Source organism: Bacillus sp. BK450 (genome assembly GCF_004364885.1).
Classification (GTDB): Bacteria; Bacillota; Bacilli; order Bacillales; family Bacillaceae; genus Bacillus; species Bacillus safensis.
Map to the genome: position 1 here is coordinate 230,685 of NZ_SOBQ01000005.1, position 57,267 is coordinate 287,951.

A 57,267-nucleotide genomic window follows, 5' to 3' on the forward strand; every position below is an offset into this window, starting at 1 on the left:
AAATGAGGTTATTTTGCAGGCTGGGGATAAGCGAGATCCTCAAGCAATTTGACATCATGCTGATGAAGTTGTTTGATCATTTCTTTTCGCACAGCGAGGGCGGCTTCGAAGTATTTTTCGTCTTCGACCATTCCCTTTACTGTGATTTCAATCCCGCGATTCAGCTTATTTAAGCCCATAATTCCATGAACCTGAAAGGGTTCAATGGCGTTTTGGAATTCATCTTTTTTAAGAAAATCATGATGCATTTGATTTAAATTGTCACATGCTGATTCAAGTGCTTGAAAGGCGATATCAGGGTTTTGATTCGCGCTAATTAACACAGATTCCGTAATCCGCATGTAGTGCATGTTATAGTTTTGGATTTGCCGGATATCTCCGTTAGAAATGGTTAACAGCTTGCCGCTCCATTCTCTAATTTGCAGAGAGCGGAGACCAATCTCTTCAATGGTTCCATTAAAGAGGTTATTCACCGTCACATAATCCCCTTTATGAATCTGACGTTCATAGATAAGAAAAACGCCTGCTAAAATATCACGAATCAGTGTCTGTGCGCCAAAACCGATGACGATCCCAGCAACACCAGCACCCGCAAGAATTTTCCCGAAGTCATGAAAGAAAAGAGAAATGACATAGAGCACAAAGCAAATCGACGCGGTGTACTGCGTGACCGATTTCACCAAGCTCTCGATCGTTTTCTTCTTCTTGTCCTCTATAAACTCAGTTCGTTTAAAGAAAATTTGAAGGGCTTTGTTAATCATAAAGACGGCAAGCCAAAGAACGAGTCCAACAAGGAGAATTTCAATATATTTATTTTTGACCACTGTCAGAAATGTATCGTCCATCTATCGGTTACCCCCTGGCTGTTCGAGAAGTAAAATCAACATCTTGATAATAGCTGTTTTTCACTAGAACATTCGGACCGAGGCATTGCACGCTCGGGCAATGACAATTCAGTTCTTTTGCTAATTTTGTGTCCATCCAGCGTGTATAGGCTGATTGCAATGTATCAGTTGCAATGTTTCCAAGCGGCGGAGTATCGCCAAAGTCTGTCACAATAATATTCCCATCAAAAATATTCACATTCAACCGTGAGCGCCCATCAGGGTCATTTCGTACCGTGACATTTTTCTCCTGGCGCAATCGGTTGAGGAGACGCTGGTCTTCTTCATCTGTACTGCATGAATAAAATGGCAGGGTGCCAAACAGCATCCAGGTGTTTTGATCACGAATATCAAGCAGCTGATGAATCGCATCCCGCATTTGCGGAAGTGTCAATGATTCAAGGGCGCTGGCGAAATCACTTGGGTACATCGGGTGAACTTCGTGGCGCTGGCATTTCATTTCCTCGACGATTTGCCGGTGGATGTGTTCGATATATGGAAGCGTGCGCTTATTCAGCATGGTTTCAGCGGATACGGTTACGCCCGCTTTGACAAGTGCCTGACTATTTTCAATCATGCGGTTAAATAATTTCTCGCGCTGCTCAAAGGTTGGTTTTCGATCCATCATGGCAAAGCCGACCGTTGCAAACTCTTCGACAGTGCCCCAGTTATGTGAAATGTGAAGGACGTCTAAGTATGGAATAATTTCTTCATATCGCGCCAAATCAAGGGTTAAATTTGAATTGATTTGTGTACGGACGCCGCGTTCATGGGCATACTTTAATAAAGGGACGACATATTCCCGTACAGATTTAAGAGAAAGCATGGGCTCTCCGCCTGTAATACTAAGTGAGCGCAGAAGCGGAACTTCATCTAAACGGCGAAGTAACAAATCAATCGGCAGCGCATTCGGATCCTTAGGCTGTAAGGTATAGCCGACCGCACAATGCTCGCATCTCATGTTACACAGCGTTGTTGTCGTAAATTCAATATTTGTCAGCTTCATTTCTCCGTAATCCTGCACATCAAGATAGGCTTCCCAGGGGTCGTATGCAGGTGTAATCGGACGAAGTGCTGTTTTTTGGTTCATGGTATCTATCTCCTTTTCATTCGGGCAAACGTAGACCCGCCAACAGTTAATTTTAAGCCTCATCACGGTTATACGCAAGGGGGACACAATTGATTTGCAAGGGAAAAAAAGATAAGCTATAAACAAATGCTAAAGGGAGTGTATCGATGGGTAAGGCAGCAGACAGCAAAGAGCAGCAGGTTGATTATTTAAAGAACCGATTAGATATGTTTATGAATGTGATTGATTCATTAGATCCCGAATCAACAGACGTTGAGGATATAGACAGACTGATCCAGATGATTGACGACCTGGAAGCGAAATATGAACGGTTTAAAAACGATTGGAAGGAAGAATAGCTCGCGTGATGCGGGCTTTTTTCTTTAAATTGGCAGGTGAATCGGTGTATGAGTCTCGGTCTTATTCTGCACAATAGAAGAAAAACCGGGAAGTGACGTAAATGAAAAAATACATGCTGATCTGTTTATGTGCGCTTTTTGTTTCCATGCCTCTCTCAGAAGCGGCAGCCGTGTCTAATAAGCCCATCCACTGGGGATTTGCGAAAAGTAAAGAGCACAGGCCGCCGGATGCGGGCAAAGAATTAACGGCACTGTTAAAAAAGTATGAGGCGTTCTATTTAGGCAACACGAAAAAGAAAGAAATTTATTTTACCTTCGACAATGGCTATGAAAATGGGTACACGCCCAAGATCTTAGACGTGCTGAAAAAACATCAAGTACCAGGCACCTTTTTTGTGACAGGTCATTTTGTAAAGGACCAGCCCGGGCTTGTCAAACGTATGGCAGAAGAAGGTCATATCATTGGCAACCATTCCTATCATCATCCTGATTTAACAACAAAAAGTACGAAAGAAATCAAAGAAGAACTGGACCGTGTCAATGAAACTGTGTACAAAATCACAGGAAAACAAGATAACCTCTACCTTCGTCCGCCGCGCGGTGTGTTCAGTGAAAGGGTACTAAAAGAAACAAAACAGCTCGGATACCAAACCGTTTTCTGGTCAGTGGCATTTGTGGACTGGCATATCCATCATCAAAAAGGAAAACAGTATGCTTACGATCAAATGATGAAGCAGGCGCACCCAGGAGCCATTTACTTACTTCATACCGTCTCAAGAGACAATGCCGAAGCGCTGGATGATGCCATCACCGCTCTGAAAAAACAAGGATATTCCTTTAAAAGCCTAGACGATCTCATGCTTGAAAAAGTATGGCATCTGCCACAGCTATAGAAAGAAGCCTGCAGAAGACCTGCAGGCTTTTTGATTATCCCTCTCTATTTTTACGATAAAAAAGAGGGTGATGATTTGAAAAAGAGTCAACACTATTTAAAAATCCTGAACCACCCTTTATGTTTAAACCACAAAAGCATCCCCGAGACGAGGAGACCCATGAATATCAGCACGCCAAAATAGCCGTATTTCCAGTGTAATTCAGGCATGTTGTCAAAGTTCATTCCGTACACCCCAACAATAAAGGTCAGTGGAATAAAAATGGTCGACACAATGGTCAATGTCATCATAATCGCATTCATCCGGTTGGAATTCAGCGTCTGATAGCTGTCTCGTAAATCGGCTGTCATATCACGGTTTGACTCAACAATTTCGGTTAGTTTTAATAGATGATCATAAATATCATTAAAATACGCCTGGCGGTTTGTATCGCTTTTCATCATATTTGTGTTCACAATACGATATAAAAGGTCCCTCATCGGGATAATCGTTCTTCGCAGTTTAAGTAAATCTGAGCGAATCCCGAATACTTCGTTCATCAACGTGCCATACGTTTTATGCCCTTCTTCATCCTCAATTTCATTCAGCCTGTCTTCAATTTGATAAATAATAGGGAAATAATCATCAACAAGCTGATCAATCAGCATGTAGGCTATATGCTCAGGTCCGCTGTTTCTCGCTTTATCAGACCCTTTGAGCTTTCGAATCACACGTTCAACGTACGGTGCTTCCTTCAAATGAAAGGTCACGATATAGTTTTCACCAACAAACAGATCGACTTCCTCAGAACGAAGCGTTTTTTGATTAAGGGCATGCAGCACGAAAAACAAATACCCTTCATAAAAATCAAGCTTGGGCCGCTGTAAATAATGAAAACAATCTTCAATCGCGAGTGGATGGAAATGAAAATATTCCTTTAAAAGCGCTGCTTCCTTTTCCGTTGGCGCATGAAAATCAATCCAATACCAGGCGATATCGGGGCTTGAAAGCTGCTGCAATGTTGCATGTTCAATCAAGTCGCCGTTTTTTGTCACTGCAAGTTTTCTCAGCATGTGCACCCCTCCAGACTTGCATTATATCATGAAGCAGCACCGGTGAACTTATACGTTTTCTTCATAAAAAAAAGCCGATCTCATTTTTGAGATCGGTTCAATGTGCGTGTATGATTGATGGATAAAACCGAGAATTAAGGACGACGGAAGTTGACGAAACCACCATTACGGTCGAACCAGCCTCTAAATGCCCAGTTGATGTAGCCGCCGTCACCTTTGTTTGTGAAAGATCCATTTTCGAATACCCAGACTCCGTACGTAATACTTCCGTATTTCACAGTAGCAAACGTTTTGACGCCGTTGAAACGAGTCTCATAACCTTGGCTTAAGTTAAATACCATGACATTGTATTTTGCGCCAGCAGCATAGAAAGCAGACTCCATTAATCCTTTGACAAAGCCTTCACGGTTTGTGTTAGCATTTGCAGCATTAATTAATGCATTTGCAATACCAAGTACATCAAAGTTAATATTAACGTTTCCTGCAGTTGTAGATGCTTTACCTTCAGCAGCTTTGTTTAAGACAGTTTGCTGAAGTGTAGTAGAAACAGGTGCTGAAGTTTTTGGCTCAGCAGCGTCAGCGAATACTGGCAGTGTCGAAGAAACAGCAGTGGCAAGGGCAACAGAAAGAATTGTTTTTTTCATTGGTCGGATCTCCTTTGTTTTTAAATTTTGGGTCTTCTTTTTTGTAAAATGTGAAACTAAGTGAAGCCGGTCATCAATGAGGTAAATATGTTCCTGCAAGATAAAACAAATGATTGCCTAATCCGCTAATTTCTTTGTTCACCTCCTTGATATGTAATAATTATACAAATTTTTTTGGAATGGAAGATATCACCCAGAGGTTCTATTTCTAATTTAAGGAAAATGAGCCTAAAATGTTGTAGGAGGCTGTCGAATTTTAGCTGAATTCGACTAAAAACTTTCGTCTATCCAAAAGGAGAATGACCACAAATAAGGAAGATATAACTGATAAATTCTTGTACTCTTTATGTTTAAAAGTATTCAATCTAGAGAATCATTCATGCAAAATGAAACAATCACATCTGCGTATGTTTGCAGAAAGGAAGAGGACATGTATGTGGGAAAAACAGCTGGTGGTAGAGCCGCCGTATCATTTCGATCAAGTGCTTAGACGCTTATCAAGTGATCCATTAAAAGCAGTCGATTTGAATCAAAGAGAAATCAAAGTGCCGATCAGATTAAAGCAAAAACCTTATGTGGTCATCGTTCAAGCTACTGGAACAAAAGATGCGCCTACGTTCCGGGTGCGGGCAAACGGTCCCGAGGAACCCCTTCTTTCTGAGGTGAAACGGATATTTGGCATGGAGCATCAATTACACATAATTCAAGACCATTTTTCTCAAACCAATCTAGCGCCCATTTTTGAGCAGCATATCGGAACGCCGCTCATGCTGGATTTCCATTTATATCATTGTTTAATGAAATGTATCATTCATCAGCAGCTTAATCTTTCGTTTGCTTACGAGCTCACGAAACGATTTGTCCATACGTACGGAGAGCAAATAGAAGGTGTATGGTTTGATCCTTTACCAGAAACCATTGCCTCTCTTGAAACAGATGATTTGAGAAAGCTTCAATTTAGTCAGCGAAAAGCAGAATATGTCATCGATGTATCGAAACGAATTGTGAGCGGCTCACTTTGTTTAGAGGAATTACACGATTTATCTGATTTGGAGGTGGAAGAGCGATTGCTTCCGATTAGAGGGATCGGACCTTGGACGGTTCAAAATGTGCTCATGAATGGGCTTGGAAGACCAAATCTTTTTCCGATGGCAGATATCGGCATTCAAAATGCAATCAAACGGCACTTCGACCTGCCTGAAAAACCGACAAAAGAAGAGATGTCAGCGCTAAGCAAGGAATGGACCCCATATTTAAGCTACGCTTCTTTATATTTATGGAGAAGCATTGAGACAGATAAATAAATGAAAGGCATTTTCTCTCTTTGTCTAAGACGTGGTATACTAATGAGATGGAATAAAATGAAGACAACCTATTAAGGGTTCAAATAGAACGGAGAGAATAAAGTGAAAGAAAAACAGCAAGGTGCCCTTTTGCAAAAGGGACAGCAGTTCCCGCTTACCATTAAACGCCTTGGCATTAATGGTGAAGGGGTCGGTTATTTTAAAAAGCAAGTGGTCTTTGTCCCAGGTGCACTTCCAGGTGAGGAAGTGGTCGTTGAAGCAACGAATGTCCAAGCAAAATATGCAGAAGGTACAGTGAGGAAAGTGCGAAAGCGCTCCGAGCATCGAGTCAAACCGCCATGCCCAGTATACGAACAGTGCGGCGGCTGTCAGCTTCAGCATTTGGCGTATGAGCAGCAGCTAAATGAAAAGCGTGATATTGTCATTCAATCAATGGAGCGCCATACAAAGCTATCGGTTGAAAAGCTTGATATTCGGCCAACGATCGGTATGGAAGATCCGTGGCATTACCGAAACAAAAGTCAGTTCCAAGTAGGTCGTTCTCACAGCGGAGACATCATTGCAGGACTTTACGGATTGAATTCTCATAAGCTTGTTCCGATCAAGGAATGTATCGTGCAGCATCCAAAAACGAACAAAACAACGGGCGTTGTCCGCAAAATTTTAGAGAAATTCGGCGTATCTGTCTACAATGAACGGACAAGAAAAGGCGACGTACGCTCGATTGTCGTGCGTGTCGGCTTTGAAACAGGTGAAGTACAAGTCGTTCTTGTCACATCAAAACCTGAATTTCCAAAGAAAAAAGAAATCGCAGAAGCCATTCAAAAACGACTGCCTGAAGTGACGTCTATCATGCACAATATCAATGGTGAAAAAACGTCGGTTATCTTCGGCCATAAAACATCTCACCTAGCTGGCAATATGGTCATTCAAGAATTTTTAGGAGACGTCTCCTTTGAATTGAGTGCTCGTGCTTTCTTCCAATTGAATCCAAAGCAGACGCTAAAGCTTTACGATGAAGCGAAAAAAGCGGCCAAATTGACAGGTAAAGAAAAGGTTGTCGATGCGTATTGCGGTGTTGGGACCATTGGGATGTGGCTTTCAGAAGGCGCCAAAGAAGTACGAGGAATGGATGTCATCAAAGAATCGATTGATGATGCCAAGAAAAATGCCAAAAAACACGGCATGAAAAACGCGACCTATGTAACAGGAACAGCTGAACATTGGCTGCCAAAATGGGTCAAAGAAGGCTTCCGTCCTGACGTCATCGTCGTCGACCCGCCAAGAACAGGCTGCGAGCGCACCTTCTTAGACACCGTCAAACAAGTCAAACCAAAACGCTTTGTCTACGTCTCTTGCAACCCATCCACACTAGCAAAAGACCTTCAATACATGTCAAAAGACTACAAAATCGAATACATGCAGCCAGTTGATATGTTTCCGCATACGGCGCATGTAGAGACCGTTGTATCAATGGTAAGAGTGTAAAAAAGTGAAGTGAATAAAACTGTCCGTGATTTGAATACTGGTGTCTAGCTGGTAGGATAATCACGGATTTTTTTATATACTGATCCGTAGGTGTCGATCAGAGTAAACCATATGAATGAGGTAGAGGAGGATGGAAATGAGTCAATTCGAGATTCTAACAAAATACATACCGATGCTCCGCGAGGACCATATCGGAGAATGGGTGATCGACCAAGAAAATGATGGAACAGCTGAACGCCCAATCCAGATGCCTTTTGTGCATTATTCTGAAACGGTCCAACGCTTTATCGAAGATGTCTATATCTTTGCGGAACAACATCAAGAGCTGGAGCTTATCCGCTACAGAGAAATCCTCAAAGAAAATGGCATTGAAGGTGGATTGAACGATATCGAGAATGTGGACCTCTCACATTTAAATGCGCAATGTATACTTGCCTTCATCATGGGAGTGGTGAGTGCTGAGCGGTTTTGCGATGGTGCCATATTGGGTTCTTTTAAAAGTGGAGACATGTTAAAGTATCTTGAAAGATTGGATTGTTTGGAGTAAGAGCGGTGAGCGGTTTATTTCAATTTTTGGAGTGATCATATGAAAAATAAAACAAATGTAGCCGATACTTTTCCTCCTATGAAAATAGAAGAAATTGATCAAATATTATTATATGATCTTGATGCAATAAAAATTGAAAAAGAAGATGAACGTATAAAATTCATCTTACAAGATCCCTATTGTCCTGATAAAAGTCATATTCACAGTGTGTATGTCATTTATAAGAAGTCTATACTCGATTTACTTGAAGGTAGGATTCGTTCTATTCATAGTCATGAATTCATTAATGCTAATAAAAAGGATCGAACGATTTCTAAAGAAGATATTGAGTATGTATTAGAGATGGCCACAGTTGTGGTTCTTGCAAGTGAAAATAGTGGAGTTCTGACAAATTATTTTTATAGTGGAGTCGGTGAAAGGTTAGATCGTATTTTTAATATATGCTTAGGTTATTCTACAGACTTACAAAAAGAGAATAAATTAAGTTTGGAACGATTTATGAATGATATGAAGATTGTTGAGCAGATGGGATTGTTAGAAAAAATTTTAGGATAAGAGGCAAAGCCTAGATTTTAGAGAAATCTAGGCTTTTTGCGCTTTTGAAAAATTTATTCAACTTCATCAAATGATTATGCAAATGAAATTCTTCTGTTGACTTTCCCCTTTACTGAAAGGTTTATACTTTGATCAGATCAACAAAACGGAGGAGATACAGGATGTTTAAAATCGGTGATTTTTCTATGTTAAGTAAGGTCCCTGTCAAAACCTTAAGGTATTATGACCAAATAGATTTATTAAAGCCTAAGCAGATCGATCAAGAATCCGGATACCGGTATTACTCAGCTGAACAGCTGCTTGAGGTCAATCGGATTTTTCTGTACAAGGAATTAGGTTTTACGTTAAAGCAAATGGGTCAGCTTCTTCGTGAAGATATTTCTGTCGAGCAGATTCAGGGCATGTTTCTCTTGAAAGAGAGTGAGATTCAGCAATTGATCGAGAGAGAACAGCAGAAATTAGCGCGTATTAAGGAGCGGATGCACCTCATCAAACGAGAGGGGTGTGTTGAAAAAGAACAGGAGGTCATCATCAAATCGGTTGAAAGTAAAAACATCATGTCTTTTCAATCCAACGGAACTGTTGACGAAATCCCAACATTCTTTCAAACGTTTCATCATTTGTTACATAAACATCCGCAAGACTTGAACTCGGAGCCGCAAATCGTGCTGTGGAGGGAATCACTTGCTCAAGAAAGTGAGTTCGAATTTGAGGTGGGATATTCAGCGAAAGCGCTAAGGGGCTCTCTGCCTCAGGGTATCACGATGCGTACGTTACCAGCTGAAGAAACCATGGCGACGCTCTTATTTCATTCAGATTCTCCATTTGCACAAACTGCTTGTGTTGATCTGGCGACATGGATTGAACATAACGGATACCGCGTGAAAGAAGATCAGCCGGGGAGAGAGATTTATTACCCATTGTCTGAAAATGAAAAAGGAAGACTCATTGAAATTCAAATTCCTATAAAAAATGAAGTCAAATCGTAAACATTGTCCAAAGGAGAAAAGCCACGATGAAAAATAAAGCCGTTGTCTATTTACTTGCTTTAGCAGCCTTTTTAATTGGAACGATCGAATATATCATTACAGGCATTATTCAAATGGTCGCAGATGATTTACAGGTCACGACATCTGCTGCTGGTTTATTGGTCACATCATTAGCGCTCTCAGCAGCAATCGGCGCGCCGATTGTCATTGCACTGACCATCAATATCGACCGCAGAAAAATATTATCATGGATGCTGATCATTTTTACTTTAAGTAATATCATCACAAGTGTCAGCCATTCGTTTGAAATGGTGCTGATGACTAGGGTTTTACAAGGAATTAGTGGGGGGACGGCCATTGTGGTGGCAATGGCAGTGGCCACTCGTCTTGTCGAACGAGAAAAAAGAGGAACAGCGATTGGCATCATTTTAATGGGATTAAGCAGTTCCTTAGTTTTAGGTGTGCCAATCGGGACATTTCTAAGCAGCATGATTGGATGGAAAGCATTATTTGCAGCCATTGGATTGATCACGCTCATTCCGCTGATTGTTGTGTATAGGCGCATACCTTCTATGAAAGAACAAGAACCGGTGACGCTAGGTATGCAATTATCGATATTAAAAGATAAGCGAATTTTGCTTGCAGTGGCAGTTACACTCTTTTATGTAGGCGGATATTCCACTTTATTTACCTATTTAACGCCCTTCCTGCAAGAATCAGCAAACCTTAGCATCACAGAAATCAGCGGCATTTTATTACTAGCGGGAATATGCAGCTTTTTGGGCTCCAGTCTTGGAGGGGTTGCAGCAGATAAAAAAGGCCCAACATTCACGATTTTCTCCGGAATTATTCTACAAATCATCATGCTGATGCTGCTAGCATTTGTGACAGGGAATCTCGTGGTCATGGTGGCGGTGATCATGATATGGATGATTGCTACATGGAGCACATCTCCAGCTCAGCAGCTGTATCTCGTCACACTTGTACCCAAATCTCCTGATATCGCATTAAGTGTCAATACATCATTTATTCAATTCGGATTTGCTTTAGGCTCGGGATTAGGAGGGCTTGTATTGAGCAGGACATCTATACTGCACTTGAGCTGGATCAGCGCTGGAACGGTTCCTCTCGCTTTACTCATGACCATCTTGATGGTGGCGTTTGATCGAATCTCTCAGCAGAAGAGTTTGAAGGTGATGGAGCAAGGAAGGTAACATGAACGATTTCACTAGTGAACATACAAATTTAGTTTTGTATTGTGGGAACTACTTATTTAGGGTAGTTCCTTGGCCCATTTCGTGGGCTTTTTTTTATAAAAATTCTTATTTCTGCACTTCTGCTTTATTACTTCTGTAAATACCTGATCTCCTTGTCATACTTTTGAATGAAATTGACTCGATAGAATTGACGCAAGCACCATGAAGAGGAGAAGATGAAATAAACTGTAAGATAAAGGGAGACGAATAATGATACATATCATATTTGGGGCGGCAGCTGCCGGTAGTTTAAAACAAGCAGTACGTGAAATGAAGCAAGATCAAATAGATGATATCATCGCTTTTGATGATATTTATTCGATTGGACCACTTCTACATTTACACGAACATAAAGGACAAGCGAACCGTATAGAATGGCTGCGTAACGTGATGTCAAATGAATATGGCTATTTTGACGACATGGTCAATGATCAGCACAGAATGCTTCAGCAAATAAAAGAAATAAAAGCTGGCAGTCGTATACTTCTCTGGACAGGCAGTAATGCCCATGAGCAAATTGGCTTGCGATATGCCGTCTATTTATTAAAAGAGAAAAGCATAGAATTGTCAGTAATCAATACAACGACAGCATTTGATCAGCTGTTCAATACAAATACAAGAAGAATGGATATTCGACATTCCGGAGAAATCGCATCTGAAAAATTTAAAATTTTGTATGAGAGTAAAGAGCATATTCACCCAGTGACAAAAGAAGAGAGAGAAAGATTACAAAATGAATGGCTTTCACTTGCTAAAGAAAATCATACGCTGCGGATATGGAAAAAAGGACAAGTGATCAGCGTACCAGAAGATGAATTTGATGCTTATTTAGTGAAAATGGCCAAGCGGGTTCATCAGTCTGAGCCTGAAGAGGAATTCATCAAAACTCCACGTTTAATAGGAGAAATCATCGGTTATTTAGATCAGTATATCGGCGATGATTTTATTGAGTATCGAATCAAGACATTAATTGATCAAGGCATTTTTGACATGAAAGGAAAACGAACTTCCATGCGTTATTACTCAATTAAACTGACAGAGTTCGGTCAGAACTTCAAAAAATGGGTATGCTGTCGAGAGTTTGTAGATCATCCTTTTGTGAAAATTGAAGGAGATTACGGTGAACCTTTTCAGTGTGGGTATTGCGAATGTCATTTAGAAAGAGATGATGTACCAATGAGTGATACTCTTTTCTCAAAGATCTGGAATTGGAACATACAGTATGGCCGCTGGTTTGACGAAGAGACCGATGATTTGCTGCCAAATGGCGTAGACATGGAAAGGAAGTTCAATCAAGAAGGAGAGCGTATCACTGAAGAAGTGAAACGAGCCTTATCTCCTGCGTTTCAAATTGAATACAGCCCAAGTGAATACGCGCAATATTATATTTAAAGAATGAATTTTCTTATCACTGCACAAAATAAAGCTTTACACAATCCATCATCATCATGTAAGATATGGAGAAATTAAAAGCGAAGAAAAGGACATGAGCAATTTTTTACTGGTTACCAGAGAGGGAAGTCACGCTGAAATCTTCCTAACGCAGGAAAGTTGTCTTACCACCTTTGAGCTGTATTGGGGAAATCACAGTATCCGATACCGTCAATGCCACGTTACGGCACCAGAGCCATAAAGCGAATACGCGTTATGGGAATTTGGGTGGAACCACGGATATCACATTCGTCCCTTTATGAGGGATGGGTGTGTTTTTTTGTACACTCATATAGGATCATTGCTTTGAAAAGGACATGAGCAGCTTTTACGGTTACCAGAGAGGGAAGTCACGCTGAAATCTTCCTAACACAGAAAAGCTGTCTTACCACCTTTGAGCTGTATTGGGGAAAATTGCAGTATCCAATACCGTCAATGCCACGTTACGGCACCAGAGCCATAAAGCGAATACGCATTATGGGAACTTGGGTGGAACCACGGATTACACATTCGTCCCTTTACGCGGGATGGGTGTGTTTTTTTATTTCAAAAAATAGGAAAGGTGTGTCGGTTATGAGAGAAAACATGGTGAAGATTCAATTTCCGGATGGAAAGATAAAGGAGTTTCCCGCAGGTACGACTGTCGCAGATGTTGCCTCCCATATTAGTCCGAGCTTAAGAAAAAAAGCAGTGGCGGGTAAGGTCAATGATCAAATGGTTGATTTAAGTAAAAAGCTATACAGCGATGTTTGGCTGTCTATTGTCACACTTGATTCAAAAGAAGGGCTTGAAGTGATGCGCCATACATCTGCACACGTATTAGCCCAGGCTGTGAAAAGGTTATATAACAATGTCACACTGGGGATCGGACCGGTCATTGAAAACGGATTTTACTATGATATGAAGCTCAATCAATCATTAAGCGTAGAGGATTTAGCAGAAATTGAAAAAGAGATGAAAAACATCATAAATGAGAATCATCCTATCCAAAGAAAGGAAGTCTCTTACAAAGAAGCTGAAGCGCTGTTTGCACATGATCCTTATAAGCTGGATATTTTAAAAGATTTACCCTCTCAAGAAGCCATCACGGTTTATCAGCAAGGAGAATTTGTAGATTTATGCCGCGGGCCGCATGTACCTTCTACAGGGTACGTAAAGTCATTTAAACTAACACGTGTTGCAGGGGCTTATTGGCGGGGAGACAGTCATCAGGATGTCTTGCAGCGAGTGTATGGTGTGGCGTTTCAATATCCAAAGCATCTCGCTGAGTATCTTCATTTCATGGAAGAAGCAAATAAACGTGATCACCGGAAATTAGGGAAACAGTTATCCCTCTTTATGTTTTCAGAAGAAGCGCCAGGTATGCCGTTTTATTTACCAAAAGGTCAGATTGTCAGAAATGAATTAATGGCCTTTTCAAGAGAAGTGCGAGGCAAAGCGCAATATGAAGAAGTGAGTACACCGTTTATGATGAACCAAGAGCTTTGGGAAAAGTCAGGGCACTGGGATCATTACCATGAAAATATGTATTTCTCAGAAGTAGACCATACAAGCTTTGCTTTAAAACCGATGAACTGTCCAGGGCACATGCTCATGTTCAAAAACAGCTTATATTCCTACAGAGACCTTCCGATCAGAATGGCTGAGTTTGGTCAGGTGCATCGTCATGAATTTAGCGGAGCGTTAAATGGATTGTTCAGGGTCAGAACATTTTGCCAAGATGATGCCCATATTTTTTTAAGAGAAGATCAAATCGAAGCTGAAATCAAACGGATTTTCCAATTAGTTGATCATGTGTATCGGACATTTGGATTTGAGTATTCAGTCGAGCTATCCACTCGTCCAGAAAAAGCATTAGGCAATGATGCTATTTGGGATATATCCGAAACAGCGTTAAAAAATGTGCTTGATCGTCTAAAGGTCGACTACCAGCTGAATGAAGGAGATGGCGCATTTTATGGTCCAAAGATCGATTTTCATATTAAAGATGCCTTGCAGCGGAGCCATCAGTGCGCCACAATTCAGCTAGATTTCCAAATGCCAGAGAAATTTGGTTTAACATATATCAACGAAAAAAATGAAAAGGTTCGGCCAGTTGTGATTCACAGTGCCATTTTTGGTTCTCTAGATCGTTTCCTAGGTATTCTCATCGAGCATTTTGCGGGCGCTTTCCCATTATGGCTAGCACCAGTACAAGTACAAATCATCCCTGTCTCAACTGTTCACCTTGATCACTGCTTAGAGGTGCAGCAGCAATTAAGAAGTATCGGAATAAGAGCCACAATCGATGAGCGGGATGAAAAACTTGGCTATAAAATGAGAGAAGCACAAATACAAAAAATCCCTTATATCGCGGTCATCGGCGATAAAGAAAGGCAAGAAAAAACACTAAATATTAGACAGCACGGAGAAAAGACGTCAAAAGAGCTGTCTATTGAGGACTTTAAACACATAGCAGCTAAGCAAATAAAAGACAGATCGGCTGCTCAGATATGATGTGATGATTTTATGAAGAAGGATCAGACGTTCATTGAATGATGGCGTCTTTTCATTTGCGAAAAAAGCCGAATTGACAGTAGAAAGGGAAAATATTGAAACATTTCTTTGTTAAAACCGTAATAAAGATAGAGCGTTCAACAGAAACCTTTAAAACGGAGAGGAGTATTGCATGGAACAAGCTGCCCTGAAAAAGATGAGATCGAAACAAGTAGTTACCTCTAATTTACTATTCGGCATGGTGATCTTGATTTTTTTTATTTTGATTCAAAATGTTGAAATTCAATTTACATATTTCTTTCTTTGTTTAGGAATCTTCATGCTCCTTCAAGGTCTTTACGGCTTGATTAAAAAAGGATCAACAAAGTCTATCATTCCCATATTTGAGCAGGTAGCCATTTATGAAAAAGAGAAATTGGGAAAAGAGTGGGAGAAAGAACAAAGAGTGGAGAATATTTGGAAATTGATATTGAGCGGGCTAATGTTCTTCCAATCATTTAGTTTTCAAACGATGCAAGATCCATTTTTTCATATAGAACCTAATTTTCTCATTTTCTTATTTGTTATGGCTCTAGCCATTATCAATATAAGCATGCTTTTTCGCTTTAGAAAAATTGACCGGTCGACTGAAGGCGAATTAACAGGCTATACAAAAGAGTCAAATATAATGGCAATAGCTTTAGGGTTCTTAACTGTAATCATCATTTTCATCTTTATCGTCATTTTTCTTCTTCCATAAAACAGAATTTTGAGGTGAAACAAATGAATGCAAACATTCAACAACTGATTGATCAGACAAAGGCGAAATTTGGTTTAGATCTTTACTATTTAAAAAGACACAGTTTTCATCGCTACGTCAATATGTTCAATGAAACGGTTTATACATTGAATATGGAATGGTTTCCCTCTCATGAAGCTGAACCCGAGGACGATGATCTAAACCCGGACGGCACAGCTGTGATTGACGTGAATTTGAATACAGGCCAGATTGAAACGGTCATTTTTGTCATGGACAAAACCTTCGCGAAGAATGGTGTCACATTTAAGAGGCCTTATCCAGCTCATGTCATTCAATGGATCGAACAAGAAACAGGGTTGGTCTATGGTGAGCATTTTCACATGCATCAAAAGGAGAAAGGGGAACTTTTTTTCGAAGAAGCAATAGATGGTGTGAAAGTGACGCCTTCAGGCAGAATCGAAGTGAAATGGGATGAACATGGGCAGCTCATTCACTATATACATCGAGGGCCATTTATGGCAAAAGAACGACTAAGAACTGAAGAATATGTGCTTTCCATTGATAGGATCGAGAATTTAGCTCAGCAGCAAGTGCAGCGGTTTGATTGGCCATCCTTCGAGCAGAATCGAATCCGCCCTATATATGCGTTAGAAGAAATTTATATCAAGAACGATGGAACAGGAATGATACCGTTTGAAATTGGGCGTGAAGAAACGCATTGTATCCACATGAATCAGGTCATGGAGTGGAATGAACCGTCAAACAAAGCTTTTGAAAAAAAGGAAATCGATATAAACGAGGACATTACTGCTGAACAAGCCTTCTCACTGGAGCCTTCGCCGGATACATTCCCGATCTCAAAAGAAGAGCAGGCTGAGTGTATCAAAGCGGTTCGCACCTTTTTGGCGCAAAAATATTCAAAGGATACAGGGAAGTGGGTGCTAAAAACACTCCACCGCGACCATGGCTGCATCGAAGCGATATTAAAAACGAATGAGCAAGAAGGCTGTGGATTTATGGATAAGATCAAGGTCTTCATTGATGCCAGCACTTTTGAAGCCATTAATTACATAGATAAAAAAGAGATGTTTCAAGTATGCGGGATACTCAATCCATCTCAAACAGCTAGTGAAATCACCATAACTCAGAAAGAAGCCTTTGAAACATTGAGAGAACGCCTCGAACTTACACCCATCTACGTCTATGACGATGTGCAAAAACAATATGTTTTATGCGGAAAGCTCGACTGTCATGAAGGCGTTGATGCAGTGAGCGGTGAAGTGTTCTCTTTGACAGACCTTTCATAACTTCTAAAAGAACAGTGAGCAGCTGTTCTTTTTTGCTCCATTTTCCTCTTTTTAGAATAAAAATGGAATTTTGTAGAAGGAAGTTGTCGTTTCATCACGAAAGAAACAGATAAGAATATGATCATAGGTCCATCGGTTGAAATTCGTATTTCATATAGTAAACGTCATACATAATGAAAAACCATTGCAGTAAAGTTGATCTACAAGTCTTTTAGAAGAAAAAATGAAATCATGTCTCTAGTAGTAAGCGAAACTAGACGGACTAAGATCATAGGATGAGTTGAACATGTTTGTTTTTAGGTAAGCTTAAAGCCATAAATAGAAGAAAGTGAGGATATCTGCCTTGAGTACATTGGAAGTGTTTCGTCAGTTTTTGGTTGACCATTATCCTGCGTTACAAGATGAGCTTTGGCTGAAAGATGTTGATACCCTTCGAATCTCTCCTATTCTTCATCCTTTTCTGAAAAGCAAGCTGCCAGAAGGAATCGAAAAATTCACTTGTGTTCTATTCACGCAGCAGACAGATCAAACCGCTGCACCGCTCAAAGTCTACCTTTTATTAGATGAATATGAGCAATCGCTTTACGCCATTGATTTGATGAATGAACAAATAGCGCTTCATTAATACAGAAGCAAAAAAGCTGCTTGAGAGCTCCTCAGCAGCTTTTCTTGTGAATATTAGTTTGTCATATCAACCAATCTTGAGTGCAAGTTGTCCACTTCTTTCTTTGTTGGAAAAGAGCTGATCAGCAGCGTAGACCGTCCTAATTGATTAGGAAGCTCAGTATCGGTCACAACCATATCAATCCCAAGTTGATCCATTGTCAGTTCATTTAATGTATTTTCTGGACTTGTGAAAATATGAATGAGAGGAGGCAATCTTAATTTAATTAAATCCGCAATAAACAAACTATGATTATAACCTAATGTTGAAATGACAAAAATGTTCAACACGTTTCTCCGATCCATTTCCAAATGAACAAGCCCCCTCCAGTTAGAAGTAATGATACGAATCAATTCTCGTTCATTTTTCACAAAAGAAGCAAGTATATCGTCTGTTTTTAACTCTTGGATGATATGAGTAATCCTCGAATAGAAGTAAGGAAGCTGTTTTTTTACCTCTGATAAATACCTCGATTTCTTTTTGAAAAGGAATCCATCTCTTACGGTAATTTCCCTAGAATACACATAATATTGGAGCAGAATCAGTGTCATCGCCTTGCGATTAGCCACCTCTTGATGAAAAATCAACTCCAATTGATTGATAAAGGAATGAATGGCTTCGAAGAGGTGTGGTGTATGCGATTGAAAGAACGTCAATTTTTCTTCGACAGTTTCAATTGATTTATAATGGCCAATAGCTGGTTCAATCAAAAGTAAAAAGACAAATTCGTGACGATCCAACGTAACACCAAAAGTGTCCTTTGTCATTTGGCAAACGTGTTCTTCCAAGTTTTTGATTTGATTATAGATACCTTTAGCTGTAGATGTTTGTTTTTCCTGATCCATTGAGTACCTATAATTGCGTCGTATGGTAAAATTTTTCCTCACTCGGTGTATGGAAACGGCGAGCCATAGGCAAAATTTATCTATAGCCACATCAGGTAGATTGACTTCGAGCACCTGAAATAGCTTTTGTAAAAAATCAACTGCATCTTCCTTTTGAATATCTTCGAATGGCCAAAGCCTGCTTCCATAGACTTCAAACAAAAATTCCACAAAAAATTGACGAATCTCCTTCTCATTTCCATGGAACTGCATACTATCTGGTCGTAACTCAATGTCATACGAGATAAGAAGCGAATTGATTTTATGAATGGTGTTATACAATGTGGATCTACTGATATTCAGTGTGTCCATCCATTCATAGAAAGACCTGTTTTGTTCAAAGAAAACGCCGTCAATCAATCGAATTTCAATCGTATCTTTTAGAATTTCTTTGATATAGTAGTCGACTCGTATCGCCTGTGTATAACAAATGGATATGCCTTGTCTTGGCTTTATGTGGATTAACGGCTCTCCGTTCTCTGTTTGGAACGACTTCATTTGTTCTAAATCGCTTTGAATCGCACGAACCGAGCCGATATTTTCATTCGATATCTCTTGAAGGCTCCACCACTTATCTTTTGATACAAGCAGTTTTAAAATTTTTATCCATCTCTTTGATTTATTATCAATGAGCTCCATTAAACAACTAACTCCTTCCCTTGGCTTGCCTCTATATGATGAAGTTCACTTAAAGAACATTTGATTTTCTAAATAGGCATAAAATGATTTTAATGTTTAGGCTAAATCGTTTTGTCTTCACTTTTCATGATAAAAGAGAAAAAAATTAGACGAAAACAAATGTTATTCCCTGATTCTCCATATATTTCTTTTAAAAGGTGATAAGTAAGCCATGAATCCTATAAAAATGGATCATTTTAGATATTTAAGTTTATTTTTTTGCTGATGAAACGGTAAATGTAAGAATAAAACGCAGCAGCTTTTTGATTACCATATGAAAGGGAGTAGAAAGGAAGGCGATTTATATAATGCTGAACTGACGCACCTTACATACGATATGATACATGCTTGTTTCATATGAACGAACCATATGTGAATACATGCTTATATATGCATGTACACATCATTTATTGTTCATTCCAGTATAAATATAAAAATTCACATTTAATCTTTTCACGATCCTCTCACTATTCCCCATTTCTATAGACCCCAATCCAGTTACTCAATCCACTACTCATGATGACCTTTCAAGCTCATGATTGATCAACTCATTTTATTCATAGGGTCTTAAGGTGCAATTTTTAGAAAATATTGATCAGAAGCGGAGTGATTGATCTGACAGTATACAAATGATTTTTTTATCGTTGTTGAAAATTAATTTTAGAAAAGGGTGGATGTATTGAAAAGAATATTGTCGCTGGCACTCATTACAGTGCTAGTCATACAGTCTAGTATATTAGGAGTCTTGCCTTTAGCAGGGGCACAAGCAAAAGAAATTCAAGAAAACATTTATGGGGATATTGAATTTGCTGATAGCGAAGGCAATAAGTTATCAAGCATGGAAGATCAGCAAGTAAGAAAGGCCACTGTGCATTGGTCTATAAAAGGAATTGATCTAAAAAAACAATATCCGTATGTTCTCACTCTTCCTTCAGCCATCCAGGTAGAGAAGGAGCAGAAGGAACCCATTACTGTGGGTGACATACCTGTTGGCGAGTATACCGTTTCAAAACAAAATGAAGTGACGGTGAAATTTAAAGAAGATGTTGAGATCGATCCAAATTTAGAAGGATCAATTGACATCGATGTCACCAGTATAACTCAGCAAGAAGAGAAAACAAAGCAAAATGAGGGTGAAGAAAGCCTTCCAAAAGATGACTCAATCTCATCTGAGAAAGATAAAGCTTCTAACAATCAAGAAGCCGCTCAAACGAAACAAAACGATGAAGATGAATTACTAAAAAACAAAGTGAGCGTGTCTAAGCGTGCAGGGCTGCAAAGTGTTTCAAAACAAATGCAGATACAAGAAAATCTCCTCACTGATGCGAAATTAATCTTTGAAGATCAGGAAGGAAATTCAGTTGAAAAGCCTGATATTAACTCGCTGATTTCCATTAACTATGAGTGGGCCATCCCGAACGGTCATAGCTATAATGGCGGGGATGAATTCCATTTCAAGGTTCCAGAGGAATTAGTGATTTATGAAAAAATCGATCGTCTTGAGATGAAATTTAATCAGGCAACCATTGGTTATTTTTCTGTAGATGAAAGCGGAAATGCCTCCATCGAGTTCACCGATTTTATTAAACAATATTCAAATATTCATGGAACACTTCAAGTGTGGACGCAATTAGATAAAAAAACTGTCATTACTGAAGAAAAAGAAGTGGTCATTACCCCGATTGAAGGAAAGGATAAAATATCAATCCCGATTCAATACATTCCAAATGGCCCAAACGTCTCTAAAAAGGGAGAACCAAATCGATCTTACAATGCTGAAACCATTCAATGGACAGTAGATTTTAATATGGATTTAGAAGATGTGAAACAAGCGAAACTGTTAGATCCGATTCAAGAAGGTCAAGCGTTAAAAAAAGATTCAATCAAGCTTTATCGTATTGATACAAAGCTAAATGGTGAAACATCGATTGGTCAGCTGCTTGACGAAAACCACTACACAATTGGCCAAACAGCAGATGGTCAAGATTTCACGATTGAATTTAAAGATGACGTGCATCTAGCTTACCGTTTAATGTATGAAACGGATATTACGAATCAGGATCAATCTGCGTTTCGTAATAAAGCGTCCCTTGTTTCTGGTGATAAAGTGATCAGTTCAGCAGAAGGAACAGTGAATGTGACAAGAGGCAGTCCTTTAAATAAAAAAGCCGCGCAATACGACCCAGTCACACAAACAATTACATGGGAAATTCGTTATAACTATAACGAAAAAAAGCTGGCTCAAAAGGATGCTTTGTTAGAAGACTTCTTTAACGGCACACAGGCGCTGATATCTGATTCCATTCAAGTCAAAGAAGTCACAATTGATCAAAATGGCAACGAAGCAGGAAAAAAAGCGTTTGAAAATTATGTGGTTCAACCTCAAAAAAAGGATGAACAAAACGGGTTTACCTTGCAATTCAATCAAGATATTCAATCGGCTTATCTCATCACCTATCAAACAAAAGCAACCGAGCGGATTTTTGAAGCTGAAGAGATTATCAATACGGTAACAGCTGGCAAAGAGAGCAAACAAGGGAAGCAAAGAATTGACCAGCAAATCCTAACGAAAAATCATGGAACACCGAATTACAAGTCCAAGACCATTCCATGGCGTATCACCTTCAACAAAGATCAACAAACGATGAACAATGTGACATTAAAAGATACGTTTACAAACGAAGGATTGACGCTGCAAAAAGATAGTTTAAAAGTGACGACAGGTAATACAGTGCTTGAAGAAGGCACAGATTATCAAATCGTTGAACATGCAAATGGATTTGATATTCAATTTACGAAAGAAATAAAGACAGAACATACCGTCACATATACAACGTCTTTTGATTATGAAAAAAGAGCAGATAAAGACCAAAAGAACCTGCGTAATCATGTAAAGCTTGAATGGGTAAATGAAGATGGCAAAGATTTGACGAAGGAAAATCAGTCTGTCTTCACGCCTGACACATACACGCAGTCAAATGGCTTCAAAAACGGAAATTATAATGCAAAGAAAAAAGAGATCACATGGAATATCGGTGTGAACTATAACTTGAAACATCTAGAAGAGGCGAAAATCGAGGATTTCATTCAAGGAAATCAGCGTTTGCTTAAAGATTCAATCATCGTCTATTCGCTTGATTTACAAGGCGGGGAAAATGGAGCAGAAGAAAAAGAGGTATTAGCGAAAGAACATTATGACATCAAATTCCTTGAAAATGAAAAGGGAGAAACAGGCTTCGAAGTGATTTTCAAAAAAGCCATTGATTCTCCATACAAAATCACGTATCAAACAAGTGTTGAAGGAATGGATTTAGTACAGAAAACCTACGATAATAAAGCGACCCTTTATGATGGACAGACGAAAGAATCAGATGTGAATGCTGTGGTGTCCATTCCAAATGGGGGGAAATACACGAGCAAATCAGGAAATCAGCAAGGAAAAGTCATTGATTGGAAACTGAATATCAACTTTGGTCAATCAACAGTTCAAGATGCGACGATTATAGACCATCCAAGCAGTAATCAAGCCATAATAGAAAACTCATTTCATCTCTATTCGACGACAATAGATGAAAAGGGGCAAGTGACAAAAGCAGAAGAACTGGAAAAAGGGAAGGATTATGAACTAGACCTTGAATTTGATCCAGATTCTTTTCAAATTAAATTTAAAGAAGAAATCACAAGACCATATATTTTAGAATACCAATCTCTCATTTTAGATAAAGTGGGAAGTACACTTCAAAACGAAGTAACGTTTAGAGGTGAAAATGTAAAAGAAATCAAAAAGGAATCCGAAGCCTCAATTGTGGTCAAACGCACCGCTGGCATGGGAGATGGCACAGGATCGATTGGTGCTTTAACCGTTAAAAAGGTAGATGCGAGTAGTGGAAAAGCGCTAAAAGGAGCAAGCTTCTCTCTGACAGATGCTGCGAGCGGCATCGTCATTGGTACAAAGACAACAGATGAAGAAGGAGCTCTTCGATTTGATCGTCTTCTGTATGGTGATTATATTGTGACAGAAGATAAAGCACCAGATGGTTACATTAAAACCAAGGATCCGATCCATGTAACGATTGATCAGCCTTACGAATCTGGAGATCAAGCGAAAACAGGAAATAGCATGACGGTGCAGAACCAAGAAATCCGCCAGCATGTCAAGTTAACGAAAAAAGACAAAGAGACGGGTGCAGCATTAGAGAATGCAGAATTTGAACTGAAAAATGAATCTGGAGAGACCGTCCAAACCGATTTGAAAACAGACGAAAAAGGAGAAATCCTTTTCAAACATCTTGAGCCAGGTTCCTATTATTTTGTTGAGACAAACGCACCGAAAGGTTATCAATTAAATCAGCAAAAATGGCCGTTCACCATTAAAGAAAATCAAACAGAAACAACGATTGTCACTGCAGTAAATGACATCATCAAAGGCTCAGCAGAATTGAGCAAAATAGGTGAAGGCGGAGAGCGACTAGAAGGTGCACAGTTCAAGCTCTTAGATCAAGACGGGCATGAGTTAAAAGATTCGCTTGTCACAGGAGAAAATGGCAAGATCACGATAAACGAACTAAGACCGGGTACGTATCAGCTCGTTGAAACAAAAGCACCCGATGGTTATGTATTAGATGAAACGCCAATCAAATTTGAAGTACCACTTGATCCAAAGGAACCAGTCGTCATTTCGCAAAAGAACCTATATGAAACAAGTGCATTAGAAGTGTTAAAAGAAGGGGAAGATGGCAAGAAGCTTCAAGGTGTTCGATTTGAAGTCTTGGATCAAAATGACAAAGTTGTGCGTAAAGATTTAACAACAGATGAAGATGGGAAGCTTTTGGTCGATAATCTCAAACCGGGCAAATATCAGCTCGTGGAGACAGAGAGTGTTGATGGTTACCAAAAGAATAATAAACCATATCCTTTTACCATCGAAGTGGCACAAAAAACACCAGCAGAGATCAAAGTGATCAATGATCTTAAAACTGGAGCTGTCCAGCTCACGAAGCTCGGTGAGAAGGATGATGTGCTTGAAGGAGCAGAATTTAAGCTTGTAGATGCAAATGGAAAAGAGATAAAAACAGGTCTCGTCACTGATCAGAACGGGAAGATCATCGTCAACGATCTGAAACCTGGAACCTATCAGTTTGTTGAAACGAAGGCGCCATTCGGTCATGAGCTTGACGAAACACCTGTCACTTTTGCTATTCCATTTAACCCTGAGAAGCTGGTCAGTGTGACAAAAGAAAATAACCGCAAAACAGGCGGAGTGCTGCTGCACAAAAAAGGCGAAGATGGGAAATCATTAGAAGGAGTTGTCTTTGACCTATCTGATGCCAAAGGAAAGATAGTGGCAGGAGGAGAAGGGATTACAACCAATCAGGATGGAATGATCACCTTCACAGGTTTAAAACCTGGAACCTATCAATTTGTTGAAAGAAAGAGTCTTGAAGGCTATGAATTGAGTACGAAACCACTTGTCTTTGAAGTTAAATTAGGTCAAAAAGAATTGATTCAAGTGGAGGCAATCAATCAGCTCAAGAAAGGTTCTGTAGAACTCACAAAAATAGGGGAAGAAAAAGAAAGGTTGAAAGGCGCAGAATTTACCCTTTTCAATGACGATGGAAAAGAATTGATGTCAGGTTTAACAACCAACGAGAAAGGCATCATCACTGTCAACGATTTGAAACCAGGCGCTTACCAATTGGTTGAAATGAAGGCTCCTTTTGGACATAAACTGGATGCAGAACCAGTAGACTTTAAGATTGATTTCAATCCAAAACAACTGGTGAAAGTGACAAAAGAAAATATTCGGACGACAAGTGCTGTGCAGCTTCAGAAAAAAGGAGAAGATGGTCAGTTACTCAATGGAGTGACCTTCGATCTGCTTGATGAGCACGATCAACGTATAAAGAAAGACTTAAAGACAGACAAAAATGGTCAACTAACAGTCGATCAGCTGAAGCCAGGAACCTATCATTTTGTCGAAACAGCAAGCATTGCCGGCTATGAACTGGATCAGACACCTGTCTCATTTAAGATTCGTTTAGGTCAAGACAAACCAGCCAAAGTAGAAATGATTAACAAGCTGACGCCGGGAGCAGTGGAACTGACCAAAGTGGATGATGAGGGACACACGCTGGAAAATGCAGAATTTGCTCTTCTGAGTAAAGAAGGAAAAACGTTGAAGAAATCACTTGTAACGGACCAAAAAGGAAAGCTTCACATCAACGATCTAAAACCGGGAGAATATCAATTCGTTGAAACGAAAGCACCTCATGGCTATCAATTGGATCATCAGCCGATCCTGTTTACGATTGAGAAAAATCAGCAGAAGCCGCTTCAATTAACAGCGAAGAACCACTTGATCTTAGGAAGTCTGCGTATCATAAAGGTAGACCAGCAGACAGATAGAACCTTAAAAGGGGCATCCTTTGACATTCGTACAAAAGCTGGGAAAACCATAAAATCTGTGACAACAGGAAAAGACGGAGAAGCCATTGTCAAAGGGCTTAAACCTGGAGAGTATCTACTCACAGAGACGAAAGCTCCAGATGGTTATGTAGCTTTAAAGAAACCGCTCGCTTTTACAATTCAAATGGGCGAAGTGGAGATCAAGACAATGATTGTGAAAAATGCACCAGTGAAGAATGAAGAGGGTCACACGAATCCTCCAGCCTCAGATAAAGGGGATCAGCATCCGCCTCATGACTCAAACGGTGAGCTGCCAAAGACTGGTGAAGAATGGCTTCGTTATTTGATGTATGCAGGGATTTTACTAGTAGCTTCTGGAACTGTTCTTCTTGTTGTTAGAAGAAGAACCATTCAGTAAAAGGAAGGAACGAGTGTATTGATGAAAAAAAGAACCTTATTAGGCAGCTTTTTGATGGTCACGGGGCTGATGCTCATCTCCGTTCCTTTTCTATATGAGTGGCGAACTTCTCAAGAGACAGCAGCAATGGAACAGGCATTAAAAATGATTAAAGAAAATGACAGTGATGCCCTTTCGTCTATTCCACATTTAACTGTGTCAGAAGAAGACCTGCGAGATGTGATGGAGCTAGAGATCCCGTCAATTGATTTAAACGAAAAAGTGCTTCCTGTTACAACAAAAGAAAATTTAGGTATAGCACTGACTCAAATTAAATCTCATCAAATGCCAGGTGAAGGGAATTTCACGATTGCAGGGCATAGAGGGTATAGAGGCGATCGTCTTTTCCGTCAGCTGCCAGAGGTGCCTAAAGGAGAAAAAGTTGTCTTACATCATCAAGCTGAAACATACGAATATAAAATTGTCAGCTCAGCTACGATTGAACCGACGGATGTGGATGTACTAAAGGATCGTGGGAAAAATGAACTGACATTGATCACTTGTACACTTGATGGTCAGAAACGATTTGTCTTAAAAGGAATACGAATCAACGCTTCAAAGGGTGAGCAGCCATCGGATGTATAACATCAACATAATAAATGATGGATGCAATGGAAAAGCAGCGCTCACGACCGATATGTTACACCAATTGTTATCAGAGCATTATCCAACTTTAAAAAACGAACGTTGGGAAGTTGATGTAGATACAATTCGGGCTTCGCCTATTCTTCACCCTTTATTAAAAAGAAAGCTGCCAATTGGTATTGAAAAATTCACCTGTGTTTTGTTCACGCAGCAGACAGCAGCTTTTGGAGAGCCTTTGATTGTGTACTTTTTATTGGATGAGAAAGGCGAATCGATTTACGCAATGGATCTCTTGCTCGAGCAGCAAGATACCCATTAAACAAGAAATAAATTAGCGGGTTCGATTTTAAGGTGGAAAAATAAAATCAGTTATATCATGAGGACTCTAATTCGTATATGAATTAGAGTTCTTTTATTTGTTTATATATAGTCGTTTTACTAACTTTATTATCTACTAAGAAGTCCGCTGACTAGCAGATAGTCTCCAATGTTTAGATGATAAAGATTTTATAAAATGGATTGAAAACAGAGGTCATAATCACGATTGGCGACCAAAGAAGATCATCTAGTTTTTATCCTTTCCCTGTTTCTTCAAAAGAAATATCAGAAAGTGCTAAAGATAATCATGTGTTGACTCCAAAATACTGATAAAATTTATTTAGATTATTCCTTAATTATAGGTATGGAGGTAAAAGCATGCGAAAAGAAGACCCCCAATATATTTTTCGTAATGATGCACGACCAGAAGTTGTTCATGATTTAGCCGATGTAGATGAAAATTCCACTGAGTTGTTAATCACAGGAAAAACAAAAAATATTGAAAGGTTGAAATCTTTTTCTAACCTGACGAAATTGTGGATTTACAAAGTGAACCAAAAAGGAATTCAATACGATCTTAAGCTTAGTTAATCCCAAAATGCTCTTTGTGCATGAACTGAGAGTAGAAGATTTATCAATCATCAGTTCTCTTAAAGATGTTGAGGTATTGGCACTTGAATGGAATACAAAGGCACAAAGTTTATGGGATTTATCAAAAAACACGTTTTCAAAATCTTTATCCATAACAGATTTTTCAAAGTTGAATGACATAGCCCCTTTGCAAAAAAACACTGGTTTAGAATTTCTACAATTGTCAGGCGGGATTTGGAATACATTAAATATAAATACTCTTCAACCTTTAAGATACCTCAAGAATTTAACATATCTGTGCTTATCAAATATAAAAGTGAAGGACGAGTCTTTAGAGCCGATATCGGAATTAGAGGGACTCAAGGAACTTGAAATTTCGAACCAATTCCCGACAGAAGAATATGCCAGGTTATCCGTAACCCTCCCAAATACGAAGTGTGATCGTTTTGCGCCATACATCTATTTATCAAGTCCTATTGTAGATAAAGATGTGATGGTGATTGGAAAGCGAAAACCGAAATTAAATTCAAAAGTTGATGGGGAAAAGTTGCAAAAATACGAAAAACAATTTAAAGCGTACCAAGAAAAATTTATAAAATAACTTAAAAAGCAATGGAAAATCAACTCCATTGCTTTTTCTATTGCTAATGTAATGGCTAATACCATCATAAACTTTTTCTTTCTTGTGACTCAATTACGCAAACAACTTCAGCCCAACCACACCAATCACAATCAGCAGCAAGCTGAGTATACGAATCATGTTTTTCGGCTCTTTAAATAGAATCATATTAAACAAGACAGAGCCTGCCGTTCCAAGACCAATCCAGACCGTATAAGCGACGGATACTTGAACAGACGAGAATGAGGCGTATAAAAACAAAAAGGATAAGGCAAACCCGCCGACAAATAAAATGCCTGTCGTGATTTGCTTTTTCTTACTAAACATATTGAGGCCAATGGTTCCGCCGATTTCGCAGGCAGAGGCCAACAGTACAAAAAACCAGCCCATGTTATACCGCTTCTCCTTTCTGCTCATGTGCATCTCCATCAGACACTTTCAGCCCAATAATCCCGAGAATCAAAATGCCCATAAATAAGAGTTTTTCAAATGAAAACGAACCGCCGAACAGCGCATAATCCATCAAAGATGTCCCTATCGTTCCAACTCCGGCAAACACGGCGTACACGGTCCCTGTCGGCAGCTTCTCGCAGGCCTTCATTAAAAAATAAAAATCAACTGGGATCAGGCAGATAATGATCGCCCATTCCCACACAGCATCAGCCCTATTTAAACCAAACACCCAAAGTAATTCGAATAAACAAGTGAGTGCAACATACATCCAGCTTTTTTTCATCGTATTTCCTCCTAAAAACTCAAAAATGACGATTCGTCATTTTGAAATCAAAAAAGAGCGTACAGCAAGTGCTGTACTCAGATTGTCGACAAAGGGCTAAAATGAACTTGATTTTAGCCCTTTGTCTTCTTTTCAGCGTGATAGAAAACCTTTGCAGTCTAGAAAGGGCGAGTACCGGAGCGGAGCGAATTGGACATTCGTGAGCACCGGAGCGCAGACCTGACACCGAATGCGAGGGTTTGTCTACACGCTGCGTACAGCGAGTGCTGTACTAAGTTAAGGTGTCTCTATGCCAAGTGCGTAAAGAAGAAATTGCTTCACCTCTCGCTTTTGAATCAGAACCTCTTCTGTATCTGTTTCCGTAAACAAGTACATTTGCTCAGCAGACGATTCGAGTAAACCGATAATGAATTTAGCTGCATATTGACAGTTCAAATTCGCACGGACTCTTTTGTCCTGCTTTGCTTTTTCTAGAAAAGCAGCGACCCATTTGTAAATCGGCTCATAAATATCTTCCCATTCCTTTAAATGCTCGGTGGCGGCTAAGCCTGAGTAGGTCAGGGCAAGGACATCACGGTATTGTCTTGTAAAAGCAAAGATGAATTCAACAAGCGCATCTGCTTGATCGAGGACATCTGCATGCTGAGTGAATTCCTTTTCGATTGCAGGCACCATCTGTGCGATAAGATGTTCTGCGATTGCAGGCATGACGGAAAGCTTTGAAGGAAAATATAAATAAAACGTTCCTTGCGCTACTCCTGCTGCTTTCACAATATCCGAAATGGTCGTCTTTTCGATGCCTTTTTCTTTAAACGCATCAATCGCAGCAAGCATAATCTTTTCTCGTTTCGACATATCATCACCGACCTTAAATGACTGAATGTCATTCAGTTTAGCGAGAAAATGACGATTTGTCAATATGGTTTTCTCTTCATTGAATGTGAGAATAAGTGATGAATAGATGCGGGCAAGCCTGAATAAGCTGTAAATATGGTCAAGCATCATCATGTGAGAAAGGGGCAGCTCTCTGTATGACATCCAGTGCTATGTTTTCCATTGCTTATTTTCTCCTGCTCGTCCCGCTCTATTTACATATGAGATACAGACAGGCAAAAAAGCACAATCGTTTTATCTATTTGCGGACAGAATTGGTCTTAGCCATTCTGTTTATTTATACGAATGTTTTATTATATTTGACGGTCTTTCCAAATCGTTTTTCCGCCCCAAGAGATCAGGTGAGTGTCAACCTCATGCTTTTGCAGTCCATTTATCAAAATCTTCACGCCTACCATCATGGCTATCCAAATCTTGTCTTTTTAAACTTAGCAGGCAACATATTGTTATTTGTACCACTCGGGTTTTTTCTCTATCAAGCCTTTCGAACCATGCGCTGGCAAAAGGCGGTTCTTGGGGGCTTTCTCCTGTCAACCATGATCGAATTGCTCCAATGGATGTTCTCGCAATCTGGTATCATTACAAGAAGCAGCGATATTGATGATATTCTCTTAAATACACTTGGCACAGCGTTAGGCTGTATTTTGTATCGGATGTATCGACGAAGGAAGGAGAAAATCAAGTGAAGCGAGTTTGTATCATTCCATGTGGCGCGAAGAAAATTTGGGATGTCGATCCAGAAGCAGGGAGCCAGCCAGCGAATCATGTCTATTTAAGTCCCCTGCATCAGCGTACGAAAAGCTATGCTCAAACGTTCTTTTCAGACTGGATGATCTTATCAGCGAAGCACGGCTTCTTAAAGGCAAATGATATCATACATGAAAATTATGATGTGGCTTTTGGTACACCGCATGCTAAGCAGATCACACAAGAAGAACTGAGCCAGCAATTTCATCAAAAAAACCTTTTCGCATATGATGAACTGGTGGTACTAGGTGGAAAGAAATATCGAAAAGTGATCGATCCTTTATTACAGCCTCATCAAAAAGCAAATTATCCGCTGGCTCCATATAAAGGAATTGGCTACATGCTTCAGGCGTTACATCAAGCAGTGGAATCAAAAATAGAACTTCCGCCGCATATTTAACACATTCACATCTACCGGTAAGCAGGGTTTTGATCATTAAAAAGAGAATAATTGAAATAGCGATGCTGATTGTTTCATATCTTTTCAGCAGCCACTAGGATGCCCGTATCGCTCGGGTGAAGTGGCTCAATGAAAAAGGAGGCGTATGAACATGACAACCATCTATTTAGCTGGTGATTCGACCGTTTCATCTTATCCAGATCGTCCTGTTCAAGGAGGATGGGGAGAGTTTTTACACCGCTATACAGCGCATGGGGTTAACGTCGAGAACCGTGCCATTGGTGGAAGAAGCTCCAAAACATTCATTGAAGAAGGACGCCTTGATGACATATTGGCTGACATTCAGCCAGGAGACTGGCTTTTCACGCAAATGGGGCACAATGATGCTTCCAAGGAAAAGCCTGAGCGGCATACAGATCCTTTCACAACGTATAAAAGCTACCTGTCTCAATATATTCATGGAGCAAGAGCAAAAGGGGCAACACCACTTTTGTTAACGCCAGTCGGCCGTTTTCATGAAAAAGACGGGGAATTTATCAATGATTTTCCTGATTACTGTGCCGCTATGAAAGAATTAGCCGATGAAGAAGAAGTTCTTCTCGTTGATTTAAATACCGCAAGCCTTCAGTTTTATCAAATTTCCGGCATAGAGAAAACGACCTCTTATTTTATGCTGTCAACAGGAATTGAGGATCGCACGCACTTTACAAAAGAAGGCGCAGATGCGATTGCAAGACTTGTTTCTCTTGAATTAAAAGACCTTGGTTTAACCATTGTGTGATGAATGACAGGACGAGTGAGCGCTCGTCCTGTTCTTTTTTTGCAGAAAGCTATTGATTCCCCTCACTAGAGTAGACTACAATAGATACATATGATAATGAGAATCAATATCACTGAAAAATAGATCATTCGATGGAATACTGGAGGGACTCAAATGACAGAGCAGCTTGAATTGTTTGACGTCACCATTATTGGCGGCGGTCCAGCAGGCATGTATACCGCCTTTTATAGTGGGATGCGGGACTTAAAGACGAAGGTACTTGAGTACAACGAAAGCCTTGGCGGGAAAATCCTTCTGTATCCTGAAAAGGTCATTTGGGATGTCGGCGGTTTGCCGCCAACAAGAGGAGAACAGCTGATACAGCAGCTGGAAACACAGGCGAAAACTTTTGAACCAGAGATTGCACTGAATCAAAAAATCACGTCATTTGAGCGAGATGAACATAATCACATCTTACTGACGGCTGAAAATGGTGATCGTCATTTGACAAAGACCCTCATATTAGCGATGGGTCACGGCATTCCAGTTCAGCGGAAACTTGAAATCGAGCATGCAGACCGCTATGAAGTGACAAACCTTTATTACACTGTCCAGGAGCTCAAGACATTTGCAGGGAAGCGGGTTGTGATTTCTGGAGGTGGCGACTCAGCGGTTGACTGGGCCAATGCCCTTGCACCGATTGCTGAAAGTGTCACCGTCGTGCATCGGCGTGACATGTTTGGCGGACATGAGAAAAACGTCGCCAACATGAAGGCAACTTGCAAACAAATTTTAACCCCGCATGAACTAACAGAGCTGCATGGTCAAGGCGACAAAATTGCTGCGGTCACCATTCAAAACATAGAGACAGGTGAAAAAGAACGAATCGAAACAGATGCTGTGATTGTCAATCACGGAATGAAAGGCGATCTAAGTGTGCTATCAGAATGGGGCCTTAAGCAAGGTGAATGGGGACTGATCGAGGTCAATGAAAAAATGGAAACCAATTTACCGGGCGTCTATGCGGTAGGCGACTTGTGTACACATAAAAGCAAGGTTCGCTTAATTGCCGGCACGTTTGTTGATGGAGTCAATGCACTGAATAGCGCAAAGCTGTACATCGAACCAGAAGCTGAAAAAGTGGCATACGTTTCCTCTCATAATGAACGCTTTAAAGAGAAAAACAAAGAATTACAAACAGCTGGAGCTCGTTGAAGCATTCAAATAACATAGCAAAGTGCTGCCCGTATGTGGCAGCACTTTTTATATGGGTCCATTAATTGCGAGGCGCAAATAACATCACACTGACTCCAGCCAAACAGATCAAAGCACCCATCCAGTCATATAGATCAGGTGTTTTTCGATCGACCCACCAGCCCCAAAACACAGCAAGAATGACAAAAACACCGCCATAGGCAGCATAAACCCGTCCGAAAGTCGGGAACTGCTGAAAGGTTGGAATGATGCCATATACAACCAAGATGAGGCTGCCGGCGATCCCGAAGCTGACAGGTTTTGCTTCACGCAGCCAAAGCCATACCAAATAGCCGCCGCCAATTTCTGCTAAACCTGCTAATAAAAAAAGAACAATCGTCACCATCATATACGGACACTCCAATTTCTCCAATTTACACCCTATTATGACATGAGGAAAGAATGCGTTCTACCTCAATTGAATGGAGAGGAGCGAAGGGGAACATTTTGGCAATTCAAACGTAGTACATATGGAGGTGAAACACATGAAAACATCCATAGAAAAAGACCTATTTCTCTTATCAGTCAGACACGTATGTATTGCCATTTATTTTCTTGTGATCCCATTTGTAGTCCCAATTTTTTATCACCCATCTCCTTTATCGATTGCGCTTATTGCACTTTTTATAACTCATAACTTAGCAGAAAGTATCATTTGGCTATATAAATCGAGAAAGATTAGAAAGCACCAGTCAGGTGACTTATCAAAACGCGGGCATGTCTTTAGCCAGCTCGTGCAAAGAGTTGAACAGCTCCTCATCCTCAGTTTTGTCATTCTATTGATCAATGAATGGATACAAGGAAGGGCGGATCTATCTACACTCTCATTCACTCTTTTTCTATTGATTATCTTTTTTCTACAGCACGTCCAGTTTTACTACGTTCAGCTATTTTTTAAATCCCACAGCTGGTTCACTTATGTTCCTTCTTTGCAAAAGGCACGTCCTTCATATATGGCGAGGGAGCGAAAGGCCCTGAAAAGGTCATAAATGTGCCATCACTCGGTTGATCCAGCCATAAACATCAGAAAATTATGATAAAATGTGGAAAGAAAGAATGGAGAAAGGGAGTGCGAGCGAGTGAAAGCAGTTGGACTATTGGAGTATTTGCCGATTGAGCATGAGCAAAGCCTGATGGATCAGGAGGTCGAAAAGCCTAAGGCGTCTGGCAGAGATGTACTCGTGAAGATAGAGGCTGTGTCCGTGAATCCAGTTGATACAAAGGTGAGATCACCGAAGGATCAGAAGGAAGAAAAACTGAAAATTCTAGGCTATGATGCAAGCGGTACGGTTGTTGAAGTGGGCGAAGCGTGTACATTGTTTCAGCCAGGTGATCACGTATACTATGCGGGAGATATTACGCGTCAAGGGTCGAATAGTGAATATCAACTTGTGGATGAACGTATTGTGGCGAAAAAGCCTGCCAATCTATCCTTTGCAGAAGCAGCCGCGATGCCCCTTACAACAATTACGGCTTATGAGGCTTTATTTGACCGGATGCATATGAAGAGGAATGCTGAAGGAACAACCTTGCTGATCATTGGTGGTGCAGGCGGTGTTGGGTCTATCGCCATTCAACTAGCCAAATTAGCGAAGGCAACTGTGATCGCTACCGCATCAAGACCAGAAACAAAAGAGTGGTGTCTGTCATTAGGTGCCGATCATATCATTGATCATCATCAGCCGCTTTTAGAGCAGCTCGAGGAAAAAGGAATAGGCGAAGTGGATTTTATTTTATGCTTAAATGATACAGATGGACATTTCAAAGGCATGGCAGAAGCCATCAAACCGCAAGGCACGATCTGTACCATTGTCGAAAACGAGCACAACCTAGACATTCAATTACTCAAAAATAAAAGTGCGGCATTTGTATGGGAATTCATGTTCACACGCCCTATGTATGAAACAGCGGACATGATCAAACAGCATGAGCTTTTGACAGAGGCGGGTGAGTTATTTGAGCAGGGAAAAATAACGCATACCTTAACAAAGGTTCTCAGTCCGATCAATGCTGCTAACTTGAAGCAGGCACATCAAACACTTGAGCAAGGAAAGATGATTGGAAAATTTGTGCTTGAAGGATTTGAGAGAGGAGAGAGCGTATGACGTCATTACAATATCCAATTGGCTTATATGAACCGGTTGAAACAAAAACGAAAGCACAGCTTGAAGCATGGATTGATCAGCTGGCTGCAATCCCCGAAGAGTATGAAGCGGTGACCGCACCGCTTACAGATGCTCAGCTTGATACACCTTATCGGCCGGGAGGATGGACTGTTCGTCAGCTCATTCACCACTTAGCAGACAGCCATCTAAATGCATACTTACGATTCAAACTTGCTCTCACAGAAGATACACCGGACATACGTCCATATGATCAGGAGGGATTTGCCTCACTTCCTGACAGCAAGGCGCCCATCAGTTTATCTCTGCCTTTGATCAGCAGTCTGCATCGCAGGTGGGTCACTTTACTGCGGGGAATGTCAGAGGATGACTTCAACGCTTCGTATTATCACCCTGCCGATCAACAAACGGTGTCCTTATATGATGCAGCAGGAATGTACGTCTGGCATTCAAAGCATCACCTTGCTCATATTACGGAATTAATCAAAAGAAATCAGTGGAATTAAAGGAGTAAACGCATGTCTGGAAGAAGAATTGTCGGCGCCATGTTTATTTGTATGGCTGCACTGTTTTATTTAGCGAAATATGTTCTTTTTGAGATACGCTATAGTAACAGCTTAGGCTCAGAAAGAACGATTGAGGAACTTGAACAGCTGATTCCTGGCGTTACGTGGATCAGCATCTTTTTTCTCATCATTGGCTTAGCCTATCTCTTATGGGATGACAGGGAAGTGATTCGTAAAAATCTTCTCACCCCAGATCGGCAAGTAGAAGAAACAAAAAAGACGGACTTCAAGTGACCGTCTTTTTTCCTTTTAACCGCGTTCAGGACGCAGTGCTTTTTCTAAGATAGCAAGGCCTTCATTGACTTTTTCTTTTTCCTCGTCATTGAGCCGCTGCAGGGAATTTTTGATTTTTTCGTGTCCTTTTTGATAAATACTTCTGAAAATATTTTTCGCTTCCTCTGTCAGTTCTACGACAATGATTCTCCGGTCACGCTCAGAGTGCTTTCGCACGACAAAGTTAGACTGTTCTAACCGGTCAAGCAGACCTGTCATATTGGACAAAGAAGCGCCCATTTTTTCAGCGATTTCGGATACTTTGAGAGAGCCATGGTTATTGAGCAGCATGAGCACCTTCATTTGAGGCATACTCATATCAAGCTTCATCCATTCAGAAACATCTCCAAGACCTGCAGCTGTGAGTACTTTCATATAAAGAACCCATGTCTTTTTTTCTTCTGGAGATAAAATCTCTTCTTTTAATACGGTGGTGTCATGAATATTATATTCCACGCTTGTTCACTTCCTTTAAGCGGCTCTTTTTCTTTATATTACTGATTTTTACTTCTAATTGAAAGGTTCGTCAAGCTTTTGAATGTTAAACTGCATGAATCAAGTGGTATTTGTTGTATAATAATGTTCAGTTGAAATAATGAAGCAACCTAGAAAGTTGGGAAAAACATGTGGAACAAAAAAACGGGTATGACGATCTTAAAAATGCTTTTTCCGATCGTCATTATCCTTGTCTTGATTTTTGTCGCGAAGCAGGAGCTGAGCGGACTTTCCATTAAAAAGACGTTTTATATTATTGACAGCTTGAACCGAATGGACTTGTTTATTCTTGTCTTTCTTGGACTTGTCGCGGTTTTATCGATGTCCTTATACGATTTTATTTTACGAAAAAGCCTTGATATGCCCATCAGCGGCTGGAAAACGATACGCATTTCCTGGATTGCGAACTCCTTTAACAGTGTTCTTGGATTTGGCGGTCTATCAGGAGCAGGGCTTAGAACGCTTCTCTATAAGGAGTACATAACAGATACGAAAAAATTGCTGAAAGGCATTGCCCTTTTGACTTCCTCTGTCCTTTTGGGCTTATCTATTTTCAGTGATTTGATCTTGGTCAGGGTGCTTCCAGTTGAAAGTATTATCAGCCAGGAGCCGTGGCTATGGGCATTTGTCATTATCTTTGCCTGTATTGTACCGATTTATATCGTCATGGCATCCATTCGAAAAAGCTCGATCGAGAGCGGTGAAAATGGACTGAAGCATCCAATTTACGCTTATATCGGGGCATCGTTTTTAGAATGGCTGGCAGCTGGACTTGTCATGTACATGGCTGTCGTCTCTATGGGGATGAATGTCGATGTCCGAATAGTCTTAGGTGTATTTGCGATTGCGTCAATCGGCGGTTTAATCAGTATGGTTCCGGGCGGATTTGGTTCGTTTGACCTTATCTTTTTACTGAGCATGCAATACATTGGTTTTGATAAAGAGATGGTGCTGACGGCGCTCGTCTTGTACCGCTTCGTGTACTCGATTTTCCCGTTTATCTTAGGGCTTTGTCTAGCTGCTTACGATTTAACGGGAACGACGCTTAGACGTCTTGAAGGCAATCCGAAAATGGCACCTGCCATTGAAACAACGAACGTTTTAATTGTTTTGCACCGTGCTTTATTAATCCGTTTATTGTACGGATCTTTATCGATTTTAACCTTTGGAAGCGGCTTGCTTATCATGGCATCTGTTGTGCTTCCAGTCGATCGATTAGGTGTGATTACCAGCATTCCGCGCTTTCTGTTATCAGGATTTAATGGTCTTTCTTTAATGTTCGGAATCATTCTGATGATTTTGTCCATTGAAGTGTATAAAAGAACGAAAAGATCGTACGTGCTGACAATGATCTCTTTAGCAGGCGGTTTTGTGTTTACTTTGTTAAAGGGGTTTAACCTCAGTCTGATTTTTATTTTGCCAGTCATCATGGCTGTGTTTTTCTCTCTTCGAAATCAATTTGTAAAGCAGCAGGCACCTTATTCCTTGTATCAGTTTGTGACGGCTGCCGCTGGTTATTTACTCGTGCTGTTTAATTATAATGTCATTGGTAACTTTATTTGGACAAAAATCGGGCATTTCTTGAGTAAGGATTACTTGGTGCATAATGAACGGCATATCACGATGACAAGCATGATCGCTCTCATCGGTGTACCGCTTTTCTTCTTCATTAGTAAATTGATTTTTAATAAGAAAGCATTTCCGATTGGAGAAAAAGCAGATGAGGAAAAACTAAAAACGTTTTTAGAAGAAAAGGGCGGAAATGCCCTCAGTCATCTTGGCTTTTTAGGCGACAAAAAACTATTTTTCTCAAGTGATGGAGAAGCAATGCTTCAGTTTGGACGAATTGGCCGCTGCGTCATTGTGCTCGGAGATCCATCTGGACGTGAGGCGTCTTATCCGCTTGTACTTGAAGAGTTTTTACAGGAGACAGAAAAAGCCGGCTACCGCGTCGCTTTTTATCAAGTAGAACGAGAAGGGATGGCTCTTTATCATGACTTAGGCTTTCACTTCTTTAAGCTTGGGGAAGAAGCCATGGTCGATTTAGAAACGTTTACTCTGTCAGGTAAGAAAAAATCAAATTTACGAGCTGTGGCGAATAAATTTGAACGAGAAGGCTACACCTTTGAAATGCTGGAACCTCCCTTTTCAAATGAGTTGATCTCAACCTTAAAACAAATCTCTGACAGCTGGCTCGGAAAGAAAAAAGAAAAAGGTTTTTCGCTCGGTTATTTTCAAGAAGACTATCTTCAAAAAGCACCGATTGCGATTCTAAAGGATGAACAAGGGCAAATCATTTCCTTTGTATCATTGATGCCGATGTATCAAGAAGGGGAGATTTCCATCGATTTAATGCGTCATATGCATGATGCACCGAACGGGATGATGGATGCGCTGTTTATCCACCTGTTTCAATGGGCGAAAGAAAAAGGCTACAAATCGTTTAACATGGGAATGGCACCTTTATCGAATGTGGGGACGTTCCATCAGTCCTTTCTCACGGAGCGTTTGGCGAGTGTTATTTTCAACAATGTCAGATACATGTACAGCTTCAGCGGTTTACGGTCATTTAAACAGAAATATAAGCCTGAATGGCGCGGGAAATATTTAGCGTATAAAAAGAATACGTCACTGCCAGTCACAATGGTACTTGTCACCAAGCTGATTGGGATGGACCCAAATCGAAAGCGCCGTCCATAAACCAAAAGACCTTTACCTTTCACTAGGTGAAGGTTTTTTTAGACAAAAGAATAGCAAAAGTGGTAAAGTTGAAGGGTAAGGGGGATGTTCATATGACATTAAATGAATGGTTTACAAAGGGATTAGCTGAACGTACATATGTACACAACATGGAGAAAAACCGGGAAAATCTGCTCACGGTGTACAACCAGTATGCAATTCATCAAAAAGAAAAAGAGCTGCTTCAAAAGCTGCAAAAGAAAAAGCTCAGAGCACTTGTCATCACAGCGGATTGGTGCGGAGATGCGATGGTTAATGTCCCAATTTTCATGCGTATTGCAAATGAAGCACTCATTGATGCGCGCTATTTCATTCGGGATGAGCATCTAGACCTGATGGATCAGTATTTAACGAACGGGACCGCAAGATCGATTCCGATTATCGTCATCATTGATCAGGACGGGAATGAAGTGGGCAAATGGGGACCTCGCTCAGCAGAAGCGCAGCGCTTTGTCGACGAGAAAAAACCGGACAAAGATGCACCTGATTATGAAGAAGCTTTTCAAGTATTTGCGAATGAAGCCGCACATCACTATACGACAGACCGCTACTTATGGAAAGATATTGAGAAAGAAATAGTAGAAGTTTTGGCAAAAATATAAACCAAAAGACTACTTCGCCGCAATGTGAAGTAGTCTTTTTTTATCTTGTTTTTGCGTTTTACCTACAAAACCACCGCATAAAGATGTAGAAAACCGCAGAATTCTATCAAATACCGCAGAAAACCGCAAAGCACCACGATTTTCCCAACCACTTTTAGTTGAAAAACCTCATATATGCCATGAAATCAATGATTTTGCCCTTATCCAAAGGCTCATATAACGCACAACGGTTGGCTTTTTCCCAATACAAGAGGCCCAGCAACTATAGTAATCTAGTTGTAATCTCCTTTGAACGAACTAAAAAAATGATGGAAAAGGACAGGCGATCAATTTATGAAAAAAATCATTTATCTCGATCAAGAAAAAAAGAAGCTCGCTGAATCGAAAAAAAGAGAACAGCGTTCCATTAAATCACTGAGGCTGCTTGTGTTTTATGACGGACAAAGCCCTGCATGTGCAAAAACGATTGATGTGTTAAGATCACTCGATTGGAAAAATCGGATTCACTTTGAATCCTTTAGACACTCGCAGCTGCTCAGGCTGAATAAAATCAGTGAAGAGAAGGCGGAAAAACGAATTGTGTCTATTTCCCTAGCCAAAAATCAAAAGAATTCAGGGATTTATACTTGGCTGCGTATGGCCTGCCATATCCCTGCTTTATGGGGAACGGTCCCATTCATCGTGCTCAGTATTTGGCTTGGATTTGGACAGCATGCGTACGATTTCTTTGCAAAAAGACGGTATATTCATTCTGTCAAACGGGTGAACCATCATGACACAGATCAACAAGAGACCATTTAATAAATAGAAAAAGCATGACCTTCGATCGGCAGAAGGTCATGCTTTTTTGTAATAGGGAAGATATACTGTTAAATGATCGAGCAGTTTCTTTGTGTAGGACTTATAGGCCTGCTCATCAAGCTCAGCACCTGCATAGGTAAGCAAGGTCCTAAGAGCAAACAAATATTCACTGTGCAGCTCATTGTGTTCAAAGTAAGGAAGGGCTGCTTCGACCAAATAGGTTTTCAAATCAAGAGGGTTTTCCTCAATCATCAATTTATAGATTTTGATCATATATAAACAGTTTGGCTGAATACGAGGCTGTTTTAACAGCTCGTGTATGTAGGGAAGTGCTTTTTTGCGGTCATATTCAGCGTATAGTGTCGCAATTTCATATAGCGTTTCACAGTAACGATCTTCTATCTGTTCTTGATTAAAATAATTGAGTGAATCTAGTAAATAAGGCACAGCTGAAGAGAAATCACCTTCACGTTTTAAGAGCACCCCGTAATAAAAATAAGCGGACATTTTAATATAGGCATCAGGATGAAGGGACGTGTGCAAAATCACTTCCTTTATATATTTCTTCGCAGTTTGATAGGCTTTTAGTTCAAGTGAGATCACGCCGTGAATGAGTGTACAGTGAATAATCCGCTTGAAATTGTTCTTTTGTCTATATAAATCCATCGCTTGATGTGTCGCTTCAAGCGCATCACCCAGCTGTCCCATGTTTCCAAGTGCTTTTGCATAGTGATAATACAAATCACTTTGTTCGACTGAAGCGTAGGAAAAGCAGCTTTCAAGCTTTTTGAGCCCATCTTCAAGCTGACCAATTTTAATTTGATGAATGCCGTCAAGATATTCAAAAATTTCTTTTTCCGTTTCAATAAAGGTTTTTTCGAATTTTTTGAGCACGCGGTGTGTTTTTAAGGCAAGCGGCTGTTTATCCGTTAATAAATAAAATTGAAATAAGGACAAATGATACTGAATACCTAAATCGAGCGAAAAGAACTGCTCCTCGTGCTGAATGATCATTTCTGCATTTTGTTCAGCCTGATCGAGAGCATAGAAATACATATTCATTTGAAACTCATCCAAAAGTGACAGCAGATGACGCGCCTTTTGTGACAGCTTTTCTTGGCTGATGCCAAGCCGTTCAAGCAGCAAATTGATCGTATCTTGATTGGCCTCCTTTGAGCCATTTTCAATTTTACTTAAATGAGAGACAGAACAAATTCCTTCTGCCAATTCAGATTGGGTCATATTTTGTTTATAACGGTAGAGTTTAATGATTTGTCCAATATTGATTTTCATTCCATCCAGAAGCCTCCCTTCCAATCATGGTTGAAAGCCTTTTGACAAAAAAACCAGATCAGACAAAATGGGAATACTTGAAAATCATTTCATCATCTTGGCTTTTTTCTCAAAATTTGTTTAAAACGTAATATGATTGTAACATTACTTGAAAAAGTCAAACAACTATTTAGCAGACGGGGAGGAGGGATACTTGATTTGCAACTGCACGCGATGACGTTTATAATGTGAATGAGAATCAATTTCAATTAAGTTGATTGAAAGGATGACATATATGCCAGAAACGAAACAACAAACAGAAGCGTTAACAGTTCGAGACGCTGTCAGATATAGACGATCGATTCGAAAATTCAAAGACACACCGGTGACGATTGAGCAGCTTCAGCCGCTATTAGAGGATGCAGTCTATGCACCTAATCATAAAATCACGGAGCCATGGCGCTTTTTATATGCGGTGACGGATGAAGCGAAAGCGACTTTTGTAGAGCGCTTTATTGCTTTCTTTCAGCGCAACAACCCAGATGCAAAAGAAGAAAAAATCAATCAATACAGAGAATACTTTTCTAAGGTTCCAGCGCTTTTACTTGTTGTGCTAAAAGAAGACGAGAACCCTGTAGTGAGAAATGATGATTTTGCTGCTGTCAGCGCACTTATTCAAAATCTTCAGCTGCTTGCGTGGGATCAAGGGATCGGTATGGTATGGAAGAGCGGACGTATTTTATACGACAAAGGCTTTCAACAAGACATGGGATTAAAGGAAAACGAACGGTTTGCTGCGATCCTTCATATAGGTTATCCAGAAGAGGTGCCTGAGGAAAAATCACGCCAGAAAGCATCAAGTCTTCTTACTGAAATCAAATAAAAGAAAAGCAGACCGCTGAATAAGGTCTGCTTTTTTACTTATTGTTTTTTGGCGCGCTGATCGGCTGCTTTCATACGTGCCATTGCTTTTACGTCATTCGGATCTGCAAGTTCTTTGGAAAATTCAACATATTCGCCATCCGTCTCTTGTGCCGCGAGCTCTTGGTTGGATTTTTTGTGTTGGTCTTTTTTCAAAGCCTTTCCCTCCTTTACAAGATCACTTTAGTTATGTGCTTGTTGGAGGGGAATATCCGTCTTATTTGTTTCTTTTATCTGCTGCTCTTTCCGCTTTTTTGAATTCCTGCTGATACAGGACTTCCTGGGTTTTCTTCAGCTTCGAAGTTGGCTGGTGTTCTTTTTTCTTCATCAAAATCGCCCCCTCATATCATTTCTAATAGGATGGGTGTTTTTGACAACATTTATTCCTTAGAATGCAAAATCGCTTCTTTTAGTTCAGGGTGCAAAAAGTCATAAGAAGAGAGCAGTGCTTTTTTTGGCAGAGCACGCTGACCTTCTAAAACAAGTAATGACATTTCACCAAGGGCCGTTTTGATCACAAAAGATGGCACCTTCAGCCAATGGGGGCGGTGAAGGGCAGAAGCAATGGTTTGTCCAAGCTGTTTCATTTGAACAGGATTCGGTGATGTCACATTGAGCGGGCCTGAGAGGTCGTCATTATGAATCGCATAAGCAATGAGATGTGCCACATCCTCAACATGAACCCATGAAACCCATTGCGAGCCAGAGCCGATTGTCCCGCCGGCAAACAGCTTGTAAGGAAGTGTCATCAGCGGCAGTGTCCCTTTTTCGCCTAACACGACGCCAAAGCGGGTGTAGACTGTACGAATGCCGAGTGCTTCAATTTTTTGCGCCTCAGCTTCCCAAAGTTTTGATGTATGACTTAAGAAATCAGTATCTGCAGGAGGTGACTCCTCCGTAAAATCGCCTGTTTGAGATGTGCCATAAATTCCGACAGCACTTGCTTGAATCAGCACAGATGGTTTCGATTCCTGCGCTTCTATAATGCGTCTTACCTCTTGTGTTGATTTGAGACGGCTGGAGAGGATGCCTTCTTTTGCCTTGTCTGTCCAGCGTGTAAAAATGGATTTTCCAGCAAGGTTAATCCATACATCGATGGCAGGCAATTCATGCTCAGGTGCAGCACCTTCAGTCAGCCACTGCACATAATGTAAATGATTTTGTTCGGATTCCTTTGGATTTCTTGTTAAAATATATAGATAATGTCCCTCAGCAGCGAGCACTTTTGTGACATGCTGGCCGATAAAACCGGTTCCTCCGGTAATGGCGATATTCAATTGACATCTCTCCTCTCATATACATACCTATATCTTTCACGATTTTGAATCAGAAGAAACATCCTGACTGTTTTGGAAAAGGAGTGATCACAGGATGCCCTATATTACAAAAATTTCTGCTCAGAAAAACAATACCGAGCGGGTCAACATCTTTCTTGATGAAAAGTACGCCTTTAGCGTTGATTTAGATGTGCTCGTCCAGCACGATTTGAAAAAAGGAAAAGAGCTGGACGAAGCAGATATCATTGAGATTCAATTCGGTGATTCAGTGAAAAAAGGATTTCAGCAGGCCGTTGATTATTTATCCTACCGCATGAGATCAGTGAAAGAAGTCACCGATTATTTAACGAAAAAAGAAATCCCTGCACCTGCTATTAGTGAAATTATACACAAATTAAAGCATTATAAGTATGTAAATGATCTTGAATTTGCAGAAGCCTATGTCAGCACCCACCGAAAAACGAACAGCAAAGGACCGTCCGTCCTAAAAAAAGAATTGAAGCTCAAGGGGATAGACGATGACACGATTGAACAGGCGCTATCGCAATACCCTGATGACTTACAGCTGGAGGAAGCTGTAAAGCAGGTTCTCAAGCTTGTCAAAAAAGAAAAAAATCGTTCTGCAAAAGAGATCGAGCAGCGCATCAAGCTGCAGCTGCAGCGAAAGGGATTTTCGTTTGAGATCATTGATAAAGCCCTTCAAGAAGCCTATGATGGACAAGAAGACGAAAAGGAAGAAGAAGCCCTCCTTTATATGCTGGAGAAGGCAAAACGCAAGGTAGGATATGACGGATCATTTGAAAAGAAGATGAAAGTAAAGCAATTTTTATTCAGAAAAGGCTTTGATCTTGATACAATTGATCACGTTTTAGACAAAGGGGAATGACAGATGGAAAAACGCTATAGTGAGATGACAGAATACGAATTGAAGCAGGAGATTGCCGCCCTTTCTGAAAAAGCACGAAAGGCTGAGCAGCTTGGCATTGTGAATGAATACGCAGTTTTAGAACGGAAAATCGATATGGCGAAAGCCTATTTATTAGATCCAGCCTCGATTCAAACGAAAACAACTTATCAAATTAAAGACACAGAAGAAGAGTTTTATGTGGAATATCTAAATGGCGTTTTTGCATGGGGATACAGAGTATCGGCTCCAAATAAGGAAGATGCCCTGCCGATTTCAATGCTGACGCAAAAGGACTGATCCTAAAAGATCAGTCCTTTTCTTTACTTCGAACGCTGTTTACGGACGTTGTTCTGAAGTACGATGTCGTGCTGCGTTTGCTGCGTTTCTCCGTTGACCTGAGAGGCAGAATGCTTTGCATTTGCCCATGGTTGAGGGTAAGCGGTTGTCCTTAATTGAACAAAGTCTGCCATATACGATTTCCCATTTGAACTCATATCTCAAGCACTCCCTTTGGAAAAATTAGCGTTTCCCTGATGCCCTCATACGTTCCTGTGGACGTGTATTCGTTTCACCATTCGGCCGTTTAGACGCATAAGCATCTGTAGCGCCTGGTTCGCCTTCAAACTTGTGATTTACCTGATTTGGAAAGCCTTTTGCTTTATTACGCATATCGATTCCCTCCAAACAATACAAATCATTTGCGTCTTTTGAAGACGTAAGGGTAGTATATGAAAAAAGAAGTTTTTTTAAAAAGGCACATTCTGCTAGATGAAGGAGGAACAGGCATGGAACAATACTTTGAGCGATTAACAGAACAACTTATGGAAAAAAACAATATGCTGACATATGACGAAGCACGTACATGGGTAGAGCTGCTTTGGAGTGATTTTGAAACGACTTATGCAAAGGCTGGCCGCAAGTATAAAGGACAAGAAACAACACAGCGAATTGTCCAAGAGTGGATCGAGAGCTACGGCGCGCAGCTGCATTTATTTCAAAATAAACAATCAAAGGCAAACGAGCATCTGCAACAAAACAATCGAGGGCTGCTTCACTAAAAGGTTGCCCTTTTACTTCCATTCATCTTTTTCAATAATAAGGAAAATATACAAATGAACAAATAACTTTATGAAACAATACCCAGTCTGTGATCGAAATTACAGGCTTTTTACAATGATTAAACTTAAAATTACATTAAATTCATCCTGCCGAAAATCACTGGAAATAAAACTCTGATATAATGAAACGATTGAAGAGACATGTAATTTATGGATAATAAAAAAGGGTTTCGTTTTCTGACAAAAAAGGAATAATGAACATATCAGACTATGTGAAAAAAGTGAAGAGAAGGTGCGATATGGAACGGGAACTGCTCTCTGTTATAATTCCTTCTTACAATGAAGGTGAAAACATCAGACGAATCTTTGAGGCACTCGAGGAAGAGTTTCGCGATTTTCATTATGACTTTGAAATCATCTTTGTAAATGATGGAAGCAAAGACAACACGCTTCAATACATGAGAGAGCTCTCTCGCAAAAGTGCAAAGGTTAAATATATTTCCTTTTCGCGTAACTTTGGAAAGGAAGCCGCTATTTTGGCAGGTCTTGAACATGCAAAAGGAGCCGCTGCGATTATTATGGACGCCGATCTGCAGCACCCGACGTATTTAATTCAGGACTTTGTCAGAGGGTATGAAGAAGGCTATCATCAAGTCATTGCCAAACGGAATCGGAAAGGTGACAGCAAGCTGCGCTCTTACCTGTCATCCATGTACTATAAGGTGATGAACAAGGTAGTAGAAGTGGACTTGCGTGATGGCGTCGGGGATTTCCGTTTAATTTCACGCCAAGCCATCGATGCATTGCTTCAGCTGAAAGAGGGAAATCGTTTTTCGAAAGGGCTTTTTTGCTGGATTGGGTTTGAAGAAAAGGTCATCTATTATGAAAATGTAGAAAGACAGCATGGTGATACAAAATGGTCACTGAAGAAATTATTTAACTATGGCATAGATGGCGTTATTTCTTTTAACAACCGCCCACTGCGAATTTGTTTTTATACTGGCATACTGATCTTATTTCTCTCATTGATTTACATCGTAGCCACCTTTATTCAAATCGTCAGAACGGGCATTATGGTGCCGGGTTATTTTACTTTAATATCGGCTGTGCTGTTCCTCGGAGGTGTCCAGCTTTTGAGTCTAGGTGTGATTGGAGAATATATTGGCCGTATTTATTATGAAACGAAAAAGAGGCCGCATTATTTAATCCAGGAATCAAATGTGATGGAACAAGAGACAAGCTCAAAGGAACAAGACCGAGTGTTAACACAGTTATTTAAATAACGTGGAGTCAAATAACCGGCAAGCACGAATCGCTTGCTGGGTTGTTTTGTTTCAAAGAGTAGTGGATCTTTTGTGGAAAGGATTTAGATGATGAAACGTAGATGGATAATGATAGGAATGTGCCTCATTCTCGCTTTATTAGGACACTCCTTTTTCTTATATGAATATACGCAAGGCCGGTATATGACAGGAGATGGAGACGGGATCTCACAAATGCTCCCATTTAAAAAGCTGCTGTACGATGAATACGTCAAAGGGAACTTCTTTTATTCCTATCAATTCGGTCTAGGCGGCGGTACATATACGCAATTAGGTTATTATTTCACAACGTCGACTGTCTTTATGGTCACGGTCGCTGTCGTCTGGTTGATGAATGCGCTTCATCTTATCCAGTCAACGGACATCCATTTCTGGGCAAATGCCGTCATTTGGCTGAGTTTGATCAAGCTGACGCTCATTCTTTTCATCGCTTACCGTGTGCTTCTTTCAATGGTTCAGCATAGGCTGAGCGCATTAACAGGAGCCGCAATCTACGGATTGTCTATTGTGTATTTTCGGCATCAAACGTTTTGGGAGTTTTTCACCGACAGTATGATGTGGCTCCCGCTGCTTGTACTTGGGGTTGAACGGATTTTCAAAACAGGTAAGCCAGCTTGGTTTATTGCGAGTTGCAGCCTGATGCTCATCAACAATTTTTACTTTGCTTATATTCATTTTATCTTTTTAGCGATCTATCTGGTCTTCAGATATATCATCAAGCTTCGAAGTGAGGAGAACGGGTGGAAGGTGTTCTGGACGCTGGCGGTCTCTACGCTGTTATCCTTTGGGATCAGTGCTGCCTTTTTTGTCCCGTCTGTCTATGGATTTCTTCATAATATAAGACCGCCATATGATCAATCTATACCTTGGTTTGATCTGCATGATCATCTGCTGTTTACAAGCAGGGTGTATTTATTACCTGTGATCTTTCTCATTTGTATGTTCCTCGTTCCGCTTTATCGGAACAGGTGGTTTTTCATGTTTACATCGATCAGCGTTCTGCTCATTGTTTTTCACTACAGTCCAAAGATGGCGAGCGTGTTTAATGGTTTTTCAGCACCCCAATACAGGTTTGAATACATTCTTGCCTTTACAGTTGGGGCGGTCGCAGCCATCACCATCAAGCATTTCTCGCAAATCGAGTGGAAGTGGAAAAAGCGTGCGGTCTTAGGCGCTTGGATCGTATTTCTTCTCGCAGTCATCTTATCAGAACGAGCAAAGGGAAATATGGATGTTGTTGTATTTACAGGCATAGGACTGCTTGTGATCAGCTTGTTTTTCCTTATGATTCATGCGGAAAAACGCCAGCATCTTCGTCTCTTTTCAGCTGTGCTCATCGTTGTCAGCTTACTGACAGCAGGCGTGTATCAGCAGGGCTACTTATCTGAAAGAAGCAATATTAAGAACGTATCAGATACGTATCTGAATAGTGAGGCGTATGCTGGACATGAGCAAATGAAGCTCATTCAGCAGATTCAAAGCCGCTCCTCAAAAGATCCGCTTGCCCGGATTGATTGGATGAATGGTGTGCGCAACAATACCCCGTTATTTGAAGACTTTCAAGGCATGAGTGCATATTCAAGTATATTAAATAAACATTTGCTCAATTTTTATTGGAATGACCTGCAAATCGATATGGGACGTGAAAGTGTCAGCCGTTATGCAACAATGGGGGACAGAGCGAATTTATACAGCCTGACCTACGGAAAGTATTATATGAGAGACAATACGATGCCTGACTCACCGCCAGCTTATTTTAAGCCAATATTGGAAAGCGAGCATTATAAAGTGTATGAAAATACACGGCCACTGCCATTTGCAAGAACAACAAGCACCATCTATTCAGAAGAATCCTTAAAGGATGCCTCAGCACTTGATAGAGAGCATGCGATGCTGCAGGGTGTGATTTTAGACAAAAAAGGAAACGCTGAAATAGAGCACGCGCCAGATCGAGTCAAGGATACAAAGATTCATACGGAACAAGCCGTATACGAACATGGCGTGCTTGATGTATACGGAGAAACAGGCGGTCTGAATATCATGCTGCCAGATGATATGGCCCGCGCTGGGGATGTGTATGTGAGCTTTTATGTGAAGCGGACAGACCGTAACGAAGGATTTCAGTTATCCGTTGACAACTACGTCACCTCACGAAAAAGCAATACATCCATCTACAAAACAGGCGTCAATGAAGTGACGATTCGAGTCCCTGCAGAAAAAATCCTTTCCATTCGAGTACCAAAAGGGACGTATGAGCTCAATCAACTGAGGCTGTATCAAGAGCCTTACCGCATCCTAGAAAAGGCATATGAAAAAGAAAAACAGGATGATGGCAGCCAGCAAGTAAAGCTCGAAAACAACCGCTTTACGATTTCATATGATAACAAACGCGGCGATGATTATATGGTTCTGCCAGTACCATATGAAAAAGGCTGGGAGCTCACGGTAAACGGAAAGCAGACCGATATTGAACAAGCCAATTACGCCTTTATCGGTTTTCCAATAGAAAAAGGCAAAAACGAGATTGTGCTAACCTACTATCCGCCTTATATCAGAATTCTCGCGTTGATTTCACTCGTCAGTTTGATCGGTGCGATCCTATATGCACGAAGACAACACAAGAAACACCACTTTTCATCATAAGTGGTGTTTTTTATCTTCCAAGGTCTGATCGAACACGATATCCATCATATGAAGCAAATCATTAAGCTTCTTTCTCAAACGAAAACGTCGCATAATCAAACAAAAAATGAAACAACCAAAGGCTTAGAGCAAAGAGGATTTCCTCAGAAGTAGACAGTAAAATGCCGCCTACCAATTCATCTGATAAATAGACAGCACCCCAAATAAACAAAAGATGAATTGAAATGGCATAGAAAACGATGGAGCGTTTTTTGGAACGGCATTTTCTAACAACTCTCATAAGCACATGCTCCACATGCTCAAAGGATATCCCAAGTACCACATAGATGCCCATAAATAAAAGCATCGATAAAATCGATTGATAAAAAGCACCCGTTAAATGAAAGAACAGTACACAAAACAACAAAAATATGTAACAGACAGCAGACGCCGCCATGAGCCATTTCAGCCCTTGCCATAAAGCGTGAACAGATTGCTGCATAGGTGAACAAACACTCCTTTACATGAAGATACCTGCAAAAAGGACAGCCTTTTTGCAGGAAGTCATATGTTAATCCTCTTTTTTAGGCGCAGCGATCACAGGATGTTTTTCAGTATCAAGCAGTTTTAAGAAGTCTTCGCCTTGATCTAAATGATCAAGAACAAGCTGTTTCGGTGTGACCGCAAGCCATTGATTAAGTGAAATGTCTGCATAATGATCGCTCTTAAAGATTTCTAAGAAATAAAGCGGTTCGTCGCCTGTATTCTCTACATAATGCCCCATCGCAAATGGGACATATCCAACGTCTCCGGCCTGATAGTTGAAGGTTCTCGCATGTCCATCAGAAGCAAATACCGTCATTCGTGCTTTTCCAGAAATAAAATATTGCCATTCATCCGTATTTGGATGCCAGTGCAGCTCGCGAATGGCACCTGGATCAACTTTCACAAGAGCAGATGCAATCGTTTTAGACGCTTTGAAATTGGTAGAGTCCGCAATCCACACTTGTCCGCCGCTTGACGTAATCGGCTCCTGTTTTAACAGCTCATATTTAAAGGAATTCGGGACTTCTCCTTGCTCTGTTTTTACCTTGTCACATTCAAGGGAACCAGGAATTCCTTTTTGGAAAATATACTTTTCTTTCTCTGGCAGCTTGTCAAACTGCTCTTTTGTCATACCGAAGTTCTTGAGCACGACTTCCTCTGGCGTGTGGGCAAGCCAATCGGTTACTTGGAACGTACTATTTTCTGAGAATGACCCATCATCAAACACAAGCAAGAATTCAGCTCCCGGTTCAAGTGCTTGGATAGAGTGCGGCAGGCCAGAAGGGAAGTACCACAAATCACCCTCAGTCACATCCTCTGTAAAATTGCGCCCCTCTGCATCAACCGATGTAATCCGGGCTTCCCCATAAATCATGTACGCCCATTCCGCTTCCTTATGCCAGTGCAGCTCACGAATCGCACCAGGCTTTAGCCGCATATTGACAGATGCAAGACTTTTAGAGATCGGCAGTTCGCGGACTGTTACCTCTCGGGCGTAGCCGCCTTTTTCTAAACGATTGTGTGTATCAGAAAAAGAATATTTCAGGTTGGAGACTGTTCCATGATCGGTTTCTGGCGGCGTGAGCATATCTGGATTTTGTCTGTCCCGCTCGAGATTACGTGGAATTTTGACCGTTGCTCCTTTTTCTCCTCGAATCGGCTGTGGTATTCCATTTTGCTTTTCACTCATGATAAAATCCCCTTTCAACATCGTATTGTGTGAGGTGACAAAAGGCCTTTCATTTCGCCCTCGTTTTCATAAGGTGAAACGAATCAAGCAGATGTCAATCTGATTCATCATTTTTTTGAACAGCGACTAATCGTTGGATGAGCTTGCTTAATTCATCAAACTTTCGTTCAAAGCGTGTCAACAAGTACACTGTCAAAATGGCAGGGAAGCCAGCCTGACCGAGCTGTTTCAGCCATTCCTCTGAAAAAAAGGTCTCCATTTGTCTCACCTCCCAGCGGATGCTCGTCTTCTATATAAGTGGTATGAAAGAAGAAAAAGGAAAGCAGAGGGGGAGAAAATGAACCATTAGACCCGTTTCACGAAGTTTACTTTTTTTAACTTTTGTCCACTTAATGCTAGTAGAGGGAACAAAGGGGAGGATGCACATGGATTATCGGCTGTTATTGAAAGCAAAGTGGAAGGAAATCATTGATCACCCGCTCATTCAGCAGTTTTTAAGCAACCCGAAAAACGAGCAGCTGCTCCGGCAAGTCATGGAAGAGCCAAACGAAGAAAATGCCAAAAAACTAGATTCCGAGTTCAAACAGTTCTATCAGAAAATCCGCATCATCAAGTATATCTCCACAATGATACGCATCTTTTCAGTCGACTTTGACAAACGAGTAAAAAAGAAACAGCAGCGTTTTCCGCTCATACTCGATCATCCTGATACACAAGAAGTGAAAGACCCTGTTCAAACAGATACGTATGAAGCCGTGCTCTTCAACCAGCAAGACTTAGGAGAGCATCTGCAAGACCAAACATTGTACAAGGCCTACCAGCTGCTCACAGACAAACAAAAAATGGTCTTAACTCAAATTTATGTCGAAGGCCAAACGATGAAAGAAATAGCCGATCAGTTAGGCGAAACAAGACAAAACATCTCAAACATACACAAAAAAGCGCTCAACAAACTAAAAGAAGAAACAGGGGGAGATGTCCGTGCAAGAAGACAAAATGACCAATGGAGAAATGGAAGAACTCATTGAAACCTTCACACCCATGATCAAAAAGAAACTACAAAACACGGCATATCAAGAAAGAGAAGACCTCGAACAAGAACTCTATATCAAACTCATCGAAAAAATAGACCGGCTGATCTACCAAGAAGGACCTGGATTTTGGGAGTTTATTGTGGAATATATGACGAAGTTGTAAAAGTGAAGCACAAAAAAAGACTCGCTCACACAGAGCCGAGTCTTAATTTTTTTTGCAGTTTTTCTTCACTGAAAATCCAGCCGGTATAGGAATTTTTGATTTGGTGGTCCATGTCGATATGGCAGATTGCGACAAAAGGATAATGACCTTTGCTTCGGTATCGCAAATCAATGAACCGCACTTCATAATGATCCTTGAATTTATCCACTTCCCACCGATAGACAGGGGAGAAGGAGAGAAAGGCTGAAATGTTTTCATCTTGTTTGGCAATTTTCATAATTTCAGTATCCGGGACCGGCACACGGTTAAACGTGTCTAAAATGACGACTTCTCCATTCATGCTGCGCCCAACATGGAAAGAGGATTTACATTTCACGGCAATGCGCCATTGTCTGAACTTCATTGTAGGCGAAATGATAATCTCTTCAATTTCATCGAATCGTGCACGCAGTTGACGTTTAATTTGTAGCTGCATAATGACCCTGACGATATAGTAACAGAATATCACCGCGTACAGCGTTATGAACGTATAGCCGGGATGTCCGCCAATCGCCCAAACGACAATGGCGACAAGGTGTGTAAAAAAGATAAACGGATCAAACGTATTAATGATTCCAAGTGCTACCCATTTCTTTGAAAATGGACGAATGGCCTGCGTACCGTATGCATTGAAAATATCGACAAACACATGAAGCACAACGGCTAATAGTGTCCATAACCAAAGGTGAAGTAAATCCGCCCCCGGCACAAATGGGAAAATCACAGCCGGAATCAGCAATGACCAGAACAGTACAGCCGGAATGGAATGTGTAAATCCTCGGTGATTTCTTATATAAACCGCATTATTTTTTAGTTTTAGCACAGTATCAATGTCTGGTGCTTGGGAGCCGGCGATTGTCGCGATCATCACGGCGTGTGCCATGTGTGGATCTGCGCTGACGGCTGGATCTAAAAGTGCAAGTCCCCCAAGAGAAATGCCCATTACTACATGAGTACCAGTGTCCAATTGATTACCTCCTAGTTGTCATGCTTAGGAACAATCATACAAAGTATACGTCTTCAATCAAGACTATGTGCAAAATCACTTTTGCTTTATCCCGATTTAATGTAACATGTTAACGTATCTACAAACAGTATACAACAAATAAGGTTCTATTCAGAACGTTAGCCCTCGGTCCAATGAGAAGGAGTATAGATATGAAAGACATTCAAGAAAAGCTGGACCGCAAAGATATTGCGGGCTTTCAGCATGATTTAATTGATTGGTATGAAAAAGTACAACGAACATTGCCATGGCGTGAAAATCAAGATCCATACCGCGTCTGGGTATCAGAAGTCATGCTTCAGCAAACGAGAGTAGATACGGTCATTCCGTATTTCAACCGGTTTATGGAGCAATTCCCGACGGTGAAGGATCTCGCTTTAGCTGACGAAGAAAAGGTCATGAAAGCATGGGAAGGTCTTGGCTACTACTCAAGAGTGCGTAATTTACAGGCTGCTGTGAAAGAAGTATATGAATCCTATGGTGGCATTGTCCCTAATACGAAAGAGCAATTTTCAAAGCTCAAAGGTGTAGGCCCATATACGAGCGGCGCAGTGCTGAGTATCGCCTATAACAAGCCGTATCCTGCGGTAGACGGCAACGTGATGAGGGTCATTTCTCGTATTTTGTCCATATGGGATGATATTGCAAAACCAAAAACGAGAAATATTTTCGAATTTGCGGTCGATCAGCTCATTTCCCGGGAAAAGCCGTCAGAATTTAATCAAGGGCTGATGGAGCTTGGTGCGCTCATTTGCACTCCAACATCCCCTGCATGTCTCATTTGCCCTGTGAACATGCATTGTTCGGCACTCGAGGAAGGCGTTCAGCATGAGCTCCCAGTGAAAAGCAAAAAGAAAAAGCCGACTGCAAAATCAATGGCAGCAGCGGTGTTATTTGATGACGCAGGCAACCTATATATTCATAAGCGGCCAAGTACAGGCCTCCTTGCGAATTTATGGGAATTCCCTAACATGGAAACCATGAAGGGAAGAAAAACGGAAAAAGAGCAGCTGATTGATTTCTTAAAAGAGGAGGCGGGTGTACAAGCGGAGCTTGGTGATTTAGAAGGCACCATTCAGCATGTATTTACCCACCTCATCTGGAATATTTCTGTTTTCTTTGGACGAGTTACCTCTGTATCTGATGACACGAAGCTGAAAAAAGTCACAACAGAAGAATTTGAGGCATATGCTTTGCCAGTCTCACACCAAAAAATTTGGAAGCTGGCACTTGAGCAACCTAGTCATATTTAACCGTTGTACCGTGGGTATAATCAGCTTCATTTCGGTGCAGACCCCCGCGGTCTTCGATTTCAGAAATGATTTCTCGATACTTAGATTGCCCTTCTTCGTTTAAATAAGGTAAAATTTGTTGGAAAGCATGATGAAAGTAAGCAAGCTCAGTATCTTTCCATTGATCCTTGGACATCATGCCAAGCTGGCTTAAATCGCGTCCGACATACATGAATGTAACCTCCTAATAGGAACTTTCCTATTAGTGTGAAGCGAATGAACGAAAACTATTCAAATCAGGAGATGAACCATAATGAGTCAACGTAAATGTGCATTAATTACAGGAAGCAGCAGAGGAGTAGGGAAAGAAGTGGCCCTTCGCCTCGCTGAAAAAGGATATGACATTGTCATTAACTATGCGAGGAGCAAAAAAGCCGCACTTGAAACAGCGGAAGAAATTGAAGCGATGGGTGTCAAAACATTGGTTGTCAAAGCCAATGTAGGCCAGCCTGAGAAAATCAAAGACATGTTTCAACAAATCGACGAAACCTTTGGCCGTTTAGATGTATTTGTGAACAACGCGGCATCAGGTGTTCAGCGTCCCATTATGGACCTTGAAGAAAATCATTGGGACTGGACGATGAATATCAATGCGAAAGCCTTGTTATTTTGCGGACAAGAAGCGGCGAAACTAATGGAGAAAAACGGCGGCGGACATATCGTCAGCATTAGCTCTCTTGGCTCTATTCGCTACCTTGAAAATTACACAGTAGTCGGCGTATCAAAAGCAGCACTAGAAGCTTTGACACGTTACCTTTCTGTAGAGCTTTCACAAAAAAATATCGTCGTCAACGCTGTATCAGGCGGCGCGATCGATACCGATGCACTCAAGCACTTCCCGAACCGTGAAGAGCTTTTAGAAGATGCGAAGAAAAATACACCTGCCGGCCGAATGGTGGAAATTAAAGACATGGTCGACAGCGTGGAATTCCTTGTATCAGGCAAAGCAGACATGATTAGAGGCCAGACGATTATTGTGGATGGCGGACGTTCTTTGCTTGTTTAAAAAAATCATGAATAGGATGTACACCTTCTGCACAAATTAATGTGCGTGGAGGTGATAATGATGGATCAACAACAAAACAAAACAAACGCACAACAAGTGAAGAAACAAAACCAAGCTGCTGCACAAGGTGGTCAATACGGCACTGAATTTGCTAGCGAGACTGACGCACAGCACGTAAAAAAATACAACCAAAAAGCTGAGCAAAACAAACAACAAAACAGCTAATCACTGAAACAAAGGAAAGCACTTCATATACGAATGAAGTGCTTTTCTTTTTGCCTCTCATCACCATCCGACAAAACCTGTAAAACCTCTACATAAACAGTCAAAGGATTTCTTCCTTCTTTCAAGAAATGGTATACAGACAAAAAGTGGATTCGATGAAAAGGGAGGAGTTAGATGTCTGATTTCGATCAGCTTGTAAAAGAACAAATGCAGCTCATGGATCAGCTGCTCGATGTGCAGGGAGAACTCGATCTATGCTTAGAAACAGAAAAACAATTGCTGCAGGATGAAAAAAAAGAAGAGTGGCATAGGCTTTGTGATCAGATCAAACAGAAACGTGAGGAACTCCAAAAAGTGCAAACCTTATTTACAAAACAGACAGAAGAGGTCATCAATTCATATAAACAGATGGAAAAGAGTTCTAGCGTGATGTAAGTCAGTGTGCCGTTCAATTGGGTTGAATGGCTTTTTCATTTCATTTTTTAATGATGTAACGGTATAATATAATAGAGACATGTTTAGTTGGGAAATTAGGTCTTTGGACTGTTAGGTTTGTTTGTTATAGAAAGTAGGGGAGAAAATATGGGCTATCCCAAGGAAGGAGAAACCATCCAAATTCAAAGCTATAAACATAATGGCTTGATCCACAGGATTTGGAATGAAACCACCATTCTGAAAGCAACGGAATTGTGTATCATTGGTGCAAACGACCGTACAATGGTGACTGAATCCGACGGCCGTACTTGGATGACGAGAGAACCGGCTATTTGCTATTTCCATGCAA

At 40.7% G+C, this 57,267-nt stretch carries 60 protein-coding genes, 2 pseudogenes and 2 other annotated features (1 of these 64 cut by a window edge); of the genes and pseudogenes, 41 read left to right on the top strand and 21 right to left on the bottom strand.

Annotated elements, in window-relative coordinates; genetic code table 11:
* Positions 1-8: 8 nt before the first annotated feature.
* Together EV579_RS16620 and yfkAB are read right to left on the bottom strand one after the other, a co-directional pair.
* Entirely contained in the window at positions 9-845 is an 837-nt protein-coding gene (locus tag EV579_RS16620; protein WP_025093505.1) for a mechanosensitive ion channel family protein, read from the bottom strand.
* 7 nt (positions 846-852) lie between these two features.
* Complete coding sequence (yfkAB, locus tag EV579_RS16625) at positions 853-1,974, bottom strand: radical SAM/CxCxxxxC motif protein YfkAB (protein ID WP_041106321.1); 1,122 nt, start codon at positions 1,972-1,974, stop codon at positions 853-855.
* 146 nt (positions 1,975-2,120) lie between these two features.
* Here yfkAB and EV579_RS16630 point away from each other — a divergent pair, with 146 nt between their 5' ends.
* Together EV579_RS16630 and pdaA are read left to right on the top strand one after the other, a co-directional pair.
* Complete coding sequence (locus EV579_RS16630; protein ID WP_012009274.1) at positions 2,121-2,312, top strand: SE1561 family protein; 192 nt, start codon at positions 2,121-2,123, stop codon at positions 2,310-2,312.
* Between the two features lie 101 nt (positions 2,313-2,413).
* Entirely contained in the window at positions 2,414-3,205 is a 792-nt protein-coding gene (gene pdaA, locus EV579_RS16635) for a delta-lactam-biosynthetic de-N-acetylase (RefSeq protein WP_133744875.1), read from the top strand.
* Positions 3,206-3,297: 92 nt separating this feature from the next.
* Here the strand turns inward: pdaA and corA are convergent, their stop codons facing one another.
* Entirely contained in the window at positions 3,298-4,257 is a 960-nt protein-coding gene (gene corA, locus EV579_RS16640) for a magnesium/cobalt transporter CorA (protein ID WP_025093503.1), read from the bottom strand.
* Positions 4,258-4,391: 134 nt separating this feature from the next.
* Entirely contained in the window at positions 4,392-4,901 is a 510-nt protein-coding gene (locus tag EV579_RS16645; RefSeq protein ID WP_024425256.1) for a hypothetical protein, read from the bottom strand.
* Between the two features lie 434 nt (positions 4,902-5,335).
* Between EV579_RS16645 and EV579_RS16650 the strand changes: the two genes are divergently transcribed.
* The 11 genes from EV579_RS16650 to EV579_RS16700 all read left to right on the top strand — a co-directional run bounded on the left by EV579_RS16650 (position 5,336) and on the right by EV579_RS16700 (position 17,638).
* Entirely contained in the window at positions 5,336-6,205 is an 870-nt protein-coding gene (locus EV579_RS16650) for a DNA-3-methyladenine glycosylase family protein (RefSeq protein WP_024425255.1), read from the top strand.
* 102 nt (positions 6,206-6,307) lie between these two features.
* A complete protein-coding gene (rlmD, locus tag EV579_RS16655) occupies positions 6,308-7,693 on the top strand; it encodes a 23S rRNA (uracil(1939)-C(5))-methyltransferase RlmD (RefSeq protein ID WP_133744876.1) in 1,386 nt (461 codons plus the stop codon).
* A 136-nt stretch (positions 7,694-7,829) separates the two neighbouring features.
* Positions 7,830-8,240 carry a DUF6508 domain-containing protein gene (locus EV579_RS16660; RefSeq protein WP_044334677.1) on the top strand — a complete coding sequence of 137 codons (411 nt, stop codon included), beginning with the start codon at positions 7,830-7,832 and terminating at the stop codon, positions 8,238-8,240.
* A gap of 39 nt (positions 8,241-8,279) precedes the next feature.
* Positions 8,280-8,795, top strand: coding sequence for a hypothetical protein (locus EV579_RS16665; protein WP_044334679.1), 516 nt, complete (start codon positions 8,280-8,282; stop codon positions 8,793-8,795).
* Between the two features lie 161 nt (positions 8,796-8,956).
* Positions 8,957-9,784, top strand: coding sequence for a MerR family transcriptional regulator (locus tag EV579_RS16670; RefSeq protein ID WP_133744877.1), 828 nt, complete (start codon positions 8,957-8,959; stop codon positions 9,782-9,784).
* Between the two features lie 26 nt (positions 9,785-9,810).
* Positions 9,811-10,998: an MFS transporter gene (locus EV579_RS16675; RefSeq protein WP_133744878.1), complete on the top strand. Its 1,188-nt coding sequence runs from the start codon at positions 9,811-9,813 to the stop codon at positions 10,996-10,998.
* 252 nt (positions 10,999-11,250) lie between these two features.
* Positions 11,251-12,432 (top strand): DUF1835 domain-containing protein, encoded by a 1,182-nt coding sequence (locus EV579_RS16680; protein WP_133744879.1) that lies wholly within the window; start codon positions 11,251-11,253, stop codon positions 12,430-12,432.
* A gap of 74 nt (positions 12,433-12,506) precedes the next feature.
* Positions 12,507-12,731, top strand: a binding site (T-box leader).
* 37 nt (positions 12,732-12,768) lie between these two features.
* Positions 12,769-12,992, top strand: a binding site (T-box leader).
* A gap of 52 nt (positions 12,993-13,044) precedes the next feature.
* A complete protein-coding gene (thrS, locus tag EV579_RS16685) occupies positions 13,045-14,967 on the top strand; it encodes a threonine--tRNA ligase (RefSeq protein ID WP_133744880.1) in 1,923 nt (640 codons plus the stop codon).
* Positions 14,968-15,139: 172 nt separating this feature from the next.
* Positions 15,140-15,706 carry a hypothetical protein gene (locus EV579_RS16690; protein ID WP_133744881.1) on the top strand — a complete coding sequence of 189 codons (567 nt, stop codon included), beginning with the start codon at positions 15,140-15,142 and terminating at the stop codon, positions 15,704-15,706.
* Positions 15,707-15,729: 23 nt separating this feature from the next.
* Positions 15,730-17,013 carry a hypothetical protein gene (locus tag EV579_RS16695; protein ID WP_133744882.1) on the top strand — a complete coding sequence of 428 codons (1,284 nt, stop codon included), beginning with the start codon at positions 15,730-15,732 and terminating at the stop codon, positions 17,011-17,013.
* Between the two features lie 343 nt (positions 17,014-17,356).
* Positions 17,357-17,638, top strand: a complete 282-nt coding sequence (locus tag EV579_RS16700) for a hypothetical protein (protein WP_024425245.1) — start codon at positions 17,357-17,359, stop codon at positions 17,636-17,638.
* Positions 17,639-17,691: 53 nt separating this feature from the next.
* On the opposite strand, the gene EV579_RS16705 is transcribed toward EV579_RS16700, so the two are convergent.
* Positions 17,692-19,200: an AcpB/EbpR/MafR family transcriptional regulator gene (locus EV579_RS16705; protein ID WP_133744883.1), complete on the bottom strand. Its 1,509-nt coding sequence runs from the start codon at positions 19,198-19,200 to the stop codon at positions 17,692-17,694.
* Positions 19,201-19,909: 709 nt separating this feature from the next.
* Here EV579_RS16705 and EV579_RS16710 point away from each other — a divergent pair.
* From EV579_RS16710 to EV579_RS16725, 4 genes and pseudogenes are all read left to right on the top strand, one after another.
* A complete protein-coding gene (locus EV579_RS16710; protein WP_243837439.1) occupies positions 19,910-26,062 on the top strand; it encodes a SpaA isopeptide-forming pilin-related protein in 6,153 nt (2,050 codons plus the stop codon).
* Positions 26,063-26,083: 21 nt separating this feature from the next.
* Positions 26,084-26,686: a class D sortase gene (locus EV579_RS16715; protein ID WP_073204357.1), complete on the top strand. Its 603-nt coding sequence runs from the start codon at positions 26,084-26,086 to the stop codon at positions 26,684-26,686.
* Positions 26,679-27,005, top strand: a complete 327-nt coding sequence (locus EV579_RS16720) for a hypothetical protein (RefSeq protein ID WP_133744885.1) — start codon at positions 26,679-26,681, stop codon at positions 27,003-27,005. Before EV579_RS16715 ends, EV579_RS16720 begins: the two co-directional genes overlap by 8 nt.
* 377 nt (positions 27,006-27,382) lie before the next feature.
* Positions 27,383-28,196, top strand: a pseudogene (locus tag EV579_RS16725) (leucine-rich repeat domain-containing protein).
* 93 nt (positions 28,197-28,289) lie between these two features.
* Here EV579_RS16725 and EV579_RS16730 read toward each other — a convergent pair.
* The 3 genes from EV579_RS16730 to EV579_RS16745 all read right to left on the bottom strand — a co-directional run bounded on the left by EV579_RS16730 (position 28,290) and on the right by EV579_RS16745 (position 29,805).
* On the bottom strand, positions 28,290-28,604 hold the full coding sequence (locus EV579_RS16730; RefSeq protein WP_003217878.1) for a DMT family transporter: 315 nt from the start codon (positions 28,602-28,604) through the stop codon (positions 28,290-28,292).
* Between the two features lies 1 nt (position 28,605).
* Complete coding sequence (locus EV579_RS16735; protein ID WP_073204364.1) at positions 28,606-28,950, bottom strand: DMT family transporter; 345 nt, start codon at positions 28,948-28,950, stop codon at positions 28,606-28,608.
* Positions 28,951-29,226: 276 nt separating this feature from the next.
* Positions 29,227-29,805: a TetR/AcrR family transcriptional regulator gene (locus EV579_RS16745; RefSeq protein ID WP_025093485.1), complete on the bottom strand. Its 579-nt coding sequence runs from the start codon at positions 29,803-29,805 to the stop codon at positions 29,227-29,229.
* 176 nt (positions 29,806-29,981) lie between these two features.
* Here EV579_RS16745 and EV579_RS16750 point away from each other — a divergent pair, with 176 nt between their 5' ends.
* From EV579_RS16750 to EV579_RS16765, 4 genes are all read left to right on the top strand, one after another.
* Positions 29,982-30,530, top strand: a complete 549-nt coding sequence (locus tag EV579_RS16750) for a VanZ family protein (protein ID WP_133744887.1) — start codon at positions 29,982-29,984, stop codon at positions 30,528-30,530.
* Complete coding sequence (locus EV579_RS16755; RefSeq protein WP_133744888.1) at positions 30,527-30,991, top strand: DUF6884 domain-containing protein; 465 nt, start codon at positions 30,527-30,529, stop codon at positions 30,989-30,991. The genes EV579_RS16750 and EV579_RS16755 overlap by 4 nt, the downstream gene beginning before the upstream one ends.
* A gap of 151 nt (positions 30,992-31,142) precedes the next feature.
* Positions 31,143-31,772, top strand: coding sequence for a rhamnogalacturonan acetylesterase (locus EV579_RS16760; protein ID WP_024425819.1), 630 nt, complete (start codon positions 31,143-31,145; stop codon positions 31,770-31,772).
* Positions 31,773-31,925: 153 nt separating this feature from the next.
* Positions 31,926-32,966, top strand: coding sequence for an NAD(P)/FAD-dependent oxidoreductase (locus EV579_RS16765; RefSeq protein WP_133744889.1), 1,041 nt, complete (start codon positions 31,926-31,928; stop codon positions 32,964-32,966).
* A 61-nt stretch (positions 32,967-33,027) separates the two neighbouring features.
* On the opposite strand, the gene EV579_RS16770 is transcribed toward EV579_RS16765, so the two are convergent.
* Positions 33,028-33,354 (bottom strand): YnfA family protein, encoded by a 327-nt coding sequence (locus EV579_RS16770; RefSeq protein WP_103132717.1) that lies wholly within the window; start codon positions 33,352-33,354, stop codon positions 33,028-33,030.
* Between the two features lie 136 nt (positions 33,355-33,490).
* On the opposite strand from EV579_RS16770, the gene EV579_RS16775 reads away from it, so the two are divergent.
* The 4 genes from EV579_RS16775 (at position 33,491) to EV579_RS16790 (ending at position 35,928) form a co-directional block, all read left to right on the top strand.
* Positions 33,491-33,994 carry a hypothetical protein gene (locus EV579_RS16775; protein WP_133744890.1) on the top strand — a complete coding sequence of 168 codons (504 nt, stop codon included), beginning with the start codon at positions 33,491-33,493 and terminating at the stop codon, positions 33,992-33,994.
* A gap of 90 nt (positions 33,995-34,084) precedes the next feature.
* Positions 34,085-35,110, top strand: coding sequence for a zinc-binding alcohol dehydrogenase family protein (locus EV579_RS16780; RefSeq protein WP_133744891.1), 1,026 nt, complete (start codon positions 34,085-34,087; stop codon positions 35,108-35,110).
* Positions 35,107-35,634, top strand: a complete 528-nt coding sequence (locus tag EV579_RS16785; protein ID WP_133744892.1) for a YfiT family bacillithiol transferase — start codon at positions 35,107-35,109, stop codon at positions 35,632-35,634. The genes EV579_RS16780 and EV579_RS16785 overlap by 4 nt, the downstream gene beginning before the upstream one ends.
* A 12-nt stretch (positions 35,635-35,646) precedes the next feature.
* Entirely contained in the window at positions 35,647-35,928 is a 282-nt protein-coding gene (locus EV579_RS16790; RefSeq protein WP_133744893.1) for a hypothetical protein, read from the top strand.
* Between the two features lie 15 nt (positions 35,929-35,943).
* Here EV579_RS16790 and EV579_RS16795 read toward each other — a convergent pair whose 3' ends face one another.
* On the bottom strand, positions 35,944-36,423 hold the full coding sequence (locus EV579_RS16795; protein ID WP_024425228.1) for a MarR family transcriptional regulator: 480 nt from the start codon (positions 36,421-36,423) through the stop codon (positions 35,944-35,946).
* Positions 36,424-36,591: 168 nt separating this feature from the next.
* Here EV579_RS16795 and mprF point away from each other — a divergent pair, with 168 nt between their 5' ends.
* From mprF to EV579_RS16810, 3 genes are all read left to right on the top strand, one after another.
* Positions 36,592-39,162: a bifunctional lysylphosphatidylglycerol flippase/synthetase MprF gene (mprF, locus tag EV579_RS16800; RefSeq protein ID WP_133744894.1), complete on the top strand. Its 2,571-nt coding sequence runs from the start codon at positions 36,592-36,594 to the stop codon at positions 39,160-39,162.
* A gap of 92 nt (positions 39,163-39,254) precedes the next feature.
* Entirely contained in the window at positions 39,255-39,803 is a 549-nt protein-coding gene (locus tag EV579_RS16805) for a thioredoxin family protein (RefSeq protein ID WP_133744895.1), read from the top strand.
* Between the two features lie 333 nt (positions 39,804-40,136).
* The gene (locus EV579_RS16810) at positions 40,137-40,604 is read left to right on the top strand and encodes a thiol-disulfide oxidoreductase DCC family protein (RefSeq protein WP_024425226.1); all 468 of its coding nucleotides are present in this window, start codon (positions 40,137-40,139) and stop codon (positions 40,602-40,604) included.
* Positions 40,605-40,640: 36 nt separating this feature from the next.
* On the opposite strand, the gene EV579_RS16815 is transcribed toward EV579_RS16810, so the two are convergent.
* Positions 40,641-41,897, bottom strand: coding sequence for a transcriptional regulator (locus tag EV579_RS16815; protein WP_024425225.1), 1,257 nt, complete (start codon positions 41,895-41,897; stop codon positions 40,641-40,643).
* Between the two features lie 274 nt (positions 41,898-42,171).
* Here EV579_RS16815 and EV579_RS16820 point away from each other — a divergent pair, with 274 nt between their 5' ends.
* Positions 42,172-42,759 carry a nitroreductase family protein gene (locus EV579_RS16820; RefSeq protein ID WP_024425224.1) on the top strand — a complete coding sequence of 196 codons (588 nt, stop codon included), beginning with the start codon at positions 42,172-42,174 and terminating at the stop codon, positions 42,757-42,759.
* 38 nt (positions 42,760-42,797) lie between these two features.
* Here EV579_RS16820 and EV579_RS16825 read toward each other — a convergent pair whose 3' ends face one another.
* The 3 genes from EV579_RS16825 to EV579_RS16835 all read right to left on the bottom strand — a co-directional run bounded on the left by EV579_RS16825 (position 42,798) and on the right by EV579_RS16835 (position 44,074).
* Positions 42,798-42,953 (bottom strand): YfhD family protein, encoded by a 156-nt coding sequence (locus EV579_RS16825; RefSeq protein ID WP_133744896.1) that lies wholly within the window; start codon positions 42,951-42,953, stop codon positions 42,798-42,800.
* Positions 42,954-43,014: 61 nt separating this feature from the next.
* Positions 43,015-43,125, bottom strand: a complete 111-nt coding sequence (locus tag EV579_RS16830; RefSeq protein ID WP_133744897.1) for a YfhE family protein — start codon at positions 43,123-43,125, stop codon at positions 43,015-43,017.
* A gap of 52 nt (positions 43,126-43,177) precedes the next feature.
* Positions 43,178-44,074, bottom strand: coding sequence for a TIGR01777 family oxidoreductase (locus EV579_RS16835; protein ID WP_133744898.1), 897 nt, complete (start codon positions 44,072-44,074; stop codon positions 43,178-43,180).
* 94 nt (positions 44,075-44,168) lie between these two features.
* On the opposite strand from EV579_RS16835, the gene recX reads away from it, so the two are divergent.
* Positions 44,169-44,960, top strand: coding sequence for a recombination regulator RecX (recX, locus tag EV579_RS16840; RefSeq protein WP_133744899.1), 792 nt, complete (start codon positions 44,169-44,171; stop codon positions 44,958-44,960).
* 3 nt (positions 44,961-44,963) lie between these two features.
* Positions 44,964-45,278 (top strand): YfhH family protein, encoded by a 315-nt coding sequence (locus EV579_RS16845; protein WP_041087336.1) that lies wholly within the window; start codon positions 44,964-44,966, stop codon positions 45,276-45,278.
* Positions 45,279-45,301: 23 nt separating this feature from the next.
* Here the strand turns inward: EV579_RS16845 and EV579_RS16850 are convergent, their stop codons facing one another.
* Both EV579_RS16850 and EV579_RS16855 read right to left on the bottom strand, forming a co-directional pair.
* The gene (locus tag EV579_RS16850; protein WP_008360604.1) at positions 45,302-45,475 is read right to left on the bottom strand and encodes a YpzG family protein; all 174 of its coding nucleotides are present in this window, start codon (positions 45,473-45,475) and stop codon (positions 45,302-45,304) included.
* A 25-nt stretch (positions 45,476-45,500) separates the two neighbouring features.
* Positions 45,501-45,650, bottom strand: a complete 150-nt coding sequence (locus EV579_RS16855) for a small, acid-soluble spore protein K (protein WP_003217849.1) — start codon at positions 45,648-45,650, stop codon at positions 45,501-45,503.
* A 116-nt stretch (positions 45,651-45,766) separates the two neighbouring features.
* Between EV579_RS16855 and EV579_RS16860 the strand changes: the two genes are divergently transcribed.
* The 3 genes from EV579_RS16860 (at position 45,767) to EV579_RS16870 (ending at position 50,004) form a co-directional block, all read left to right on the top strand.
* Positions 45,767-46,039, top strand: coding sequence for a YfhJ family protein (locus EV579_RS16860; protein WP_122632173.1), 273 nt, complete (start codon positions 45,767-45,769; stop codon positions 46,037-46,039).
* Positions 46,040-46,338: 299 nt separating this feature from the next.
* The gene (locus EV579_RS16865) at positions 46,339-47,322 is read left to right on the top strand and encodes a glycosyltransferase family 2 protein (RefSeq protein WP_024425218.1); all 984 of its coding nucleotides are present in this window, start codon (positions 46,339-46,341) and stop codon (positions 47,320-47,322) included.
* Positions 47,323-47,409: 87 nt separating this feature from the next.
* Positions 47,410-50,004: a YfhO family protein gene (locus EV579_RS16870; RefSeq protein WP_133744900.1), complete on the top strand. Its 2,595-nt coding sequence runs from the start codon at positions 47,410-47,412 to the stop codon at positions 50,002-50,004.
* Positions 50,005-50,065: 61 nt separating this feature from the next.
* On the opposite strand, the gene EV579_RS16875 is transcribed toward EV579_RS16870, so the two are convergent.
* From EV579_RS16875 to EV579_RS16885, 3 genes are all read right to left on the bottom strand, one after another.
* Positions 50,066-50,485 carry a regulatory YrvL family protein gene (locus tag EV579_RS16875; RefSeq protein ID WP_024425804.1) on the bottom strand — a complete coding sequence of 140 codons (420 nt, stop codon included), beginning with the start codon at positions 50,483-50,485 and terminating at the stop codon, positions 50,066-50,068.
* Positions 50,486-50,554: 69 nt separating this feature from the next.
* Positions 50,555-51,718 (bottom strand): oxalate decarboxylase family bicupin, encoded by a 1,164-nt coding sequence (locus EV579_RS16880; RefSeq protein WP_024425215.1) that lies wholly within the window; start codon positions 51,716-51,718, stop codon positions 50,555-50,557.
* A 94-nt stretch (positions 51,719-51,812) separates the two neighbouring features.
* Entirely contained in the window at positions 51,813-51,977 is a 165-nt protein-coding gene (locus tag EV579_RS16885) for a YvrJ family protein (RefSeq protein ID WP_003217819.1), read from the bottom strand.
* A 166-nt stretch (positions 51,978-52,143) separates the two neighbouring features.
* Between EV579_RS16885 and EV579_RS16890 the strand changes: the two genes are divergently transcribed.
* Both EV579_RS16890 and rsoA read left to right on the top strand, forming a co-directional pair.
* Positions 52,144-52,746: a sigma-70 family RNA polymerase sigma factor gene (locus tag EV579_RS16890; protein ID WP_073204402.1), complete on the top strand. Its 603-nt coding sequence runs from the start codon at positions 52,144-52,146 to the stop codon at positions 52,744-52,746.
* A complete protein-coding gene (rsoA, locus tag EV579_RS16895) occupies positions 52,694-52,915 on the top strand; it encodes a sigma-O factor regulator RsoA (protein WP_073204404.1) in 222 nt (73 codons plus the stop codon). Before EV579_RS16890 ends, rsoA begins: the two co-directional genes overlap by 53 nt.
* 25 nt (positions 52,916-52,940) lie before the next feature.
* Here rsoA and EV579_RS16900 read toward each other — a convergent pair whose 3' ends face one another.
* Positions 52,941-53,921, bottom strand: a complete 981-nt coding sequence (locus tag EV579_RS16900; protein WP_073204407.1) for a metal-dependent hydrolase — start codon at positions 53,919-53,921, stop codon at positions 52,941-52,943.
* 191 nt (positions 53,922-54,112) lie between these two features.
* On the opposite strand from EV579_RS16900, the gene mutY reads away from it, so the two are divergent.
* On the top strand, positions 54,113-55,213 hold the full coding sequence (gene mutY / locus EV579_RS16905) for an A/G-specific adenine glycosylase (protein ID WP_133744901.1): 1,101 nt from the start codon (positions 54,113-54,115) through the stop codon (positions 55,211-55,213).
* Here mutY and EV579_RS16910 read toward each other — a convergent pair.
* Positions 55,200-55,424, bottom strand: a complete 225-nt coding sequence (locus EV579_RS16910; protein ID WP_003217808.1) for a hypothetical protein — start codon at positions 55,422-55,424, stop codon at positions 55,200-55,202. The genes mutY and EV579_RS16910 overlap by 14 nt on opposite strands.
* 81 nt (positions 55,425-55,505) lie before the next feature.
* Between EV579_RS16910 and fabL the strand changes: the two genes are divergently transcribed.
* From fabL to ntdP, 4 genes and pseudogenes are all read left to right on the top strand, one after another.
* Positions 55,506-56,258 (top strand): enoyl-[acyl-carrier-protein] reductase FabL, encoded by a 753-nt coding sequence (gene fabL / locus EV579_RS16915; protein ID WP_024425211.1) that lies wholly within the window; start codon positions 55,506-55,508, stop codon positions 56,256-56,258.
* Positions 56,259-56,333: 75 nt separating this feature from the next.
* A pseudogene (locus EV579_RS16920) lies at positions 56,334-56,483 on the top strand (gamma-type small acid-soluble spore protein); the annotation flags it as partial.
* A 174-nt stretch (positions 56,484-56,657) separates the two neighbouring features.
* Positions 56,658-56,918, top strand: a complete 261-nt coding sequence (locus EV579_RS16925; protein ID WP_039177303.1) for a YgaB family protein — start codon at positions 56,658-56,660, stop codon at positions 56,916-56,918.
* Between the two features lie 147 nt (positions 56,919-57,065).
* Positions 57,066-57,267 carry the 5' portion of a nucleoside tri-diphosphate phosphatase gene (ntdP, locus tag EV579_RS16930; RefSeq protein ID WP_024425209.1) on the top strand. 329 nt of this gene lie beyond the right edge of the window, so only the first 202 of its 531 coding nucleotides appear in the window; it begins with the start codon at positions 57,066-57,068; its stop codon lies off the right edge, out of view.

What these genes read in the sequence shown, in the direction of transcription:
- EV579_RS16620 (WP_025093505.1), bottom strand. Translation starts at nt 845, where the DNA reads ATGGACGATACATTTCTGACAGTGGTCAAAAATAAATATATTGAAATT.
- yfkAB (WP_041106321.1), bottom strand. Translation starts at nt 1,974, where the DNA reads ATGAACCAAAAAACAGCACTTCGTCCGATTACACCTGCATACGACCCC.
- EV579_RS16630 (WP_012009274.1), top strand. Translation starts at nt 2,121, where the DNA reads ATGGGTAAGGCAGCAGACAGCAAAGAGCAGCAGGTTGATTATTTAAAG.
- pdaA (WP_133744875.1), top strand. Translation starts at nt 2,414, where the DNA reads ATGAAAAAATACATGCTGATCTGTTTATGTGCGCTTTTTGTTTCCATG.
- corA (WP_025093503.1), bottom strand. Translation starts at nt 4,257, where the DNA reads ATGCTGAGAAAACTTGCAGTGACAAAAAACGGCGACTTGATTGAACAT.
- EV579_RS16645 (WP_024425256.1), bottom strand. Translation starts at nt 4,901, where the DNA reads ATGAAAAAAACAATTCTTTCTGTTGCCCTTGCCACTGCTGTTTCTTCG.
- EV579_RS16650 (WP_024425255.1), top strand. Translation starts at nt 5,336, where the DNA reads ATGTGGGAAAAACAGCTGGTGGTAGAGCCGCCGTATCATTTCGATCAA.
- EV579_RS16660 (WP_044334677.1), top strand. Translation starts at nt 7,830, where the DNA reads ATGAGTCAATTCGAGATTCTAACAAAATACATACCGATGCTCCGCGAG.
- EV579_RS16665 (WP_044334679.1), top strand. Translation starts at nt 8,280, where the DNA reads ATGAAAAATAAAACAAATGTAGCCGATACTTTTCCTCCTATGAAAATA.
- EV579_RS16670 (WP_133744877.1), top strand. Translation starts at nt 8,957, where the DNA reads ATGTTTAAAATCGGTGATTTTTCTATGTTAAGTAAGGTCCCTGTCAAA.
- EV579_RS16675 (WP_133744878.1), top strand. Translation starts at nt 9,811, where the DNA reads ATGAAAAATAAAGCCGTTGTCTATTTACTTGCTTTAGCAGCCTTTTTA.
- EV579_RS16680 (WP_133744879.1), top strand. Translation starts at nt 11,251, where the DNA reads ATGATACATATCATATTTGGGGCGGCAGCTGCCGGTAGTTTAAAACAA.
- thrS (WP_133744880.1), top strand. Translation starts at nt 13,045, where the DNA reads ATGAGAGAAAACATGGTGAAGATTCAATTTCCGGATGGAAAGATAAAG.
- EV579_RS16690 (WP_133744881.1), top strand. Translation starts at nt 15,140, where the DNA reads ATGGAACAAGCTGCCCTGAAAAAGATGAGATCGAAACAAGTAGTTACC.
- EV579_RS16695 (WP_133744882.1), top strand. Translation starts at nt 15,730, where the DNA reads ATGAATGCAAACATTCAACAACTGATTGATCAGACAAAGGCGAAATTT.
- EV579_RS16705 (WP_133744883.1), bottom strand. Translation starts at nt 19,200, where the DNA reads ATGGAGCTCATTGATAATAAATCAAAGAGATGGATAAAAATTTTAAAA.
- EV579_RS16715 (WP_073204357.1), top strand. Translation starts at nt 26,084, where the DNA reads ATGAAAAAAAGAACCTTATTAGGCAGCTTTTTGATGGTCACGGGGCTG.
- EV579_RS16720 (WP_133744885.1), top strand. Translation starts at nt 26,679, where the DNA reads ATGTATAACATCAACATAATAAATGATGGATGCAATGGAAAAGCAGCG.
- EV579_RS16730 (WP_003217878.1), bottom strand. Translation starts at nt 28,604, where the DNA reads ATGGGCTGGTTTTTTGTACTGTTGGCCTCTGCCTGCGAAATCGGCGGA.
- EV579_RS16735 (WP_073204364.1), bottom strand. Translation starts at nt 28,950, where the DNA reads ATGAAAAAAAGCTGGATGTATGTTGCACTCACTTGTTTATTCGAATTA.
- EV579_RS16745 (WP_025093485.1), bottom strand. Translation starts at nt 29,805, where the DNA reads ATGTCGAAACGAGAAAAGATTATGCTTGCTGCGATTGATGCGTTTAAA.
- EV579_RS16750 (WP_133744887.1), top strand. Translation starts at nt 29,982, where the DNA reads ATGACATCCAGTGCTATGTTTTCCATTGCTTATTTTCTCCTGCTCGTC.
- EV579_RS16760 (WP_024425819.1), top strand. Translation starts at nt 31,143, where the DNA reads ATGACAACCATCTATTTAGCTGGTGATTCGACCGTTTCATCTTATCCA.
- EV579_RS16765 (WP_133744889.1), top strand. Translation starts at nt 31,926, where the DNA reads ATGACAGAGCAGCTTGAATTGTTTGACGTCACCATTATTGGCGGCGGT.
- EV579_RS16770 (WP_103132717.1), bottom strand. Translation starts at nt 33,354, where the DNA reads ATGATGGTGACGATTGTTCTTTTTTTATTAGCAGGTTTAGCAGAAATT.
- EV579_RS16775 (WP_133744890.1), top strand. Translation starts at nt 33,491, where the DNA reads ATGAAAACATCCATAGAAAAAGACCTATTTCTCTTATCAGTCAGACAC.
- EV579_RS16785 (WP_133744892.1), top strand. Translation starts at nt 35,107, where the DNA reads ATGACGTCATTACAATATCCAATTGGCTTATATGAACCGGTTGAAACA.
- EV579_RS16790 (WP_133744893.1), top strand. Translation starts at nt 35,647, where the DNA reads ATGTCTGGAAGAAGAATTGTCGGCGCCATGTTTATTTGTATGGCTGCA.
- mprF (WP_133744894.1), top strand. Translation starts at nt 36,592, where the DNA reads ATGTGGAACAAAAAAACGGGTATGACGATCTTAAAAATGCTTTTTCCG.
- EV579_RS16805 (WP_133744895.1), top strand. Translation starts at nt 39,255, where the DNA reads ATGACATTAAATGAATGGTTTACAAAGGGATTAGCTGAACGTACATAT.
- EV579_RS16810 (WP_024425226.1), top strand. Translation starts at nt 40,137, where the DNA reads ATGAAAAAAATCATTTATCTCGATCAAGAAAAAAAGAAGCTCGCTGAA.
- EV579_RS16815 (WP_024425225.1), bottom strand. Translation starts at nt 41,897, where the DNA reads ATGAAAATCAATATTGGACAAATCATTAAACTCTACCGTTATAAACAA.
- EV579_RS16820 (WP_024425224.1), top strand. Translation starts at nt 42,172, where the DNA reads ATGCCAGAAACGAAACAACAAACAGAAGCGTTAACAGTTCGAGACGCT.
- EV579_RS16830 (WP_133744897.1), bottom strand. Translation starts at nt 43,125, where the DNA reads ATGAAGAAAAAAGAACACCAGCCAACTTCGAAGCTGAAGAAAACCCAG.
- recX (WP_133744899.1), top strand. Translation starts at nt 44,169, where the DNA reads ATGCCCTATATTACAAAAATTTCTGCTCAGAAAAACAATACCGAGCGG.
- EV579_RS16845 (WP_041087336.1), top strand. Translation starts at nt 44,964, where the DNA reads ATGGAAAAACGCTATAGTGAGATGACAGAATACGAATTGAAGCAGGAG.
- EV579_RS16850 (WP_008360604.1), bottom strand. Translation starts at nt 45,475, where the DNA reads ATGAGTTCAAATGGGAAATCGTATATGGCAGACTTTGTTCAATTAAGG.
- EV579_RS16855 (WP_003217849.1), bottom strand. Translation starts at nt 45,650, where the DNA reads ATGCGTAATAAAGCAAAAGGCTTTCCAAATCAGGTAAATCACAAGTTT.
- EV579_RS16860 (WP_122632173.1), top strand. Translation starts at nt 45,767, where the DNA reads ATGGAACAATACTTTGAGCGATTAACAGAACAACTTATGGAAAAAAAC.
- EV579_RS16865 (WP_024425218.1), top strand. Translation starts at nt 46,339, where the DNA reads ATGGAACGGGAACTGCTCTCTGTTATAATTCCTTCTTACAATGAAGGT.
- EV579_RS16870 (WP_133744900.1), top strand. Translation starts at nt 47,410, where the DNA reads ATGATGAAACGTAGATGGATAATGATAGGAATGTGCCTCATTCTCGCT.
- EV579_RS16875 (WP_024425804.1), bottom strand. Translation starts at nt 50,485, where the DNA reads ATGCAGCAATCTGTTCACGCTTTATGGCAAGGGCTGAAATGGCTCATG.
- EV579_RS16880 (WP_024425215.1), bottom strand. Translation starts at nt 51,718, where the DNA reads ATGAGTGAAAAGCAAAATGGAATACCACAGCCGATTCGAGGAGAAAAA.
- EV579_RS16885 (WP_003217819.1), bottom strand. Translation starts at nt 51,977, where the DNA reads ATGGAGACCTTTTTTTCAGAGGAATGGCTGAAACAGCTCGGTCAGGCT.
- EV579_RS16890 (WP_073204402.1), top strand. Translation starts at nt 52,144, where the DNA reads ATGGATTATCGGCTGTTATTGAAAGCAAAGTGGAAGGAAATCATTGAT.
- rsoA (WP_073204404.1), top strand. Translation starts at nt 52,694, where the DNA reads ATGTCCGTGCAAGAAGACAAAATGACCAATGGAGAAATGGAAGAACTC.
- mutY (WP_133744901.1), top strand. Translation starts at nt 54,113, where the DNA reads ATGAAAGACATTCAAGAAAAGCTGGACCGCAAAGATATTGCGGGCTTT.
- EV579_RS16910 (WP_003217808.1), bottom strand. Translation starts at nt 55,424, where the DNA reads ATGTATGTCGGACGCGATTTAAGCCAGCTTGGCATGATGTCCAAGGAT.
- fabL (WP_024425211.1), top strand. Translation starts at nt 55,506, where the DNA reads ATGAGTCAACGTAAATGTGCATTAATTACAGGAAGCAGCAGAGGAGTA.
- EV579_RS16925 (WP_039177303.1), top strand. Translation starts at nt 56,658, where the DNA reads ATGTCTGATTTCGATCAGCTTGTAAAAGAACAAATGCAGCTCATGGAT.